Source organism: Prevotella jejuni, from assembly GCF_900187995.1.
GTDB classification, from domain to species: Bacteria; Bacteroidota; Bacteroidia; order Bacteroidales; family Bacteroidaceae; genus Prevotella; species Prevotella jejuni.
In genome coordinates this window covers 1-57671 of the sequence record NZ_FZNZ01000025.1, presented here as the reverse complement: position 1 = coordinate 57671, position 57671 = coordinate 1, and the positions used below count along the sequence as shown (strand labels likewise).

At 42.0% G+C, this 57671-nt stretch carries 42 protein-coding genes and 1 CRISPR repeat array (1 of these 43 running past the window's edge); of the genes, 16 read left to right on the top strand and 26 right to left on the bottom strand.

Translation table 11 applies throughout. The features are described from left to right. The 13 genes from CHB62_RS10210 to CHB62_RS10140 form a co-directional block, all read right to left on the bottom strand. Positions 1–437, bottom strand: partial view of an acid phosphatase gene (locus tag CHB62_RS10210; RefSeq protein WP_089366765.1) — the 5' portion only. The gene continues 355 nt to the left of window position 1, outside the view; only the first 437 of its 792 coding nucleotides appear in the window; it begins with the start codon at positions 435–437; its stop codon lies off the left edge, out of view. Between the two features lie 163 nt (positions 438–600). Then, the gene (locus tag CHB62_RS10205) at positions 601–3771 is read right to left on the bottom strand and encodes a coiled-coil domain-containing protein (RefSeq protein ID WP_176414865.1); all 3171 of its coding nucleotides are present in this window, start codon (positions 3769–3771) and stop codon (positions 601–603) included. 1177 nt (positions 3772–4948) lie between these two features. Continuing rightward, positions 4949–5536: a DUF417 family protein gene (locus tag CHB62_RS10200; protein ID WP_009013302.1), complete on the bottom strand. Its 588-nt coding sequence runs from the start codon at positions 5534–5536 to the stop codon at positions 4949–4951. A 578-nt stretch (positions 5537–6114) separates the two neighbouring features. After that, a CRISPR array of direct repeats spans positions 6115–9462; the repeat unit is 47 nt; unit sequence GTTGTGATTTGCTTGAAAAGTCTTACCTTTGTGGTATCAATAACAAC. Between the two features lie 232 nt (positions 9463–9694). After that, entirely contained in the window at positions 9695–10051 is a 357-nt protein-coding gene (locus CHB62_RS15235; RefSeq protein ID WP_368073618.1) for a transposase, read from the bottom strand. Between the two features lie 481 nt (positions 10052–10532). Next, positions 10533–10874 carry a CRISPR-associated endonuclease Cas2 gene (gene cas2, locus CHB62_RS10180; protein WP_089366755.1) on the bottom strand — a complete coding sequence of 114 codons (342 nt, stop codon included), beginning with the start codon at positions 10872–10874 and terminating at the stop codon, positions 10533–10535. Between the two features lie 6 nt (positions 10875–10880). Further along, positions 10881–11813 carry a type II CRISPR-associated endonuclease Cas1 gene (gene cas1, locus CHB62_RS10175; RefSeq protein ID WP_089366754.1) on the bottom strand — a complete coding sequence of 311 codons (933 nt, stop codon included), beginning with the start codon at positions 11811–11813 and terminating at the stop codon, positions 10881–10883. A gap of 12 nt (positions 11814–11825) precedes the next feature. Then, positions 11826–16310: a type II CRISPR RNA-guided endonuclease Cas9 gene (gene cas9 / locus CHB62_RS10170; RefSeq protein WP_089366753.1), complete on the bottom strand. Its 4485-nt coding sequence runs from the start codon at positions 16308–16310 to the stop codon at positions 11826–11828. A gap of 346 nt (positions 16311–16656) precedes the next feature. After that, a complete protein-coding gene (locus CHB62_RS10165) occupies positions 16657–18075 on the bottom strand; it encodes a PepSY-associated TM helix domain-containing protein (RefSeq protein ID WP_089366752.1) in 1419 nt (472 codons plus the stop codon). A 466-nt stretch (positions 18076–18541) separates the two neighbouring features. Next, positions 18542–19159: a hypothetical protein gene (locus CHB62_RS10160; RefSeq protein ID WP_089366751.1), complete on the bottom strand. Its 618-nt coding sequence runs from the start codon at positions 19157–19159 to the stop codon at positions 18542–18544. 186 nt (positions 19160–19345) lie between these two features. Then, a complete protein-coding gene (locus tag CHB62_RS10155) occupies positions 19346–21577 on the bottom strand; it encodes a GH92 family glycosyl hydrolase (protein ID WP_089366750.1) in 2232 nt (743 codons plus the stop codon). A 39-nt stretch (positions 21578–21616) separates the two neighbouring features. After that, the gene (locus tag CHB62_RS10150) at positions 21617–22489 is read right to left on the bottom strand and encodes a DUF4435 domain-containing protein (RefSeq protein ID WP_089366749.1); all 873 of its coding nucleotides are present in this window, start codon (positions 22487–22489) and stop codon (positions 21617–21619) included. Next, a complete protein-coding gene (locus tag CHB62_RS10145; protein ID WP_089366748.1) occupies positions 22483–23265 on the bottom strand; it encodes an AAA family ATPase in 783 nt (260 codons plus the stop codon). Before CHB62_RS10145 ends, CHB62_RS10150 begins: the two co-directional genes overlap by 7 nt. A gap of 236 nt (positions 23266–23501) precedes the next feature. Continuing rightward, positions 23502–23933: a hypothetical protein gene (locus CHB62_RS10140; protein WP_089366747.1), complete on the bottom strand. Its 432-nt coding sequence runs from the start codon at positions 23931–23933 to the stop codon at positions 23502–23504. A 573-nt stretch (positions 23934–24506) separates the two neighbouring features. On the opposite strand from CHB62_RS10140, the gene CHB62_RS10135 reads away from it, so the two are divergent. Both CHB62_RS10135 and CHB62_RS10130 read left to right on the top strand, forming a co-directional pair. Next, entirely contained in the window at positions 24507–24872 is a 366-nt protein-coding gene (locus tag CHB62_RS10135; RefSeq protein ID WP_089366746.1) for a BlaI/MecI/CopY family transcriptional regulator, read from the top strand. A 57-nt stretch (positions 24873–24929) separates the two neighbouring features. After that, positions 24930–26186 (top strand): M56 family metallopeptidase, encoded by a 1257-nt coding sequence (locus CHB62_RS10130; protein ID WP_089366745.1) that lies wholly within the window; start codon positions 24930–24932, stop codon positions 26184–26186. Positions 26187–26935: 749 nt separating this feature from the next. On the opposite strand, the gene CHB62_RS10125 is transcribed toward CHB62_RS10130, so the two are convergent. The 4 genes from CHB62_RS10125 to yihA form a co-directional block, all read right to left on the bottom strand. Continuing rightward, on the bottom strand, positions 26936–27475 hold the full coding sequence (locus tag CHB62_RS10125) for a beta-class carbonic anhydrase (RefSeq protein WP_089366744.1): 540 nt from the start codon (positions 27473–27475) through the stop codon (positions 26936–26938). Positions 27476–27483: 8 nt separating this feature from the next. Continuing rightward, positions 27484–28050, bottom strand: coding sequence for a DKNYY domain-containing protein (locus CHB62_RS10120; RefSeq protein WP_089366763.1), 567 nt, complete (start codon positions 28048–28050; stop codon positions 27484–27486). Positions 28051–28297: 247 nt separating this feature from the next. Further along, positions 28298–30088, bottom strand: a complete 1791-nt coding sequence (locus CHB62_RS10115; RefSeq protein ID WP_089366743.1) for an ABC-F family ATP-binding cassette domain-containing protein — start codon at positions 30086–30088, stop codon at positions 28298–28300. Positions 30089–30093: 5 nt separating this feature from the next. Continuing rightward, a complete protein-coding gene (gene yihA / locus CHB62_RS10110; protein WP_009012188.1) occupies positions 30094–30693 on the bottom strand; it encodes a ribosome biogenesis GTP-binding protein YihA/YsxC in 600 nt (199 codons plus the stop codon). Positions 30694–30870: 177 nt separating this feature from the next. On the opposite strand from yihA, the gene CHB62_RS10105 reads away from it, so the two are divergent. The 3 genes from CHB62_RS10105 (at position 30871) to CHB62_RS10095 (ending at position 34154) form a co-directional block, all read left to right on the top strand. Continuing rightward, a complete protein-coding gene (locus CHB62_RS10105; protein ID WP_009012187.1) occupies positions 30871–31854 on the top strand; it encodes a Gfo/Idh/MocA family protein in 984 nt (327 codons plus the stop codon). 41 nt (positions 31855–31895) lie between these two features. Continuing rightward, a complete protein-coding gene (locus tag CHB62_RS10100; protein WP_089366742.1) occupies positions 31896–33095 on the top strand; it encodes a DUF4421 domain-containing protein in 1200 nt (399 codons plus the stop codon). A 72-nt stretch (positions 33096–33167) separates the two neighbouring features. After that, entirely contained in the window at positions 33168–34154 is a 987-nt protein-coding gene (locus tag CHB62_RS10095; RefSeq protein ID WP_089366741.1) for an N-acetylmuramoyl-L-alanine amidase-like domain-containing protein, read from the top strand. A gap of 331 nt (positions 34155–34485) precedes the next feature. Here CHB62_RS10095 and CHB62_RS10090 read toward each other — a convergent pair whose 3' ends face one another. The 5 genes from CHB62_RS10090 to CHB62_RS10070 form a co-directional block, all read right to left on the bottom strand. Beyond that, positions 34486–35589 (bottom strand): bifunctional methionine sulfoxide reductase B/A protein, encoded by a 1104-nt coding sequence (locus tag CHB62_RS10090; RefSeq protein WP_089366740.1) that lies wholly within the window; start codon positions 35587–35589, stop codon positions 34486–34488. Positions 35590–35697: 108 nt separating this feature from the next. Next, the gene (gene trxB / locus CHB62_RS10085) at positions 35698–36630 is read right to left on the bottom strand and encodes a thioredoxin-disulfide reductase (RefSeq protein WP_089366739.1); all 933 of its coding nucleotides are present in this window, start codon (positions 36628–36630) and stop codon (positions 35698–35700) included. Positions 36631–36743: 113 nt separating this feature from the next. Beyond that, positions 36744–37364: a deoxynucleoside kinase gene (locus tag CHB62_RS10080; protein WP_009012182.1), complete on the bottom strand. Its 621-nt coding sequence runs from the start codon at positions 37362–37364 to the stop codon at positions 36744–36746. Between the two features lie 166 nt (positions 37365–37530). After that, on the bottom strand, positions 37531–38145 hold the full coding sequence (locus CHB62_RS10075; protein WP_089366762.1) for a deoxynucleoside kinase: 615 nt from the start codon (positions 38143–38145) through the stop codon (positions 37531–37533). An 81-nt stretch (positions 38146–38226) separates the two neighbouring features. Beyond that, entirely contained in the window at positions 38227–39696 is a 1470-nt protein-coding gene (locus CHB62_RS10070) for an alkaline phosphatase family protein (protein WP_089366738.1), read from the bottom strand. Positions 39697–39808: 112 nt separating this feature from the next. Between CHB62_RS10070 and CHB62_RS10065 the strand changes: the two genes are divergently transcribed. Further along, positions 39809–40453: a helix-turn-helix transcriptional regulator gene (locus CHB62_RS10065; protein WP_089366737.1), complete on the top strand. Its 645-nt coding sequence runs from the start codon at positions 39809–39811 to the stop codon at positions 40451–40453. Between the two features lie 330 nt (positions 40454–40783). On the opposite strand, the gene CHB62_RS10060 is transcribed toward CHB62_RS10065, so the two are convergent. After that, complete coding sequence (locus CHB62_RS10060; protein WP_009012178.1) at positions 40784–42772, bottom strand: OPT family oligopeptide transporter; 1989 nt, start codon at positions 42770–42772, stop codon at positions 40784–40786. Between the two features lie 84 nt (positions 42773–42856). On the opposite strand from CHB62_RS10060, the gene tsaA reads away from it, so the two are divergent. Further along, the gene (gene tsaA, locus CHB62_RS10055; protein ID WP_089366736.1) at positions 42857–43519 is read left to right on the top strand and encodes a tRNA (N6-threonylcarbamoyladenosine(37)-N6)-methyltransferase TrmO; all 663 of its coding nucleotides are present in this window, start codon (positions 42857–42859) and stop codon (positions 43517–43519) included. Positions 43520–43658: 139 nt separating this feature from the next. Here the strand turns inward: tsaA and CHB62_RS10050 are convergent, their stop codons facing one another. Next, the gene (locus CHB62_RS10050; RefSeq protein ID WP_009012176.1) at positions 43659–43982 is read right to left on the bottom strand and encodes a hypothetical protein; all 324 of its coding nucleotides are present in this window, start codon (positions 43980–43982) and stop codon (positions 43659–43661) included. Then, the gene (locus tag CHB62_RS10045; RefSeq protein ID WP_089366735.1) at positions 43982–44500 is read right to left on the bottom strand and encodes a zinc ribbon domain-containing protein; all 519 of its coding nucleotides are present in this window, start codon (positions 44498–44500) and stop codon (positions 43982–43984) included. The genes CHB62_RS10050 and CHB62_RS10045 overlap by 1 nt, the downstream gene beginning before the upstream one ends. Before the next feature lie 169 nt (positions 44501–44669). Here CHB62_RS10045 and CHB62_RS10040 point away from each other — a divergent pair, with 169 nt between their 5' ends. The 9 genes from CHB62_RS10040 (at position 44670) to CHB62_RS10000 (ending at position 55961) form a co-directional block, all read left to right on the top strand. Beyond that, a complete protein-coding gene (locus CHB62_RS10040; protein ID WP_089366734.1) occupies positions 44670–45266 on the top strand; it encodes a DUF3256 family protein in 597 nt (198 codons plus the stop codon). A gap of 73 nt (positions 45267–45339) precedes the next feature. After that, entirely contained in the window at positions 45340–46602 is a 1263-nt protein-coding gene (locus tag CHB62_RS10035; RefSeq protein WP_089366733.1) for an MFS transporter, read from the top strand. A 26-nt stretch (positions 46603–46628) separates the two neighbouring features. Continuing rightward, positions 46629–47177 (top strand): bifunctional nuclease domain-containing protein, encoded by a 549-nt coding sequence (locus tag CHB62_RS10030; RefSeq protein WP_089366732.1) that lies wholly within the window; start codon positions 46629–46631, stop codon positions 47175–47177. A 78-nt stretch (positions 47178–47255) separates the two neighbouring features. Next, positions 47256–47990: an RsmE family RNA methyltransferase gene (locus CHB62_RS10025; RefSeq protein ID WP_089366731.1), complete on the top strand. Its 735-nt coding sequence runs from the start codon at positions 47256–47258 to the stop codon at positions 47988–47990. 381 nt (positions 47991–48371) lie between these two features. Beyond that, complete coding sequence (locus CHB62_RS10020; RefSeq protein ID WP_089366730.1) at positions 48372–51632, top strand: TonB-dependent receptor; 3261 nt, start codon at positions 48372–48374, stop codon at positions 51630–51632. 160 nt (positions 51633–51792) lie between these two features. After that, the gene (locus tag CHB62_RS10015) at positions 51793–52125 is read left to right on the top strand and encodes a cupin domain-containing protein (protein WP_089366729.1); all 333 of its coding nucleotides are present in this window, start codon (positions 51793–51795) and stop codon (positions 52123–52125) included. 287 nt (positions 52126–52412) lie between these two features. Further along, positions 52413–53510, top strand: coding sequence for a cyclically-permuted mutarotase family protein (locus CHB62_RS10010; protein WP_458693483.1), 1098 nt, complete (start codon positions 52413–52415; stop codon positions 53508–53510). Between the two features lie 209 nt (positions 53511–53719). Next, positions 53720–54946, top strand: coding sequence for an MFS transporter (locus CHB62_RS10005; protein ID WP_089366761.1), 1227 nt, complete (start codon positions 53720–53722; stop codon positions 54944–54946). 97 nt (positions 54947–55043) lie between these two features. Next, positions 55044–55961 (top strand): dihydrodipicolinate synthase family protein, encoded by a 918-nt coding sequence (locus CHB62_RS10000; RefSeq protein WP_089366727.1) that lies wholly within the window; start codon positions 55044–55046, stop codon positions 55959–55961. Positions 55962–56081: 120 nt separating this feature from the next. Here CHB62_RS10000 and CHB62_RS09995 read toward each other — a convergent pair whose 3' ends face one another. Then, positions 56082–57122: an asparaginase gene (locus tag CHB62_RS09995; RefSeq protein ID WP_089366726.1), complete on the bottom strand. Its 1041-nt coding sequence runs from the start codon at positions 57120–57122 to the stop codon at positions 56082–56084. Positions 57123–57671: the final 549 nt, after the last annotated feature.

Sequence of the window (57671 nt, the reverse complement as noted above, 5' to 3'; positions counted from 1 at the left end):
AAAGCGAATGGACGAACACGCATGTAGTGGTCTTTAGCACTGCGTGTAGCCAAGTCGCCAGCGTCCTCACGCATATTCAAGACGAGCTTGTAGATCTCTGGAGTTGTCTCTTTGCTAATCTTAATACCGAAGGCTTCAGAGAAGGCATTAGGTACTCCGTCGCCACCTACACGTGCGTCAGCTGCTGCTTGGTCGCCACGTGGAGTGTCGCGCTGCATCTTTCCCCACTGATATTGAGCCTGATCGTAAAGGAACTGGATGCTACCTGGCTGCGGAGGAGCAGGGAGCAGTTCGAGAGAACTTGCCTGTTGTCCGTCCTGAAGGTAGTAGAGGTCGGGCTGTGTACGAACGTCTTTAATCTTCTTTGTAGTTGTCTGTGCGAAAGTGGTCACTGAGAACATTGCCAGCAGACCAACGACTAAGGTTTTCTTTGTCATCATAATAGATTTGAATTTATAATTTTGAATTAATTAAAAGACAATTTGTTTCTGTTGTTGCAAAGGTATATGAAAAGGCTAAATAAAAATAGTTGCATCCTATTATTTGCCTAAAATAAATGGATGCAACTATTCTTAATATGCTGGTTATCAGTTGTTATGATTATTCTGATAGCTTTGTAATATAATTGACGATACTACTTGTATTACGCTTACAATAGTCGTCGAGTAGCGTCTTGTTATCTCCTATCTTACTATGATAGAGTCGACTGACAACAGGGTTTAGGTTTCCATAGATACCTAACATCCCTGGCAGGAGTGTACGCTTCACTCTTGGCATGGCAAGCAGCAGGATGAGTACACGCACTTGCTGGCTGTTTACGCTCGTAAAGTGGAATATCTCTTGGCACACTTCTTTGTCTGTTGTGGCAAAGCTAATGAAGAATTGCTCTGATATTTGCGCTATCTGGTCTGTGACATCACGTGTAGCAGAGTCGATGTCAGCAAAGAGTTTTGAATGAAACTTCTTCATTCTCCGCTCTTCATTCTCCTTTTTTATATTGTCGTGTATGGTGGTATATTCTTCTATCAGCTGTTGGAGCGTATTTAAGTACTTGATTTGTGTGATGCGATTGTCGATAGTTTGCAACAGACGCAATAGTACGATACGGTCACGATTGTCGATATCTTTCTCTATTGTTTGCAGTTCGTTTAATAGGCTTTCTGCCATCTCTTCGTAGCCTTTCAGCCGTTGCAATTGCACGATACTGGCTGAGATATAATCGCAAATAACCTTTAACCCCTTCGGAGTAAAGATGTTTTCGTATTGTTCCTTGACCACGATAAAGTCTGAATAGACCTCGGCTATCGTCAGTTGTTTGGTTGCTTCTTGTATATGTTGCAGCCTTTCTCTCATGCCATCGTTCAGTCCGCTGAGGACGAGCGTGCCTTCGGTCGACCGATAGAACTTATCGAGTCGCTCCTTAATCTCTTGTATATGATTGAGCCACACCTCGTTCTTCTTGCATTGTTCGATGATGATTTCGATGTTATCTGTGCTACGTGCTTCTTCCGAGTCGTGTATCATCTGGCTACATTCATACACCTCGTATTGTTGGATGCGGTCGATCTGTTCGTTAAGAAACTTCACCATCTGGAAGGCTGTGTCACGGTTTAGTCGGGCAATGCGGGCCGACAGGTTGGCGAACAGCTCATTGTTAGCTCGCAGACTTTGAGAACTGATATTAATCGTTTCTATCTCATTGCTAATAGCTTCAAGTGTGTTTTGTTCGTTCTCTGTCAGTCTGTCTTTTAGGCCTGCCAACGCTTCTAAGCGATGGCGAAGGTCGTCCTTGCTTAGCTGGAGTTGCCTGTAAGTCAGTGTCTTGTGCCTACGATAGCTGAAGAGAATGATACCTATTATGCTCATCATCGTGAAGAGGATGATACCAATAAGTTGTAGGCTGGGGGCTTTATTATCAAAGGTAACCCACTTGGCAGCCTCCTCTTTGCCTGGAGTCAACAGTATCACGCCAAGGTCAGAACCAATGTAGAGCGTGTTGTTAAGGCTGAAAGCGGCCTGAGCATTGAAGTGTATGTCATCAAAGAAACTACCACAATCGTAGAGTCGGTTGTTTTTTATCTTGTATTTATGTATCCCCATCTCTGGTATCGTATAGACAATACTGTCATTGATACAAAAGATTTGATTGCTTCCATCGGTCCGAATGGAGTCAGCTCCTTGTATTTGAAGATAGTGATTGGTGAGGAGGAGTAGGCGAGGGCGTGGCGAATTGTAGGTGCAGAGACTATTGACAAACACCATGTGCTCGGTTCCTGCGATGCGTTCCACCTGCTTTCCCTTGCTGACAAACACACCATGATTAAGGGTCGAGATGTATATCTTGCCACTTTCTTGGCTTTGATGGAAGGCTGTAATATACCTGTTATTCATCGACTTCACCGTGTCTGTCTTCCCATTACGGCAGTCTACTGACAGCAGATAGTCTTGCACACCGAGTAGTAGTTTGTTTTCATGGGATAGAAGGGCCATCGAGGTGATACGTGTCCTTGGTTGTGTCAGTAGTTGTGGACGCTTGAAGAGCTGGTTGATAAGGTATTGTTCGCCAATGTTGAGCCTGAACACCTGATTATTAGCCGTATAGTAATAGATGTCTTCGCCATCGGCAAACATCTCTTTTGGCAACTCGTCGTCTTCAAAGTCATATACCTTCTTGGCTATGAGTTCGTCGGCTTTCTGGCGAAACAGCTCGTGTTGGTTGTTTACATAGATGAGGTCATTACCCATCCTACATGCTGCAACAACTGGAGGGTTGGCGTTGAAGATGCCAAGATGGTGAGGGATGCGCCATAGAGCGTTCTTTGTAAGGAGGATGGAGAAGCCGTTTCCATCGTCGGCAATGGCTATCCGATGTGGATTGTCGGGTACATTATTGCGGAGAGGAATACTGACAAAACGCTCTAAATTGTCGGATAAGAGTATTCTCGATGATGTAATGAAATAGTAGGTCGAGCCTGCTTTATAAAAGGATAGCACCGACTGGGGCAGTGGAAAGTGCTTGCTGTCAGCTCCGTTGATGTTTTCTATCGTTAGTTGATTGTCAGAAAGAATACAGAGGTGACCGTCATAGAAGGCTACCTTGCGTATATTCTCACCTTTATGACGTAGTTCTGTCTTCTGCGTGTGTAGGTTTATGCTTATTACTCCGGCCTGTGTGGCAGCAAAGAGCCACTTGTCATCAATGGGGCAGAGATTGTTGACCAAGAAGGGTTCGCAACACTGGGTTGCTGACGCCGCTTTGATAGGATAGAGTAGGGTCAGTCCTTGCTGCGGCTGACTGATAGGCATGGAGAAAAGACCTTGTGACGTAGCGACATAGAGGTGCTTGGCTGTTATCGTTATATCGTAGGGAGAATAACGGCTACCCTTGCCAGGAATGTCGTAGGCAAGCTGATGGAGGAGTGTGTCGGTTGCTATATTCCATAACTGCAGACCGGCATTACGTGATGCAATCCAAATCTGATTAGGATGCGAAGGGTCGCGTGCTACGTCATAGATGCGGTCGAGCCCTGTGTAATAACGTTTCCTTTCGTCTCCATTGATATGCCATATAACACCCGTCTCTCCGCCAATCCAATAGCCAGTCTTGTCTATAGACAATGCAGACAAACGGTCGGCATAGTGGAACTCCCGCTCTGATAACGACCGTGAAGGGGCTGTCTCCTTGCAGCCTGTGATAACGAATAGTAGTATCAAACAGAGCCAACTGACAAGAAGATGCACCTTTGCCTGTATATTGTATTCCGTAGTCATTGGATTCAACTTTGTCTGCAAAGATAGCGAATTACTCTGAGAATAGATGCTGTTATCATATATTGTTTGAAGAAAAGTGGCGTCTGAGAGAGTGTTATTGGATGTTTTCTTGGATGGTAGGTGATGATGGGGTGGGTGTTAGATGTTGATGTGTTGGGTGTTAGGTGTTTAATGTTAGGTGTTGATGAAGTGCTTTTGTGGGTGTTAAATGTTTAATGTTAGGTGTTGATGAAGTGCTTTTGTGGGTGTTAAATGTTTAATGTTAGGTGTTGATGAAGAGCTTTCGTAGGTGTTAGGTGTTTAATGTTAGGTGTTGATAAAAAGGTTATGTGGATACAAGTTGTTTAGTATTGAGTCTTAAAGCAGCTTGTAAGTAACAGCATATTTCATACCCACAAAAACAAATATCGTGTACTTTCTCATGGCAGGGTTGGGCTCCCCTCCTTCGGAGGGGTTGGGGGAGGTCCCCACATCCACCTTCTCCCCTTGTCAACATTTTTCGCCCCTCTTATTCATAGTACATGCTCTTTAAGGTGGCAGAAGAGGCCCTTCTACGTTCGAGAACATGCCCTTCTTGCATGCAGAGAAGGCCCTTCTTGAGGCAAGAAGGGCATCTTCTCGAATGCTGTCTGTAATGTGTTGATTACTTGTAGGTTATGATATCGGTGATAGGGGAGGTTATACCCTTGCGTAGAGGGTGTTTAACTCGGTGTTATGTAACGTTTTTTCATGGTTTTATTGGTGTTCTCCGAGATGTGTAATGGGATGCTTGAAACATTATTCGAATGGTTGGATGGACCCTTGAAAGGCTTATCTGTGAGTGTTTTTTACCGCTTTCAAATGTTGTGTAGAGGATTTGTACACATGATGTTGAGGCTCCGTATGATAGAGAAAGGGGGTTACGAAAGGATTATTTTAGGACCATCTTGCGAAAGACTGACCCTCTTGTCGTGGTGTAAATATTCAGTTTATGGGCAGGGGAAACGTTCTTTCTGTTATATGCGTAGGTCGGGGAAGGGAGAAAGACGGATACATTAATAGTGTATATCATGGTAAGACGATATAATGTGTAATGTTTTTTCTGCGATAAAAGTTACTGAACAGTAGCCGACGTGTTTAACGAGAGAGACGAAAAAAGGGGATGTGTCGCCACATCCCCCTCGTCGTTTTAATCGTTTTATCTCTTGTTCTTTTTAAGAATCCGTTGTGCACAATCGGCCAAGACAACGACCGCTCCGGCCAGAATACATACATCCTTGATGACCAGACGACCCGCACCTGTAAGTAACGGGAACCCGTGCTCGCCACTTCCTAAGTCGGGTACCCATACTTCGGGAGTCGTGACAAGGAAGGACAACGTGCCAAACGTCATGAGAATGACAAGTCCTGAACCAACGAAACCAATCTTTGGAAACCAGATACCTAATAAGGTCAAAATGCCAAATGACATAATGGCAATACCTAAACCATGAGAGAAGGTGTAGGTGTTGTTGGCTTCATGCCAGTCGTGTTTGACCTTGTCAAACTCGCCTTCTTTGAGCTTGTAGTCCTTATACTCTGGTGCCTTCTTTGTGTAGAAGAAGCTCATAAACGGACTGTTTGCCACGAATGGCACAATACCCTCTGCCTCATAGTTCCAAAACTTCAACCCACCAATCCATACAAAGATGATGAAGATTGCTATACGTATTAAATGAATACCTGTACCTTTCAGCGATGCTGCGGTATTTAGAACGAAGTCTAATAATAAATTAACTTTACTCATAATCTGTTACTGATTTATATCATGAATTTAATAAACACTCTTTTATATTTCTCTCTGCCAGTTCTTAGCTTTTTGTCCACTATTTTTTTATTTCCCATCTGCTATGTTTAAGCCTTCCACTTACCCTAATTAAGCCTCTTTTTTACGATAAGTAGGCCCTTCACTTACTCTAATTAGACTCCCCATCTATTATGAGTAGGCCTTTTGATCACTCTAATTAGGCTTTCTAATTACTGTGAGCAGGTTTTACTCTACGATGATTTTAAATTTCTTCCATCCTGGATATGGTCTTACCCTATGATAGGCTCACTATTACCCTAATAATGAACTCGTTTTCTCACTCAGAATGTTATCCATTAATCCCCTTGTCCTTTTGTCTTTAGAACTTCGTTAACAGTAGTCTTCCACTCCTCATTTTGAAATCGTCGGCAAAGATATATAATTCCCCGTAAACGGCAAAGAATATCCCTTGTAATTATTACAAAAACTATTATAAATAGTCCTTTTTATCGAAAAATACCATTTTTGTGGTATTAATAGCAATCCCCATTGTGACGAGAAAGTATAATAAATGATAAGTTGTGATTTGCTTGAAAAGTTTTACCTTTGTGGTATCAATAACAACGGGACAACAGTTAGCTGACGACGACGAAGAGTTGTGATTTGCTTGAAAAGTCTTACCTTTGTGGTATCAATAACAACTGCGGTGATACTCAAACAGAACAGGAATTTGTTGTGATTTGCTTGAAAAGTCTTACCTTTGTGGTATCAATAACAACACGAGAACCAAGTGCTTGACCTGTGCCGTTGTTGTGATTTGCTTGAAAAGTCTTACCTTTGTGGTATCAATAACAACACTCATGAAGTCATCTTGAGCGTCAGCAGGTTGTGATTTGCTTGAAAAGTCTTACCTTTGTGGTATCAATAACAACACTATTAGCAGCTACTTTAGCACCAGAGTGTTGTGATTTGCTTGAAAAGTCTTACCTTTGTGGTATCAATAACAACCTGGTTGTTTATCTAATCTTCTTTCAGAATGTTGTGATTTGCTTGAAAAGTCTTACCTTTGTGGTATCAATAACAACTTGAAGGATGCACTTGCGAAGAAGACCCTTGTTGTGATTTGCTTGAAAAGTCTTACCTTTGTGGTATCAATAACAACACGTACAGAAGCATCAGTAGCGAATGCTTGTTGTGATTTGCTTGAAAAGTCTTACCTTTGTGGTATCAATAACAACTGCAAAACAGCGTGAAACTACTTTGCGATAGTTGTGATTTGCTTGAAAAGTCTTACCTTTGTGGTATCAATAACAACCTCTACTCTTAAAACTCTCACTTCTATCGAGTTGTGATTTGCTTGAAAAGTCTTACCTTTGTGGTATCAATAACAACCTTAACAGATGGTAGTGTTTCTTCTCGTGAGTTGTGATTTGCTTGAAAAGTCTTACCTTTGTGGTATCAATAACAACAATCTATTGTTTTCATGTCAAGCAAAAGTAGTTGTGATTTGCTTGAAAAGTCTTACCTTTGTGGTATCAATAACAACTCGTTACTCTTTATTTGTTACTTTGACTTAGTTGTGATTTGCTTGAAAAGTCTTACCTTTGTGGTATCAATAACAACCGTCAATTATCAATCCGCCAATCTTGGCAAGTTGTGATTTGCTTGAAAAGTCTTACCTTTGTGGTATCAATAACAACAATTAACAGAGGGAGCGCCACCAGTATTAGTTGTGATTTGCTTGAAAAGTCTTACCTTTGTGGTATCAATAACAACTACAACACTCTCACCCTTAGTCATAGACTGTTGTGATTTGCTTGAAAAGTCTTACCTTTGTGGTATCAATAACAACTAGCATGGAAGTCATCTTCATACAAGCCATGTTGTGATTTGCTTGAAAAGTCTTACCTTTGTGGTATCAATAACAACTAATCTTGCTCATACAGGCCATGCACAAGTGTTGTGATTTGCTTGAAAAGTCTTACCTTTGTGGTATCAATAACAACTTTCGGACGAGTTGACGGAAATCATCCATAGTTGTGATTTGCTTGAAAAGTCTTACCTTTGTGGTATCAATAACAACAGAATCCCCTAAATGTATCTTGACTAATTGGTTGTGATTTGCTTGAAAAGTCTTACCTTTGTGGTATCAATAACAACACTTTCTCTTTTTGTACCCAAAGATGTTTTGTTGTGATTTGCTTGAAAAGTCTTACCTTTGTGGTATCAATAACAACAAATCTTAGAGTAGGATGAGTTACAAAGCGGTTGTGATTTGCTTGAAAAGTCTTACCTTTGTGGTATCAATAACAACTGCAATATCAAACATACAGGCTGAGTATGCGTTGTGATTTGCTTGAAAAGTCTTACCTTTGTGGTATCAATAACAACTTAAATTCCCTGTATTATGTCTCTGATTGTGTTGTGATTTGCTTGAAAAGTCTTACCTTTGTGGTATCAATAACAACTAGCCTAGCAATGGGTGACTTAATAGCATGGTTGTGATTTGCTTGAAAAGTCTTACCTTTGTGGTATCAATAACAACGCTGCTATCTGCATAGATAGCTGTCATGCGTTGTGATTTGCTTGAAAAGTCTTACCTTTGTGGTATCAATAACAACACGAGAGCCGAGAGCTTGACCAGTACCTCTGTTGTGATTTGCTTGAAAAGTCTTACCTTTGTGGTATCAATAACAACTATACCCCTTGTTATGCTTCGCAAGGAAATGTTGTGATTTGCTTGAAAAGTCTTACCTTTGTGGTATCAATAACAACTATAAGTATACCAGCAGTCACAGAGAGCTGGTTGTGATTTGCTTGAAAAGTCTTACCTTTGTGGTATCAATAACAACTTACAGTAAATACCATTTATGCACATGCGAGTTGTGATTTGCTTGAAAAGTCTTACCTTTGTGGTATCAATAACAACTAGATATAACAAATAAGGAATGTTTTTTAGGTTGTGATTTGCTTGAAAAGTCTTACCTTTGTGGTATCAATAACAACATGAAGCGATTGAATGTACTAAGATCGCTGTTGTGATTTGCTTGAAAAGTCTTACCTTTGTGGTATCAATAACAACAGATAAAGAATTTATATGCCTGAAAAACACGTTGTGATTTGCTTGAAAAGTCTTACCTTTGTGGTATCAATAACAACAAAAAAGTTCGGGTCGAAGATCCAAAAACCGTTGTGATTTGCTTGAAAAGTCTTACCTTTGTGGTATCAATAACAACCCGCTACGCTTTAAGGTGCTATCGCTATGGGTTGTGATTTGCTTGAAAAGTCTTACCTTTGTGGTATCAATAACAACATAACAGACTGGAATGTAGTAACAATATTAGTTGTGATTTGCTTGAAAAGTCTTACCTTTGTGGTATCAATAACAACGAACTACGTTTTTTCAATATTAAGGTTCTGTTGTGATTTGCTTGAAAAGTCTTACCTTTGTGGTATCAATAACAACAAATAATACGCTTTTTTCTTGCACAAACTGTTGTGATTTGCTTGAAAAGTCTTACCTTTGTGGTATCAATAACAACAGGAGTAGTCTGAACGGTATTGTCCTCATTGTTGTGATTTGCTTGAAAAGTCTTACCTTTGTGGTATCAATAACAACGGACTGATAACACCACCGAGGAAGATGTAAGTTGTGATTTGCTTGAAAAGTCTTACCTTTGTGGTATCAATAACAACCCTGCTATCGGTGGGACTCTTTTTGTGAAAGTTGTGATTTGCTTGAAAAGTCTTACCTTTGTGGTATCAATAACAACAATGTCGTTCGGCAGAGGACGGCCAGACATGTTGTGATTTGCTTGAAAAGTCTTACCTTTGTGGTATCAATAACAACGCGTAGATGGGAATAACCACTCCCCATACGTTGTGATTTGCTTGAAAAGTCTTACCTTTGTGGTATCAATAACAACTGATATGTGGTAAAGCATTGTGTGTTAGCGACATATAAAGTTGTTGTAAAAATAAATTTTGATCCACAACTCAAAATCCCATTCCTTTTGAATGGGATTTTTTGTATTGTATATTGATTAAAGCGACTGTATTGTAATATATTGCTGTCCGATAAAACCACTATATGCTGCAATATTCTCTCCCAACCCTGCTGAAATACTCATGATTAGTTCTAATTTCAAATACCCCCCCCTAGACCAATGACAGCTCTTCTGGCGGGGCTTTTACCTGGGTAATCAATCTTTCCCAATCTCTATGTTGCTGCTCAAAGAAACTTTGTATTGATACATAACTCATAAGTAGAATTCTTATCATTGTAGCCAAGCCTGAGAAGCTCCAGGGTCTCTTTATTTTATTCTTCACAAGTGTTATAAACAGATTGGCTATAAGTGTAATCCATATTTGTATTTTTATAGCATTCGCCCTCTCTCCATAGAAGTATCTTAGAGGAAAATTCTGTTTTAATTGCTTAAATAAGTTCTCTATTAGCCATCGTTTCTTATAGATAGCTATTATATCTTCTGCCGCCATCTGATAATCATTGGTCAGCAGAGATATATAATCTGATTTTCCCTTTCTTGGTCTTATTCTGATATGTGATTTTTCTTGTTTTATGGTAGATATCTTTTTTCCTTTGTATGCTTATGGAAGAGAATGTTTTCTACGTGTACAACTCCATAATCTGTAGTCATCTCGTAATCTGTATCAGCAATTCTTTCAAAGCTAAGATTATTTTTCCAAATGGAAAGAAATGATGTTTCAACGAAAAGCCTTGTAGAGTAAATATGAGGGTGCTATGATTTATAATTTTTTTTCTGTGTGTCTCTTAGCACACTATAAGTATGCAAATTTTTATATAATCAATTTTGCTGTCATTCTTGTCATTTCTCCTCCATGAATAAATTCCTTGATTACAATGAGTTAGAAGCGAATGTTAAAATGACAGCAAAAGTAATCAAAATTAATTTCATTGTTTTGATACTATGAATTATCTATTTCCTTTCTTCTTTTTTAATGATATTGGGCTGTTTTAAAATAGTTCTAATTGTTGTCCAGCAGCATTTGGAGTTTGTGTCTTTTGTCCATAGAAGAGTTGAATGTTGGCGAATTGTTTGTCAGTGATGCAAAGTATCCCTACTTTTCCTATCTTAGGTAATAATGCACGAACACGTCTCATGTGTACTTCTGCATTCTCCATACTTGCACAATGTCGTACATATATAGAAAACTGAAACATAGTGAATCCATCCTTTATAAGGGATTTCCGGAAATCTGTATAGGCTTTCTTCTCTTTCTTGGTTTCCGTTGGTAGATCAAAGAATACAAGAATCCACATAATTCGGTACTCACTGAAGCGCTCAAATCCTGACATATAAGTTTACATTTCTGGGTAACTAATGCGTTTACATTCCCCTGCAAAACATTTTGCAAGTGAGGCTGTAGTTTGTTGGGCTGCAATCATTAAAGGACTGCGCTTACCATTTATTACTACATCTAACATTGGAATACCGAGAAGTTGCATTTTTAAATCTCGTGTGATATCAGATATTTCTAAGTTGCATTGAATGATATCTAACACTAATTGATCAACATAAGGGCGATAGGGTTCCATAATATCATCAGCAAGACAATAGGCGTTATACCTATTATGATGATGGATTCCTAAGGTTGGCAGCAAACCACTTCCTACTAATGCTCGTGCTATTATGGCACGAAGAATAGCATAACCATAATTTAAGAGGTTATTAGGAGGGACTCCTTCTCTGTCTCTTACAAAGTTCGGATATGTTGTAAAGACGTTTCTCCAATAATAAGCAGCAGCTCTTGCTTCAAGGTTATCAGGGTCTCCACTACGTACATCATTAGACCATACACGCATACAATTGGTTTCCTTATCTGTATTTGTCCGTAGCACATACTCTTGATTAAGGATTTTTTGTTTTATTGTCTGTTGCCAAAGCTGTTTCCGTAAAGGTAAAGACGCTTCTAACTGAGAGCGAAAGCGTTCATTTTGTGTAGTATTACCACATAGTGGCAGGAGTAATCCTACAGGCATACTCTTTTGGTTACAAGTGATGACTGCACAGTTGTTTTCAAGCAAAGTTTCCATAGCTCCAGAGGTTATGGTAATACGCCTGTTGTCAAGGATCACCACCCCGATATCTTCTATCGGGATGGTGCGCTCTGCTTCTTTTTTTATAGCCTCAGGCAATGTTTTGTTATTTTCTACTTCTGGTAGATGCAGAACTAATTGTGCATTTCGTAAACTTAAGTAGATTGGATTGCTGAAGCATAGAGTTTTCTTTATCATAGGCAATGAATTCTACTTTATAATCTTAAGTATGTTTCCTAACCGGTCTAATTCAAGTTTCCAACAGACAGCTTTAATCATTTTGCCAGTGATTGATTTCTGATTCTTTGATTGTGGACTGCCTATTCCATATTCGTTCTGGATTACTTCATGATTACAGAAGTTTTCTGCAATCTTTTTATCTACATTGTAAATGAGGTTAGAAACTCTATGAGGGATAAAGTTTGCTGTTGTTCCGCTAGAATCTACAAACTTATATATTTGTCCTGTTTTAATTTCATTTTCTTCGTCTGTTTTAGGTACATATACTAAATCATTTGGAGAAAGATGAAACTTCAATGGTATACCTTTTTCATTCGTATCTGGAACAGGAGACAATCCTTGTTTCAACCGTTCTATAACTTCATTTAATGGGATGGTACTGTATGAACGATTACCTTCTTTATCTTCGTAGATGGCAAAGTAAAGGTTTGTCCCTTTTTGAGCTTCAACAAACTTTGACGTTTTATTGCCCGTTTCACCTACTTGGTATTTAGCTCCCTTAGGTTCTGAGACTCTAACTTTCAGAATAGGTTGGTGTTGCTTACCATTGTTATATTCAGTGATATGCTTGTTCATTTCTGCTATTCCTTCTGGAGTAAAGGCAATGTTAGGATCATTGTCTTTTGTTTCGAGGTAGTTGCGAAGAATCTTTTGGATACCAGTATCGGTAATGGTAGCAATGCGCTTAGCATCAAATGATGTGTCTACAGATTTGCGTGTAGCGACCATAGGCTCCTTTTCGTTACTGAACTGCCATACGTCAACCTTGTATACAGATTTCATATTTAGACGATAGTTGATGCTTTTGAAATGTGCAAGTATTTGTTTCTTATTGAACTGTTTCGCTACTAATATGTTGATGTAGTCACGTAGTTCCTTGTTGCAGATAGCAGGAATCTTCTCAAGTGCATCCTTTAGTTTAACAGTAACTTTACGACGTAGATTCACTTGACCAAAAACAGTCTCTTTATGCATAGGCTTTCTTATAGCCCACATATCTTGCCCTTTCTGCTCTGCTATTCCTTTCTTGCCATTTTTATCATACTTCTCGTAATAGTTTGTAGCCTTGTTGATGACACGGATATAATTCTTAAAGCTTACTACGACATCCTCAAGAGCTGTACGTACATCTTGCGTGAAGGTCTCCCAAGGTTTTCGAATAATACGATTCTTATCACAAAGCTTCTTTCTCAAGTCTTCTCTCTTCTCTTGACTCTTGGCAGATTCATTATTGAGGTAGTTGATAATGTTATTTGACGCACAGGCTATGACGAGTGCATCCATAGCATGGTGGCGATGGTCTATACGCTTCTTGTTAAAACCTCTTTGTAGTTCCAAAGGTACTGATGTTTGGAATACTTTTTTTCCTTCTTTATTCTCCCAACGTCCAAAGTTCTCTGTATTGGTTAGTTTGTTAAGGCGTTCAAAACGAGGATAAACGATGCTATTCCATACATCATTCAGTCCCCAATCATGTTTTAGGCGGTCTGTTATGCCTCCTGAACATGCGATAACAAACTTAGATTTGGCTTCTTGTTCACCTTCTTCTCGTACAATATTAGACAGCAGTGCCATCACCTTTTTACTGATATATCTACTGTCATTCATTTGACGATTAAGGAATTCCTGTGGTATATCCTCTAATAAGAGGTTTTCCTTCTTACGTCTGTTGTTGGCATAATGCTCTGTTACAAAGTTATAATATTCCTTAGCATCAAGTATCTTTACATCGCCTACCATCGTACAATGCACAATCTCTCCACTATGTTTCTTGATGAATTCATAGCCTAACATATTACTCTTGAGCTGATTTACCTCAGCTTCACAGATGACCTTATTTGAGAATGAATCATCAAAATATCGACTTTGTGGAATGATATGTTCTATTTGGTAAGCTGATGTGAATAGTTTTGAAAGAGAAATAGGTTTACCTGTATAAGGGGAACAGTATTTCTGATCCAGCCAAAGTCTATATTTAAGTAGTTCTTTTGCTGAAGGTTGTGCCATTTGCGAAATCTTAGAAATCTCAGGATATTGGTCATCCTCTTTAGTTAATTCCTGTAAGGCACCTTCCTCGTATATTCGTAGGATTTCCTGCTGCATAGGTGAGTAAGGGCGTACATTCTCAAACTCTTTTGCATTCTTCAGTTCCATTAAGAGACTCTTAATGCGCAGGTTGGTATTCTCATTCTGTAGAATACTTTTAGACATACGTGCACGCTGGTCGGCAGTACTCTTCATACTCCTTCCCAGCTCTATATGAATCTCATCTATGTGTCCAGCTTCCTTCCAAATATCGTGAACTGTTCTGAGAGTTTCAAGGATACACTGCTCAACGATAGGATTACGTAGGGAATGCTGTTTGAACCCTTTGATATACGACATTAGATTTTCTGGCTTTGTCCACCGTTGTATATCTGTAGTTTCAGAGTGTCGTCCATATACAACATAGCAAGCTAACCATTCAGGAAGTCCCTGAAAATCGGATAATTGACTGAAAGTGCGACCCATTCGTTCTTTAATCTTCTCATCAATATCCCCATTTATGATGCTTTGAATTCTATTTCTTGTTTGTTCGCAAATGTCATCCTCATTCCACAGAGTTCCTATACGCATTACAGCCAATAGTTTCTTTATAGCTTTCTCCGAATAAGCACCATATTCCTTCTTAAATGGCTTTATCTTTAAGAAAGCATTTACAAAGTCTTCATTATCATTCAACTTTCTTAAAGCGCCTTCTGCTTCTTCCTTGGACTCAACAGAATAGAGAAGATGCCAGAGTCGGTAGAATCGTTCTTTATCATCTAACCAACTATGATCTATACCTGCTTTATCTAATGCAGCAAGTAGTTCGTGACGTGTCTCGTTGCATGGATATTTCTTCTCTTTGTCTTCAATATAGTTCCAGCGGATAGGAAATTCTTTTTCCATACCCATCTTGACTTTCTTTTGTTTGAAGAAATCTTTCAATAGAATTTCTTGATTAATTTCTTTTCTGTCGTTGAGATATATAAACAGTTTGGTGTAGTCTTCCATAGAAGACAAATACTCAGAGGTTATTTCTTTATCATTTGTTCTGTCAAAGAGGCGAAGATTGATTATGAATTGCCATAGTCGGAACTCCTGATAATATGGATTTGACTTTGCAATACATTTGATACCTTGTCGCTTAATTTCTCCAGTTTCTTTAATAACATATTCGTAATACTCGTATGGGCAGTCTGCTATCAGAGACTTCTTGCTTTTTAAGGGTCTTTGATAGAAAATCAGGTCTGTAATTAAAAGATATATCATATCCTTCTTCATCAAACTATCTTGATGAGCCTTGTTGTTTGGATATAACTCTTTGATACAGTTTACAAGCGTATTTAGGTCCTTTAGTTCCTTATGATGTTTTGATTGTTCACGCAGAATAGCTTCCAGTTCCTTCTTGTAGAACTTTCGTTCAATGGTACGGATAAAATTACCTCTGATTTTATCAGCAGGTTCAGAAAGTATATGATCGTAGATAAATTCTCCAACTGTCTTGCCTGAATCCTCTAAGCGACTTTCAGTTCGTTTCTTACGTAGTCCCCAATCATCTTCACTTGGTGCTCGGAAGGAACGTTTTACTTCTCCATTTTTGTCCTTTTTGATAGTAATACCATCTTTTTCATATTCTGTTGTAACTATAAACTGTCTGATTTTCCCAGTCCAATCATTTAGTTCTATCTTGCTTTGCCGACGATATATCCAGCCGTTCTCTAATGTAACATTATACCAAGTGTTACCTCCTTTTCCTTCTTCGGCAGCCTCAACACTAACAACTTTCAGTTCATAATATTCCTCGCGTTTAGTTGGATCCTCTTCTTCTTCCTCTCCACGTAGCTGATAGTATCCACGTTTCTGATTGAAATTGAGCAGTATCCAAGCTAATTCTTCTTTTTTGATAGCTTGTGTAAGTGCTTTCTTACGTAAGTAATAGAGTGTCCAATCCAGTGGAATCTTTCTCCCGTCAGCAACCAATCCTGGTTGACATTTTGCAAAATCAGCCATCATTTCATGGAAAGAATCCATAAAGAGGAAACGCATAGAACCATCCTCTTGTCTCTCCCATGCTAACTTAGGTTCCCCATTATCAAGGAACTTGCCATACGTTGTAGCTTCCTCTCGATTCCATCCAATGGCCTTTTCATAGTGTGAAGGTAAGAATCCCATGACGTGTAGTACTCTGTGTAAGCGTTCGCGTCTTTGTAGTACACGCTCTCTAATCCTTCTTATACCTCGGAATCCTGTTCGCGCAGCTGTTGGAGAGTCGGTTACTCCTTTATCAAAGTTACTGAGTGTGTCCTGACTCATTGGGATGATTCGACTACCAAGTTTAATCTCACGTACGTAGTTTCCGTCGTCATTAATGCAGACTTTAGCCCAACCAATACTATTGGTTCCCAAGTCTAATCCAAGAATTGTTCTCATTTTTTTTCTTGTTTTGTTTGGTTCTTAATTATATTCTTTATATATTTGCAGTAGATTTTCAAGCAAGTCACAATAAGGATTATTCCGTTGTGAAAACAAACAGGGCGGGGCAACTCGCTCTTTTTTCGTTTTATAGTGACAAAGTTATTATTAATTTTTCTAAAAAACAAGCATATTTTACATTTTTTATTACCTATGATTAAGAGAATAAACTTTGTCAGATAGAGATAGTATTATTGAGGTTCAGTGGAGATTTGTAGTGCTATTTATAAATGATATAAGACATTCATTGCATTGCAATTATTCTTAATTACAATGCAATGAGATCTCATCTGATTATTCCCACCTACGCCTTCTTACCAGACACAAGGGTGAAGATGATGAAGAGGCCTATAACGAAGATGAAGAGGAAGGAACCTAATGCACCCGCATAGATACGGCCGGTGTGGACCTCTAAGGCAAGACTCCAGAGCGACATGGGCTTGTTTTTTAGTGCGTCTGGCTGTTTTGCGAATGAAGAACCTTGGAAATAGGTGGCTATACATTCCTTGTTTGTGAAGTCAGAACTATAGCCAGAGATTGTCTGTTCGTCTGGAGCTGTACCCGGTATACCTGGAGTAGAGACCATAGCATCGTTGTAGTAAAGCACTGCATTACTCTTTCTATCCCAATAAAATAGGCCATCGAAGGAGCCTACAATCCATGCTTTGTTACTTGCATATTGCCAGACATTCTGTCCCATAACACTCACTGGGGGCGCTGTGGTGATTGGTGTTGGCTTTGACGAGAGGTTTCTAAGAGAATAGAAACCTTCTGACGTTGAGATAAGCCAGTCATGAACTTGCTCATCATAACGTATCATTCTCAGTTTGTCATTCCAAGGATTATCATTGTCTAAGGTTGTCCCAGGCAATGGCTTCGTACTGTTTGTGGCAAGGAGAATCATGAGTGGAGGACGTAAAGCCCATCCTGTTATTGCGATAAACAGTGTCAGGGCGAAGGTGTAATGCCCTATCTTTGTATGCCAAACGACCATTGATGTTGTTTTATGGCGAATCCAATACCATATACCCGTTACGCAAAGGATGATTAAGACAAGTCCAATCCCATCGACGATGAGTTTTCCTATTGTCCCAAACAGTGCACCGCTATGCAAAAGCCATATTTGACGGAACAATGACACCTTCCCTTCATTACCCTCAGCAGCCTGTAGTGTGAGACAAGTAAATTTCTTATAAGGAGCTGTAGCATAGTAGAGATGAGAGCGCGAAAGTACGATGAGCGTATCACCATGTGTCGTTATGTCGGTCAGAAGTTCGTCATCTTCTTGCTTTGGGAGGTCGACTGTTTGCCAAGATGCGTTCTTTCCCAGTTTATATAGGTTGATGACGCTAACCGCAAAGAGGTCATTCTTTGGAGTCTTAGCCATTCCTCGCATCTGTCGATAGTCCGCACCCGTAGGCAGTCCTTGGTTGTATTCTGTAAAGTTCGTAGCCGTTGTGTCAGTCTGGATGATGCCTGCAGCACCATATATGAACACCTTTTCATGGTTTTTATTATCTTTGTAACGTAATGTTCCACGTAGTAATCCGTTGTTCCATTGGCTGAATTCGTATTGACCGGGTAGTATCCCACGGCTTACATTGATATCTGCAAAGAGTTGACGATGGTTGAGTACAATACCAGAAAGGCAGAACATTACCAAGAAAAATGTAACGACAATTCCAACCCATTTATGGTGTTTGCGCCATGTTTTACGTTTCATATTTTGTTGTTCGTGATATGTTGTTTTTTTACTCAGTTCTAAAATGATGTACAAACTTACATAAAAATATTGTAATTTAAGCCTTTCTCGATCACATTTCTTTGTTTATATGTCTACAGAGGGGCGTGTAAATGAGTGTTATAACTTACCAGAAGTATTTAGCTTACGTATCAATTGAATATAAACCCTATCAGTTTGCCTAATTTCTTTTCATGAAAAAAAATATTTATTGTCGTGAAAAGAAATATTTATGTTCATGAAAATAATTCCTTGGAGACGGTCTTCTCATTTGGTTGTAATAGTTTGCTGCTTTCTTCCTCTTTGTCTTTTCCGTCTTTGATAGGGCGGTTTAAGGTAAGAAACCTTGCCTCAATACATAATTAAAAATCCCAATCAACAAGGCTTCACACAAGGTTAAGCAACTGTTAACTGGGGGATATGTGTTATAGACTGGGACTATCTTGCCTTATTTTCTCGTCACACGAACATATCTCATCACCTTCTTAACGACTATTCTCCGAAGGTCGTTGTCATTAAACTTGGTCTGGGTCAGTTCGAACTCATTGTTGTTAATAAATCTGACTTGAAGGTTCTTGCGTGTCTTACCATCTATCTTCATAAAGAATCCATCACGGCGAAAACCATACACTCCTGCGTCGTCGTCACGTTTCCACCTGCCATTGTCCTCTCTCTCTATAACACTCATGGTCCCATTACGGTAGAAGTCGAAGCGATGCAACTCATCATCGAGGTCGTCATCATCATGTCCAACGAGCGAGCGAAGGTCAACACGCTCACCAGTCTTGAAGTCTACTGGGAGAAACTTATAGTCATCATATCTGTCGATTATGAACCCCACCTTATATTCCTTGTGTGTTCTTGGATTACGCACGATAGCATAACTATCCTTATTGGTCAGTTCCCACGTTCCAACAATCCGTGTGTTGTTGGTTGGTGTGGCTGCTACTTGATGATTGTCCTTATTTGCGTCGTTGTTTGTTGCGTATGAACTGGAAAATGTAAACAGTCCACCTAATACTAAACCAGCGCACAAAGCGTGTTTAGAAGAAAAGATTTTTCTCATTGTTATATACTCATTTTTGGATTAATATGATACAAATATACGCAAACAAATTATAATATTGTTGATGAACCAGTGCCTTTTTAAGTGATTTTATAGATTTAGCTGACAGAATGATATCCAATTAACAGATTTCTTCAAATAGGTATGAAATCTGTTAGTTGGATGCTAAAGGAATAAGATAACTTTCTATTTCACAGGTTTATCGCCCATAGTGAAATCTATTTCAGGACCTGATATCAGTTGCTCATGTTCAAGATAATAATGTGGATAAGGCTGTCCGTTCATTGTTATATGCTGTATGAAACGGTTGTCTTTGTCGTTTTTATCTGCACGGAGAGTGATGGTCTTACCGTTCTCAAGGTGTACCTTAGCCACGTGGAAGTAAGGCGAACCAATCATGTATTGTGTGCTACCGGGACAAACAGGGTAGAAGCCGAGGGCAGAGAAGACATACCAAGCCGACGTCTGACCGTTATCTTCATCGCCACAATAGCCATCAGACTGTGCAGAATAGAGTCGGTCCATCACCTCACGCACCCAATATTGTGCCTTCCATGGCTGTCCGCTGTAGTCATAGAGGTAAATCATGTGTTGGATAGGTTGGTTTCCATGTGCGTAATTACCCATATTCATGATTTGCATCTCACGTATTTCGTGAATGGTGAAGCCGTAATAGCTATCGTCAAAGAGAGGTGGAAGTTGGAAGACACTATCCAACATTGCATTAAACTTGTCGTATCCTCCCATCAGCCGTGCCAGTCCTGCAGGGTCATGAAACACACTCCATGTGTAATGCCAGCTATTTCCCTCCGTGAAGGCATCGCCCCATTTGAAAGGATTAAATGGCGTTTGAAAACTGCCATCCTCGTTACGTCCACGCATCAGTCCTGTCTCCTTGTCGAAAACCTTCTGATAGTTCATTGCACGAAGGTTGTAGGGTTTGAGTTCCTTAGCACTCTTTCCGAGTTTTAATCCTAACTGATAGATGCACCAATCATCGTAAGCATACTCTAAAGTACGGGCAACGCTCTCGTTAATTCCCACGTTATAAGGTACATAACCTAAGCGGTTGTAATAGTCAAAGCCTTTGCGTCCAGTCGAACTAACGCTTGGATGTACGGCATTCGCACCATGAGTGACAGCTTTCCAAAGGGTCTCTATGTCATAACCTCGCAGTCCTTTGATGTAAGCATCAGCTACGACCGAGGCCGAGTTGTTGCCCACCATACAATCCCGATGCCCCGGACTTGCCCACTCTGGAAGGAATCCACTCTCCTTATAGGCATTGACTAAGCCTGCTTGCATCTTCTCATTTATTGATGGATAGACAAGGTTGAGCAATGGAAAGAGCGAACGGAAGGTGTCCCAGAAACCTGTGTCAGTAAAGAGATAACCTGATAGTACTTTGCCATTATAAGGACTATAATGGATAGGATTACCCTGTTCGTCAAGCTCATAGAACGTGCGTGGGAACAATACGGAGCGATAGAGGCAACTATAAAACGTGCGAAGATGGTCGATATTGTTGTCTTCCACTTCGATACGTCCTAATATGTTGTTCCATTCCTTTCTACCTTCTGCCTTCACCTCGTCAAAAGTCTTACCCTCAACTTCCTTAAGATTACGCAGTGCTTGTTCGTTACTAATAAACGATGAGGCTACCTGTACATTCACTTGTTCGCCTCGTTTCGTGTGGAACCCCACTACGGCCATAGCGTGATTGCAGGTAGAGACGGTCTTTCCATCAGACAGTTTCCCATCTTCAACACAGCCAATGTAGGTGAAGTCATGGTCGAAACGAAGTACGAAATAGTTCTTGAAACCATCTGGTACACCTCCGCTATTCTTCGTTGTATAGCCCACGATCGTACGCTTATCAGGCATAATCGTCACAGAAGAACCCTTGTCAAAGGCGTCAACAACAAAGTAGGCTGCTTCTGTCTGTGGGTAGGTGATGCGCATAGAAGCAGCCCGACTGGTAGGACTAATCTCTGCTGTGACATCATGGTCAGCCAGATACACCTTATAATAATAGGGTGTTGCTGTCTCTGCCTTGTGGGAGAACCAGCTTGCACGTCCTTCCTCGTTAAACACCTTTTTACCCACAACGGGCATGACAGCGAACTGTCCGTAGTCATTAATCCATGGGCTGGGTTGGTGAGTCTGCTTGATACCACGTATCTTATCGGCTCCGTAGGTGTAAGTCCACCCATCTCCCATCTTTCCTGTCTGTGGTGTCCAGAAGTTCATACCCCATGGTAAGGCGATGGCAGGATAGGTGTTGCCTGTAGAAAGCTCTGACTTTGAGGCCGATCCAACTAAAGGATTAACGTAGTCGACAGGGTTTTGCAACGCAAAAGCATGCCTGGCTGTTATAAATAGTAGAATAGATAATAGAATATAAGTTTGTTTCTTCATAATAAGAATGATGGAGTTTTATTGTAAACCATAAATAGCTTATAGTCCTAATGACTTGACATCACTAATGATGTGCAATATTTCCCAATAGTTCTCAGTCTTAAAACCTCTTTTGAGAATATCATCTTTGAAATGCAACTCTTGTTCTCGACATAGCAGTTTACCAATATATCCGAGTAAATCAAAGAGGTTATGTCCTCTAATATGTAGATAGGCATTATCTTCAGTTAGGCCTAACTGTTCATATCTCTTACTTTCGTTATCGAGATTAAGTTCCTCTATATAAGGCTTATGTTTATCTATTAACTCTGTAAAGCGTCCTGAGATATTGGCTAATAGTTGTTTCCCGCTATCTTCTAACTCCTTCCTATGGCATTGTTTGGGTAGACAACCATTAAACTCTTTGTCGGTTATCTCTTTGTCATCATGCTGCTTTGAGTGGAGCAAAATGAGTAAGGGTTTGTATAAGATATGAGATAGCTCAGAGAGAAAAAAGGAGAAATCAAAGTCTGATATAAGGCCAACAGTCTTGCAGTTAGCCTCCAATGAACTTTTTTCACAGAGGTGGTTCTCCCAGGAATAAGTGTATGTTTGTAAGACATAGTGCTTTGCGTCGATATTAGGTTGCTGAAGTAAATACCTATAATCGCTATCAATACAAATAAAGAATGTATCTGAAAGAAATGGTAAGAACTTTAGACATTGTTCACATCCATGTGTGTCATGCCCCTCTTTGCTCTTGCTGTAAGGTATATAAAGGTATTTTCCAGCATCACACTTTTGTAGTATTGTATCCCAGAAGAAGATATCTTCTTCATCTTCCAAGTGGGCGCAGGCTTTAATGGAGCGGTCTATAATTGGAAGATTCTTCCAATACTCGGCTTGAGACTTATAGATATTTGGATTTAGCATTTCCTTGTTATATCATCAAAATAAATGACTTTATCACCCCATCCATCCCCAAAGATACTCGGAGAATGGGTTGTGATGATGAATTGTGCTTGTGGGTTTAACTCCGTTAGGATATCTAATAGACGATATTGCCACGTGATATGCAAGGATATCTCTGGTTCATCCATAAGGATAACAGCTTTTTCTTCTTTTAGCAAGAATACGTTAAGGAGTATTAGTAGCAATTGTTTTTCCCCAGACGATAGTTGATTTACTTCTACTAAGTCTTCGTCTTGCTGAAAGACAAGTCTACTGTCTTGTATGTCTATCTTCTTATTAGTGTCTGCAAACAGCTTGTCGATAATGTCAAAGAAGCGTTGGATGCGCCCTTTGATGATGTCAGCTTCGTTTGGAAAGTCTATCATCCTCATTCTATAATTAAAGAAAGAGAATGCCTCTTTGTTCTGATAAATCACGTATTCTAATGCTTGTGTAAGTGCAGAACCTTTCTTTCTCTTGTCTAACTGGGCGTAATTATCTAAAGACCTAAGATATAGTAAGGTGCTACCCTCTAATCTGTCTGGTGAAGCATAGATGTGAGGAGCAGATGGACCATGCATTTGTTTCTGCGTAGAGGACGTGTAGTAGTTATAGATCTCATCCAAAAGAGTAGTTTTGCCGCAGCCATTGATACCAACAAGGATATTCATCTTTGGGTCTAAGTCTCGCAACTCAATATTGTACTTCCCCCAAAGATTGTTCAAAACGAACGACAAAATATATGATTTCTCAAGCATATCAAATTGAAATTAAAAACCTGTTACTACCTTGATTAAGTTACTACTATCATTAAGGCATCCTACTACAGAGAGATGATATACGCAAAATTAAGATGCTATCTTAACCTTTCTGTTTGCATATCACATCCTTTTGCAAAGTTATAGCTTAATTTCTAAAATAACAAATAACTACGATTAATTTCTGACGTGTTGGTTCAAATCGCACGAAAAGGCATTTGCTAACACTGCTTAACTTATTTTACAGCCGACTTCCATATCCATAATTCGCCCATCTGGAAGCGTACTAATAGTTTTGAACCAGCATCGGTCAGCATAATACCCTTGGTACCAGGTTGTAAGAGGAATACCTCTCCTTGGTTTAGTTGGTCGATGACAGTTGAGTCTTTGCGGCTTGTCTCATTAGGACGAGGGAGTATGTCGAGGTTGTTCGCATTGACTGCTCCGAAGCAAGAGCTGGTGAGTGTCACCTCGTTCACACGGTTACTAACGAAGCCTGCATCCCTTTTGTTGGCATTTTGTACAGCTTGGTTGCCTTTGTCAACTATCTCGGTAGGAATCGTTCTTACGCCGTGATAAACCTCTTTTTGAGGCTCTTCTTTTGCTTTGTTACATCCTGCAAAGATCAAGACGGTTAGTGCTAAGAATGTGTATAGATATTTTGTCATTTCCGTTTGGTTCTTTGTTCGTAACTACAAAAGTACGCTTTTACGTGCATACAGGCAAACGATTATGAATAAAAACGCTTGTTTAGCGTGATAGTACAACGCTACGTCCGTACTTTAAGGGCATGGTTCTTGCGAAAGTCGTGGATGATAAACCAACGAAAATACGGTGGAATAGATGGTACATTATTACTAATTATTTTTTATTTTACGTTGCTGTCATTTTTAACACTTCGTGTAACTTGTTATAGGTTAGGGTGTTAAATAGCCGTGATGTATGACAGTAATGACAGCAAATTTGGTTTTATGAAATTACCTTATTGGCGTTCTACAGAAAAGACAGACGCAACCAACTATTCATGCATGTTTCTTTTCGAAGCCTGAAAATTATCAGTTTTGTAGGTGAAAAGCACCTTAATGAAGGTGAGATATTTGTCTTTGTCCCGTTACTAAATATTCGTATTAGATTGATAAACAATTAATAAAATGCAAATATTAGGTTTTCTTAACGCTAATAAGTTGTTTTTATTACGAATGTTTCGTAGCTTTGCGGCATAAAACAAGCGTTGAGTGAATATGGAGAAACTAACTAAACAAGAAGAAGACGTGATGTTGCAGGTATGGCGGTTGGGTTGTTGCACAATCAAAGAGGTGTTGACACAACTGCAAGAGCCTAAGCCTCCCTATACAACGGTGGCTTCCATCATGAACAATCTGAAGCGTAAAGGGTATGTGGGTGCCGAACAGCAGGGACTGACCTACCATTTTATAGCGAAGATAAAACAGTCGGATTATAAGTCTGACTTCATGCACAGTTTTGTTGATAAGTATTTTAAGAATTCCTTTCGAGAGATGGTTTCATTCTTTGCAAAGGAGGATAAGATTTCTCCTGACGACTTGAAGGATATTATCGATGAGATAGAAAGAGGGAAGGAAGAATAGTTTAAGACCGTAGTCCCCTTTATCCTCGTATAGCAATCACCTAAAATATTGACAATTATGGCAATCTATTTATTAAAAGTCAACATGGCTCTTGCGTTGTTTTATGCGTTTTATAAGTTGATGTTCTCGACTGACACCTTTCTTTCATGGCGCAGACATGTCCTTAACAGCAGCTTTCTTATAGCGTTATGTCTGCCTCTGATAGATTTTTCTTCATGGCTAAGTGGCAATGACAAGATGGTTTCCATCACTAACGAATACGCTACTGTTGTTCTGCCAGTTGTGTCAGTCACATCAGAGAGTGGTGGCTTCTTCAATTGGGAACAGTTTGCTTGGGCTGTCTATGGCATAGTTGTGTGCGTTTTGTTCTTGCGTCTTTTATGGCAGATTGCGTCTATTATAAGGTTGAAGAACAGGTGTAAAACTATTTATATTGATGGTGTTGAGGTTTACTTGTTACGCAATGATGAGGGGCCATTCTCCTTCTTTAATTGGATATTCATCCATCTTGAACGGCACTCAAAGGCTGAGACAGACGAGATTATGACGCACGAACTGACCCATTGTAGGCAGTTTCATTCCATAGACATACTCTGTGCAGAACTGTTTTGTATGCTCTTTTGGTTTAATCCTTTCGTCTGGTTGCTGAAACGTGAGGTGCGATTAAATCTCGAATACCTTGCTGATAGGAGCGTGTTAGACAATGGTGTGAATAATAAGGAGTATCAGTACCATCTGCTCGGACTAACATATAGGAAGAATGTAGCTACGATTTCAAATAATTTCAATGTTTTACCAATTAAAAAAAGAATTAAAATGATGAACAAGAAGAAGACAAACAGCAGTATGCGTGTTAAGTATGTACTTTACGTACCAATGATTGTCATGTTACTTATTGTAAGTAATATTGACTCTATTGCACGCAGTGTAACAAACGTTACTGTGGACAATAAGGTTGCTCCAGTAAGTGTTTTACAGAAGCAAAAGAGCCCAGATAACGATCAGAAAGTCTATATTGTGGTATCAGAGATGCCAAAGTTTAATGGTAATCTCTACCAGTGGTTGGCGCAGAATATCAAGTATCCGGCAGAAGCAAGCCAGAAGCATCAGCAAGGAACAGTTATGATAAAGTTCGTCGTTGCGGCTGATGGTAGGGTCAGACAGGCTGAGATTATACGCGGTGCTTCCCCATCTCTTGACAAAGAGGCCATGCGCATCGTCTCTGTTATGCCTAAGTGGATCCCTGGTAAGCAAGATGGTAGGCCAGTTGCTGTCTATTACACGCTGCCAATCAAGTTTAAGCTTAGTAAGTAAGAAGGTGCTTGTTGCAGGGTGTTAGGTGTTAAGTGTTGGGTGTTGATGGCTTGTGTTGGTGGATGATGGGTGATGAGTGTTAGGTGTTGATGGCTTGTGTTGCGAGCGTTAAAGGCTGTGACAAGTCTGTTTTTCTTTACTCATAACCGATAAAATCACGGCAAACTTTGTCCCGTTAGGCGCTCCCCTCCCTTTCGGGGAGGGGCTGGGGGAGGGGTCACTGGGGCTGGGGGAGGGGTCTTTTTTCATCTTCCATGTCAACATTTTTCGCTCCCCTTGAACCAAACACACGCCCTTCTACGTTCAAGAAGATGCCTTTCTTGCTTCAAGAAGATGCCCTTCTTGCACATTGAAAACGCCCTTCTTGAGGCAAGAAGGGCGTCTTCTTCAACGCTGTCTGTAATGCGTTGATATGTTGTGGGTTATAGGCTTGGAGGTATGAGATGTTATACTCCTGTTTTGAAGGTGTTTAGCTTGATGCTATGTAATGATTTTTCGCAAGTCTACTGATTGGTCCAACGAATGAAGTGGGATGTCTGACACATCCTGTGGAACGTCAGTTGAAGCCTATTACTTACCTTGTTCTTATACCTGCGTCAGGCTTAGCAGGACAGCAGAGAGGCATGTGTAAAGAGGCAGTATGTTGTCAGAGCATGAACGGAACAGGGTGGGTTGGGTCGCTATCCATAAGTGGGACGAACGCACCCAACGACCGTCAGTCTACAAACCCACGTCATCTGTGCAACGAACTATTCGACAGGTGTCAGCTCTCCTGTACGTGAGTCGATGATGAAACCACGCACGACAATATCTTTCGGGATGAGAGGATGCTGCTGAACAGTAGCTACCGTACGTCGCACACTCGCCTCCGTATCATGGAAGCCGTCTAAGTATTCGTTGAGATTAACATGCTTGTTTGCCTCTTGAATAGCCTCGTCTGTTATGCCACGGTCGTGCATCAGATGGAGGAAATGGGCCGCATTCATGTGGCAAGCACCACAGCCAGAGTGATGGATAATCATAATCTCTTGGCAACCCAACTCATAGATAGCAACAAGGAGCGAACGAATAACAGCGTCGTATGGCGTAAGAATGGTTCCACCAGCAACCTTGATAATCTTTGCATCACCATTCCTCAGACCGAGCGCATTGGGGAGTAGCTTGGTCAGGCGGGTATCCATGCAACTAACAATGGCCAACTTCATGTCTGGTTGACCAGAGGTAATAAAAGGTTCGTAGCCTTTTACGGCCACAAACCTTTTGTTATAAGCAAGTATCTGTTCTATCATAAGTATATTTATTTTACTACTCTTCCACGATAATAGGTGTCGAAAGCGTCCTCCGCATAGCCATCTTTGAGTACTTTGAAGCTGCTACTGCTGGCGCCATTCACCTTTTTACCCATATAATAGACATCGAAGGCGTCCTTTCCATAACCCCATCCTAAGTCCTTGAAGCTGCTTGGGCTGTCGCTAATCTTCTCCCCATTGTAGAGAACAGCATTAGACGTTACAATGTAGCCTTCAGTGTAGTAGGGGTCGTAATCATCGTTAGGATTAACGGGATAGTCGCCTGGGTAGACTCTACCCGGTACTTTTAGGCGGAACGTCAGTGGGTCGACAAAAGGTAAAATCTGCCCTTCAAAATAGACGTTATACCTATCTTTCGCATACCCATAACCAAGATCAACGAAGGTGCGTGGGTCTATTCCCATCACAGGTTGACGACCATAAAACACCCCTTTCTTATTGAATGAGTAAGGACGTATCTGACGTGAAGACTGTGCAGAAGCACTGAGTGCGAAGGTAGCCATGAGGACTATGCAACTTAAACACAGTTGGCGATAGAAGTAATTGGTTTTCATAATCATTCTTTTTATTAGTTATTATCTTAGTTGTTATGCCACAAAGATAATAGGAAGATATTGTTCTCCTCGTGGAATAACCCTAAAAGCGTTTAGGGGAACACCTTTCTATGAGTGGGAAGTCCCGATGGTGACGCTTTGCAAACTTACTTTTGAAGATGCGCTCACACGTATGTCTTGAGTGGAACGGATGATGTTAACGCTTTGATAGTGAGGGGTGTAGCCTGATAGGGCTGGGCTATATGTGTTAAGCCAGTTCGGCTAATTCCAACCAACGAAGCTCTAATTCGTCTAATTCCTCCTTCAAGATAGGGAGCCGTTTACTCTTTTCTGTCAGTTCATCCACCGACAGATTGCCAGAGCAAAGTTCCTCTTCAAGCTGTTGCTTCTCCTCTTCTAATTGTGCAATCTTATCCGTAAGCTCTTCGTATTCACGTTTCTCTTTGAAGGACAACTTACGCTTCTGGTTGTTACGATAATCTTTCTTCGCATCGTTACCACTGGTGTTGCTACTCTTGGCTGGTTTCTGCTGTTCCTCTTCCTTAGACTTCATCTTCTGGTAATCACGGTATTGCGTGTAGTTTCCAGGGAAGTCTTGTATCTCACCATCACCTTTGAACACTAAGAGATGGTCGACAACCTTGTCCATAAAATAGCGGTCGTGAGAAACCACGATAACACAGCCAGGGAAGTCTTGTAAGTACTCTTCAAGGATTTGTAAGGTCTGAATATCCAAGTCGTTGGTAGGCTCGTCGAGTACTAAGAAGTTAGGGTTCTTCATTAAGACAGTACAGAGATAGAGCTTGCGCTTCTCTCCTCCCGACAGCTTATACACATAGTTGTGTTGTTGTTCAGGCGAGAAGAGGAAATAGTTGAGGAACTGAGAGGCTGTCATGTGCTTCCCTCCACCAAGGTCGATATAGTCTGCTATATCCGTGATGATGTCGATAACCTTCTGATCCTCACGGAACTTTAATCCCTCTTGGGAGAAGTATCCGAAGCGAACAGTCTCCCCTATGTCAAACTTTCCACTGTCGGGAGTGACGTCGCCGAGCAACATCTTGACGAAAGTAGACTTTCCCGTGCCATTGTTTCCGACGATGCCCATCTTCTCAAAGCGTGAGAAGTTGTAGTAAAACTCATTCAGAATGACTTTCTCATCAAACCTTTTTGAAACGTATTGGCACTCGAATATCTTACTACCTATATATACGCTTGACGACTTCAGACGCACTTGTCTTTCCTCAATGCGCTGCTTTGCCTTTGCTTCTAACTCATAGAAAGCCTCTTCACGATAGCGTGCTTTATGGCCACGAGCCTGTGGCATACGGCGCATCCACTCTAACTCTGTTCGGTAGAGATTGTTTGCACGCGCAATCTCAGCACGGGTGTTGTCAATTCTCTCCTGACGTTTCTCTAAGTAATAAGAGTAATTACCACGATAGGTGTAGATGGTGTTGTTGTCTAACTCTAATATCGTGTTACACACATTATCAAGGAAATAACGGTCGTGGGTCACCATGAAGATAGTCTTATTACCACGAGATAGATAGCCTTCTAACCATTCAATCATCTCTAAGTCGAGGTGGTTAGTAGGCTCGTCAAGTATGAGGAAATCTGGCTCGAGTATAAGGACATTTGCCAAGGCCACACGCTTCTGTTGCCCACCACTTAGTTGTCCCATGGGTTGATCTAAGTCGTAGAGCTTCAACATCGTGAGTATCTGCTTTGCCTTTAAGAGTCTTTCTGGGTTGCCTTCATGGTTGAAACAGGCGTCTAACACACTCTCCTCTGGGTCGAAATGCGGACTTTGTTCTAACATCCCCACACGTAAGTCATTGCGATAGATGATAGATCCGCTGTCATAACCTTCTTTCCCAGTAAGAATAGAGAGTAGGGTAGACTTCCCAGTGCCGTTTTGAGCTACGAGACCAATGTGCTGTCCTTCTGCTATAGAGAATGAAATATCCTTAAAAAGAACCTGTGCTCCGAAACTCTTCGTTAGGTTTTGGACATCAAGATAGGGTATCTGTGCCATGAGTTCTATTCTAATGTCTTGTTAATTCGGTCTATATAATCTAACACTTCTTCCTTTCCTGTCTTGTTCTCAGCTGACGTAATGAAATAGGGGGGTAGTTCCTCCCATCTGTCTTGTAGCTTCTTCATCCATAGCAAAGCATTTGATTTAGCCTTCGCAGGCGATAGCTTGTCTGCTTTTGTGAAGATAATAGAGAAAGGAACATTACTCTCTCCGAGCCAATCGACGAACTCACGGTCGATCTTCTGTTGTTCATGGCGTATGTCAATCAGCACAAATACGTTCACTAACTGTTTGCGTTGGAGGATATACTGGGCTATCATCTGCTCTAACTTGTTCCTTACTGTCTTTGAACTCTTGGCATAACCATAGCCAGGGAGGTCTACTAAATACCACTCGTTATTAATGATAAAGTGGTTGATAAGCAAGGTCTTGCCTGGTTTAGCTGATGTCTTAGCTAATCCCTTATGGTTGCAAAGCATATTGATGAGGCTTGATTTGCCCACGTTAGAACGCCCAATAAAAGCATATTCTGCCTTTGAATCCTCAGGACACTTAGCCAATGACGGTGAAGATATAGTGAATTCTGAATTCTTGATAATCATATTAATGATGTGTATGTGTTATAAACAGCTTTTCTGCAAAGATACTAAAAAGTTAATAGCTAAGAATGGTCAGTTGATAGTTTTTTCGTATTTTTGCAGAAATAAAAGAGCGGTGTACGGTAAAAGGGATACTCATCTTTTGTATTCTTGATGTTGGATATAGAAAACAAAGGACAAATGAAACAAATAAACTGGGGATTTATTGGATGTGGTGAAGTGACTGAGAAGAAATCAGGACCAGCCTTTAATGAAGTGATGGGGTCGCATGTCGTGGCCGTATTTAGCCGTAGTGAGATGAAGGCCCGTTCGTATGCTGAACGGCAGGGTATCCGTAAATGGTACACAGATGCACAAGCGTTGGTAGACGACCCTGACGTTAATGCCATCTATATCGCTACACCTCCTTCTGCCCACGCTACCTTTGCTATTATGGCAATGCGGGCTGGAAAACCTTGTTATATAGAGAAGCCTTTGGCCGCATCTTACGAAGATTGCGTACGTATTAACCGTGTGTCTGAACAGACGGGAATACCGTGCTTTGTTGCTTATTACCGTCGTTACCTACCTTATTTTAAGAAGGTTAAAGAGATTGTGGATAGTGGTGAATTGGGTAAGATACTTACTGTACAGGTGCGTTTTGCTGTCCCTCCGCGTGACTTAGACTATAAACAGAATGAGCAACTGCCGTGGCGACTACAGTCGCATATCTCTGGTGGCGGCTATTTCTACGACCTTGCGCCTCACCAACTCGACCTACTTCAGAATATGTTTGGCGTTATTGTTAAAGCACATGGCTACACAGCGAATCGTGCAGGGCTTTATTCCCTTGAAGATACAGTCAATGCTGTGTATCGATTTGAGACAGGCTTGACCGGTAGTGGTGCTTGGTGCTTTGCTGCTCATGAGAGTGCACGAGAAGATCGTATAGAGGTTTATGGGTCGAAAGGACGCCTTTCATTCTCTGTCTATACGTATGCTCCTATCCGCCTTTGCACCAGTCAGGGCGATAGACACATAGAGGTTCCTAATCCTCCTTACGTCCAACTCCCTATTATTAAGTCTGTTATAGAGGATATGCAAGGCTATGGTGCCTGCGATTGTACGAGCATCAGCGCAACACCTACTAATTGGGTGATGGACCGCATACTTGGTAAAATATAAAAGAAAGCCCTCTGGGCGTTTGTTTCTATTTAATTAATCACATGAAGCTAACTATCAACGACTACCTGTTTCTATGTCTTCTCCTATTGTTATTGGGGGGAACAAAGGCGTATGCGCTGTCCTCTACGGTTATTACCGATAGTGTTATTGTGGGAAAGGACAGTGGAGAGAGACTCCCTATTAAGCAGCCCACAGACTCTGTGCGATGGATGCGTAGAACAGAGCCATCAGTCTTGTCGAAAGAAAAAGCTGCTAAGGGCGGTAGCTTTCTACAGCGTTTCAACGAGATTGATACGTCATATATTGAGCCTCAGAAGTATAACTTCGCTTTTATGATACAGAATACTAACACGTACGAGGTGTACCGCTTGAGTAGTTCAAGCGAACAAAGCATAACCTTCGCACCTGAGGCTACGGTGCGTATAGGGCCTTACTTCGGGTGGAGATGGATATTTCTGGGTTACACACTGGACATAAAACACTTGGACTTCTGGCATAGGAATAACAATCCTCGGCAAGAGTATGATTTAAGTTTATATAGTTCAATGCTCGGACTGGATATCTATTATCGTAAAACGGGTAATGATTATAAAATCAGACAGTTGTATCTTGGGAAGAATATAGACACTGAACCAATACGTGGAACGAACTTTGGTGGACTGACGTCGACCATTAAAGGCTTCAATCTTTATTATATCTTTAATCATCGTCGGTTCTCTTATCCGGCCGCATTCAGCCAGAGTACGATACAACGTCGCTCTGCTGGTAGTCCTTTGTTGGGCATTGGTTATACACAGCATACCTTAACTGTCGATTGGAACGAACTAAATGATGTCATCAAAGAGCGCCTGGGCAATCGTGTCTCAAGTAGTCCGATTGATAGTACACTGATGTTCAGTGAGGTGAAGTACACGGATGTCTCTGTTAGTGGTGGCTATGCTTATAACTGGGTTTTTGCCCGTAACTGGGTCTTGGCAGGCTCTGTCTCCTTAGCACTGGCATACAAACGAAGTTCGGGAGACGTAACTCATCGCAGCTTCTCTATCAGTGACTTTAAGTTTAATAATATCAATATCGATGGCATCGGACGCTTTGGTGTGGTATGGAACAATAGCAGATGGTATGCAGGGATGAGTACTATCCTTCATGCTTATAACTATCGACGGAGCAACTTCTCTACTAATAACTTCTTTGGTAGTATTAATGTTTATGCTGGATTTAACTTTGGAAGGAAGAAGTGAACGTAGTTCTCTATAATATTAGATTGTTTGATGCCTAATAATAGTTTGTGGTTATCATTAGAAAAGATTGTTATGACACTAAAATACTTGCTTATTTTTACGGCACTCTTTGCCTTCTCAGCTTGTGGTGCGAAGCCTGATCAGAAAGGAAAGGGGCATGTTGCAGCAGACAAGAAGGTGACAGTACGGCAGGAGAGAACAACTGTCTCAATCGCATCCGCTACTGAACAGGCTAACACCCTACCGTCATATCTTGATGATTATACGAAGAGTGACAGTGCACTGGTTTGTCAGTTGTTGCGAGAGTTTGCACCACAACGACAGCAACTCACCAACGAAGAGCTTGTTATTAAGATTGCACGAAAGTTTATAGGGGTGCCATACGTAGCGCATACCTTAGATAAGAATGAGGATGAAAAGCTGGTTATTAATCTTCATGGATTAGACTGTACGACATACGTTGAGGCTGTTACAGCCCTTACGCTTTGTGCGAAAAGGGGCGAAACAGGCTTTGCGAACTATGTACATCAGTTAGAACAAGTGCGCTATCGAGGTGGTAAGATGAGTTATGTAAACCGTCTACACTATTTCCATTGGTGGTTAGAAGATAATGAGCGCATGGGTTTTGTGAAAGAGATAAACAACCCAGTTCCACCTTTCACAGCTGTTCAGACCTTGAAAATCAACTATATGAGCCAGAATGCAAGACTGTATGATATGTTGAAGAACAGCCCTGAACGTGTTGCAGAACTTAAGAAGTTAGAAGATGCAACCAATGGTACAAGTGTCCGTTATATCCCTAAGAGTCTACTCAATAACAGTAAGCTCCTGCGTGAGATAGTTCGTGATGGTGACATTCTTGCGATTGTCACGAGTAAACGAGAGCTCGACACAACACATCTTGGATTTGCTATATGGTACAAGGATGGGCTCCACCTCATGAATGCCTCTAATCTTAAGAAGAATGGAAATAGGGTGGTTGACCCCATAGAGACGCTCTATAACTATATGATGGCTCGTCCTGCTAACCTCGGAATACGTGTTGCTCGTATTCAATAAAAGCCTTTATTGGCTGATAAGCTACATCTATATATGAGCTTGTCATCCGTATCTTAAAATGCAAACGATACTTATAAGGATTCCGCCTTGTCCTCTTATATACTCGTGAGGAGGATTAACGCAAGTTGTTCAGAGGTTTAATACAAGTTGTCCAGAGGCTTAACACAAGTTGTGCGGCGGCTTAATACCATTACTAAAGGTCGTTGAGAGACAAGGTAAGAGCCGTTTCTAAGTGTATTCTATAAGGTAGACTCCTTCGCTTAAGCTTATCAAATCGTTATCAATAAAAGATGCTCTGACAGAGAGCGGATGGTTCTGTCAGAGCATATACTTATTTCTTCATCTTGGCTTTGCGGGCATACTCAAAGAGAGCAGCTGGTAGATGGCAATAGCCAGTGGGGTTTTTATCAAGATAGTCTTGGTGGTATTCTTCTGCAGTATAGAAATTTTTAAGGGGTTTAACCTCAACGGCTATCTTACCATTAATCTGCTTCTGCTCCTCTTCAAACACCTTCTTGATAGTGGGGAGGTCGGCTGGGTCGGTGTAATAAACACCTGTTCGATACTGACTACCACGGTCATTACCCTGCTTGTTTACACTTGTTGGGTCGATAGACTTAAAGTATAAGCCCAGTAAGAACTCCAAGCTGATAACTTTAGGGTCGTAGGTAATGTGCACAGCTTCGGCAAACTGTGTCTTATCTGTGCATACCTCCTCATACGTTGGGTTCTTGATAATACCATTGGCATAGCCCACTTCGGTAGCCGTAACGCCTTCTATCTGTTTGAGATAGTGCTCTGTTCCCCAGAAGCAACCACCTGCTACATATATTTCTTTCATTGGTCTTACTAAGTTTATATAGGCTCCGTAGCCCTTAGCCTTCATCTCTTTCAGTGGGATGAAGCGCAACGAAGCACTGTTGATACAATATCTCTTTCCTCCTGTCGATGCTGGTCCGTCATCGAAGACGTGTCCGAGATGTGCCTTACCAGTCTTACTCCTCACCTCTGTACGTATCATTCCATGTGATGTGTCAGTATGATTTGTAACGACTTTCATGTCGATTGGCTTTGAGAAAGCAGGCCATCCGCAGCCAGAATCGAACTTATCTGTAGAAGAGAAAAGTGGTTCTCCCGTTGTGACATCTACATAGATGCCCTCTCTGAACTCATGGTCATACTCATTGGTGAAAGGTCGTTCGGTGGCAGCCTGCTGTGTTACAGCATACTGTTCAGGCGTAAGCATCTTTCTAAGGGTGGCATCATCGGGACGAGTGAACTTCGTCTTAGGAGCGATGATAGAGTCAGTTTGTGTCATAGCTGTCTTTGTCTTATTGGTGCAAGCCACTGTCCCTGCCATCAGTAAGCCACAGGTAGCGGCTTCAACCATGGTTGGAAGGATTAGTGTGCACAGTATGGATAATATGTTACGCATAGTTTGTAGTGTTATGAAGAGTTTTGTTAGGAAAGCAGGAAATTACAAAGGGGGTATCAAAATCCTATCTGATGGATTCTGAAACACCCTTCTATATTTTAGTATTGATTACTGCTTCTGTAAGAAACGGTCTACCTCAATGGCAGCCATAGCACCTGTTCCTGCTGCTACAACGCCTTGACGATAGGTTGGGTCGGCTACGTCACCTGCTGCAAAGACACCCTCAATGCTCGTTGCGGTTGACTTTGGTTGGGTGATGATAAAGCCATGTTCGTCCATATCCAACTGTCCTTTGAAGAGGTCAGTATTAGGAGTATGACCGATAGCCAAGAAGAATCCGTCAATAGCAACATCAAAGTTCTCCTCGTTCTCCTCGCCCTTGAAACGAACGAGATGAGCCCCTTCGACACCGTTCTCACCAAAGAGACCGACCGTATTGGTATTGTATAGTATCTCAATGTTGTCCTTCTCTGTCACACGCTTACGCATGATTTCTGCAGCACGAAGGTATGGTTTGCGCACAATCATATACACCTTTTTTGCCAAGCCAGAGAGGTACATCGCCTCTTCGCAGGCTGTGTCACCACCACCAACGACTGCTACAACACGCTTGCGATAGAAGAATCCGTCGCAAGTAGCACATGCACTGACACCCTGACCACGGTATTTCTCCTCATCAGGCAGACCCAAGTACTTTGCACTGGCACCTGTTGCGATGATTACAGTCTCTGCTTCAATTTGGTTGCCACGCTCGTCTTCGAGGTGGAAAGGACGACTACTAAGGTCGGCTTTAACGATAGAACCATCACGAAGGTCGGCACCATAGACCTCAGCCTGCTGTCTCATCTCCGTCATAAGTTGGTTTGCATCGATTCCTTCATGGAAGCCTGGGAAGTTTTCTACTATCGTTGTTGTGGTCAACTGACCACCCGGTTGAAGACCAGAATAGAGCACTGGCTGCAGATTAGCACGTCCGGCGTAGATTGCTGCGGTGTATCCTGCAGGGCCACTACCTATTATCAGGGTTTTTACTTTCTCCATTTTAATATATTGTATGATGCCCTCTGCGTGTTAATTAACGGCAAAGAAGGGCTTGATTAATACTTTTGTAACTTTTACAGAACAAATATTATGCCAAAGCGAGACGGTTTGTTTTATTCCATAGGGAACAAGCCAAAGAGTCGGTCATCAATCATGTCGGTGACACGTTTGAAGTCTTGTGGGTTGTCTTGAAAGTCTGTTGTGTCACCATCTACAATCATCAGATGTCCTTTGTAGGTCTTAATCCACTCTTCATAACGCTCGTTAAGTCCACGAAGATAGTCTATACGCATTGTTTGTTCGTAGTCTCGTCCACGTTGTTGTATGTGATCAATGAGACGAGGGATAGAGCATCGGATGTATATCATTAAGTCTGGCAACTTTACCAAGGACAGCATCAGGTCGAAGAGGTCGGTGTAATTATTGAAGTCACGCTCTGACATGAGTCCCATATCATAGAGATTAGGAGCGAAGATACGTGCATCCTCAAAGATAGTACGGTCTTGGATAATCGTATCCTTTGATTGCGAAATCTCTACAACATCACGAAAACGCTTGTTGAGGAAATAGATTTGTAAATTAAACGACCACCGTGTCATGTCGTTATAATAGTCTTCTAAGTACGGATTATTGTCAACTGGCTCAAAGTGAGCTTTCCATCCGTAACGTTTCGCGAGCATTTTGGTGAGTGTAGTCTTACCTGCTCCGATGTTTCCTGCGATTGCTATGTGCATAATATGTTATATCTTATGGCCTATCACATGGCTACCACTTATAAGAAAGGTGGTAGCTATCAATGTTATAGGCTTTTTATTTCGTTTTTGATTGTCAGTTTGTTTATTCCTCTTTATCCTTTGCAAACCATCGTGCAACAGGAGGTTAGATACTTCTTGACAGTGTTTAGAAAAGTCCGAAAAGCTCTCTATCAATCTTGTCTGTAATGAAACCAAAGTCTTTCGGGCGGTGTTGATAGTCGAGATGGTCGACATCAATCGTCAGAACACGACCTTTATATTTATCTTTGATAAACTCCTCATACCGTTTGTTGAGGTTCTCGAGATAGTCCAAAGGCATCCTCTGCTCGTACTCCCGTCCTCGTTTCTCAATGTTAGATACGAGGTGGCTGACCGATGAACGAAGATAAATCATGAGGTCGGGGAACCGAACAGCATCCGTCATGTCCTCGAATAGCTCCATATAAGTCTCGTAGTCACGGTTGTCAAGATTACCCATGGCATAGTTGTTCTCCGTAAAGACGTAGACACCCTCATAGATAGAGCGGTCCTGTACCACTGACTCTTCACTCCTACTAATCTCAAGTAAGTCCTTAAAACGCTCCTTTAAGAAAAACACTTCCATAGGGAACGACCAGCGTTTAATGTCTTTATAATAGTCTTCTAAGTAGGGGTTGTAATCTACCGACTCAAACCTTGGCTTCCAGCCATAGCGTTTGGCGAGCATTGTTGTGAGTGTAGTCTTACCGCTACCAATGTTTCCTGCGATTGCAATGTGCATAACATAGAGTCCATGTGGCATCTTTAACATCCCTTCTAAGGAACCATTAAAGATGCCAGATGGCGTAAAGTAGTTTTTTATTTAGAATTGATTTCGTGCCTTACCAACGCATCCATTTGGCATTTGGGTATGTAGCATAGCACATACAGTAGGTGCTATATCAACGATATGTGTATCGACGTTGGTTGCACCATGCTTCACGTTCCATCCAAAGAGGAGGAAAGGAATGTGCGTGTCGTATGGGAATGGCTGTCCATGTTGGGTCCCACGGAAGTCTGGTCTGTCCTTACCTCCAAAGAACTGAGGACGGGTTACGACACCAATCTCACCTGAACGACCACGGAAATAGCCGTTCTGCATACGTTCCTTAATGGCGTCAGGCATTGTAGTCTCACTAATCTTCTCTTCATCAAAGACGTAAAGGAACTGTGGATCTTGCTTCAACCATTCTACTGACTCATCGATGATATCCTGCTTCTTACGGCCTGCGGCAGTAATGAGTGAGTCGTTCAGATAGAACTGATAGTTATCCTCACCCATAACAGGACTCACGCCAAACTTCCCTTGAAGATGGTCGTTGAGGTCTTTTACGGTCTGCTTATAATCCCATCCACCAGCTGGAATACGATGTTCACGCATATAGTTATAGTTGTGGGCAGCACCATGGTCGGCTGTAAGGAAGAGGAGATAGTTGCCTTCACCTACCTCTTTATCAAGCACCTTAAGGAACCATGCTAAGTCTTTATCCAATTGCATGTAGACTTCATGGTTCTCTTTTCCACGTGTAGAGAAGCGATGTCCGATGATGTCGGTTGACGATACGCTTATTGTAAGCATGTCTGTCTCCTTTCCTTTACCAAGTTTTTCATTCTTCAATGCGGCCTCCGCCATCTTGAAAGTCATCGTAACGCCCTGAGTCGAACCCTTGATATCAAAGTTAGGAGCCGTGTGGTTCTTTGCATTGAAGTCCTCTACCCACTGTGGAAGTTTGTCCATATAGAAGGTAGATGACACGAAGTGGCCTGCTGAGGTATCCCACCAGTAAGCCGCATCGGCTGCATGACCAGCAGGAAGGATAGAGGCACGGTCCTTCAGCGCCACACCAATCACCTTTGAACGGAAGTCTGTTGCCACTTGAAGTTCGTCTCCAATCGTAGAGGTAAGCATACGACGAGGACTCATCTGGCCCTCTTTACTATCAGAGCCGACGCTCTTCACCGTATTATCTTCACAGCAGTAAACACTCTTGTCGTTCTGATAGAAGTAGTTACCAGCAATACCTGTAAAGGCTGGGATAGAGCCTGTATAGACCGAGCTGTGGCCGATAGCCGTCACTGTTGGCGCATAGTTGATGTGTGTGTTCTCAAAGGAGAAACCTTGGTTGAGCAGTCTTTTCAGTCCGTCATTACCATACTCATCGTTGTAATAGTATAGGTAATCCCAACGCATCTGGTCGACAACAAGCCCAACAACCAGCTTTGGTCGTTGTACTTGCGCATACGTAGCTGCTGCAATCAGCAAGCCAGCTACGAGAAAAAGCAGTTTCTTCATTTTAGGTCATGTACTTAAATTATGTTGCAAACTTACGATTTTTTTTTCAAAATCTCGACTTTTTTGCCTACTTTTGCACGTGATGGAAGGATATTAAAGACAAACAAGAATTATGCAGAATATTATCGTCGCCGACAATCAAGACATCACTCGTGCTGGGATGATCTATGTGCTTTCTAAGATGAAGGGTATATCGTGTGATATAGCAGGTAGTAAGGCAGAACTGATTCGGCAGTTGAGTGGCTGTCCCGAAGCGATTGTAATATTAGATTATACGCTGTTTGACATCTCCAGCGAGTCCGATCTCCTTATCATCGGACAGCGTTTCCCGTTGTCACATCTCATCTTGTGGAGCGAAGAGTTAAGTGCCGACTTCATTCGCAGCCTTGTCAATGCAAGCAGTCGGATTAGTGTTCTTATGAAGGATGCGAAGATGATTGAGATAGAACAGTGTCTTGACTATGTCCTCCGTGGGCAGCGTTTCCTCTGTCAGCATGCTACGAATATTCTTTTAGAACCAAAGCTCACACAAGAAAAAGAGTCTGTCAACTTGACGAAGACTGAGGTCGAGATACTAAAAGAGATTGCGGTAGGACTGACGACACGTGAGATAGCAGAGAAGCGTTTCTCATCCTTTCATACTGTCAACACACATAGAAAGAACATCTTTCGTAAGTTAGGGGTGAATAATGTACATGAAGCCATCCGCTATGCGATGCGTTCTGGACTCGTAGATGCCGCTGAGTATTATATTTAAGGACAAGTGAAAGATACGACTTAACTGTTTTTTGTGTTGCTTCAAAGGCTTTTGTTTGCGTTAGAAAATAGTCTTTATTCTACCACCAAATTGTGTTTCTCGAATTATTTTCATGAAAAAAAATATTTTTCTTCACGACAAGAAATATTTTTTTTCATGAAAGTAAATCTTTTTGTTCATGAAGAAAAATCACCGACGAAAGGTTGTTTACTCTGCTGATAGCTTACATGTGTGGCTAATCGAAGCATAAAAAAGAGCCCTATCAACACCTTTCAATGTGCTGATACGGCTCTTTCAGAGGGCGTTATAACCCAATATTAAGTGCTATCTTTACTCTGGTAACTCCTTCTTAGATAGTTTAGTAGCAAGGATAAAGTAAAGAATTAAAGCAGCGTAAGCCACGAGGGAGAGTAGTTCGGAGAGGTGATTCTCCCACCAAGAAGAGTAGTCTACCTCGATGCCACCGAATTTCAGTAGGGCAGAAACAACTCCCATCAATGCACCACCAGCGATGAAGCCAGATGCTAAGAGCGTTCCCTTGTCGCCACGTGCCTTGTTGATAGCTTCGTTCTTAGAGCGAGTTGTCACGTACCAGTTGACTGCGCCGCCCACTAAGAGCGGGATGTTCAACTCTAAAGGTATGAACATACCCAGCGCAAAAGCTAAGGCTGGCACTTTGCAGCGGTCGAGTACGAGGGCAATAATTGCTCCGATGCCATAGAGAACCCAAGGTGCACCTTGTCCACTCATCAATGGCTTAATCACAGCAGCCATTGCGTTTGCTTGAGGAGCGGCCAACTTACCAGAGTTGAAGCCGTAGGTCTTATCCAAGACAATCATCACACCGGCCACAGTGGCAGCCGAGATAATTGTGCCAAGGAACTTCCATGTCTCTTGTTTCTTAGGTGTTGTACCAAGCCAATAGCCTATCTTTAAGTCGGTAATGAACGAACCTGCCATAGAGAGGGCCGTACATACAACGCCACCCATCAGTAAGGCTGCCAACATACCAGCGTTCCCTTTCAGTCCAACAGCCACCATGACGACAGAAGCAAGGATAAGTGTCATCAGCGTCATACCTGATACAGGGTTGCTTCCAACGATTGCAATGGCATTAGCTGCCACTGTTGTAAAGAGGAAAGCAATGATAGTAACGAGTAGAATACCCACTACTGCATGTAATAAGTTGAAGTTCATCACACCAAAATAGAAGAAGAGAAAGGTGATAAGGAGCGTTGCTATACTTCCGAAAGCAATAATCTTAAATGAGATGTCACGCTGTGTACGGAGTACCTCGTCCTGTCCACTACCTTTCCCTTTCATCTCTCGTGCGGCCAAACCGACGGCACCTTTGATGATACCCCATGACTTTACGATACCGATAATACCCGACATAGCGATGCCGCCAATACCGATTGAGCGAGCGTAAGACTTGAAGATAACCTCTGGAGCCATCTGTCCTACGGCTGTAGTGATAGATGGGTCCCATTGGTTAAGGACTGTATCTGGGAAGATGAGTGCCATGCCTGGTACGATGAGCCACCATACCGTCAACGAACCAACACAGATGATGAAGGCATATTTAAGACCGATGATATAACCAAGACCGAGGACTGCAGCGCCAGTGTTGACCTTGAAAACGAGTTTAGCCTTGTCTGCTATCGTCTCGCCAAAACCTATCATACGACTCGTTACATTCTCATTCCACCAACCGAAGGTGGCCACAATGAAATCGTAGAGACCGCCTACAAGACCGGCAAGGAGGAGGGGCTTGGCCTGACTTCCGCCCTTCTCGCCACTTACAAGAACCTGTGTTGTGGCTGTGGCCTCGGGGAATGGATACTTACCATGCTGGTCTTTCACAAAGTACTTACGGAAGGGAATCAAGAAGAGAATACCCAATACGCCGCCTAAGGCTGCTGCAATGAAAATCTTAAAGAAATCGGCTTGTAGGTCGAGCATGTAGATGGCAGGCATAACAAAGATACCTCCCGCAACGACAGCACCTGAGCAAGCACCGATACTCTGTATGATAACGTTCTCTCCTAAGGCATTCTTACGCTTCGTAGCAGACGATACACCAATGGCGATGATGGCTATTGGGATAGCAGCCTCAAACACTTGTCCTACCTTCAAACCAAGATATGCAGCGGCAGCAGAGAATAAGACCGCCATAAGGATACCCCATGTGATAGACCAAGGACTTACTTCACGATACGACTCCTGTGGCGACATGACTGGTTTATACTCTTCGCCATCTTTCAACTCCCTAAAGGCATTCTCAGGAAGGTCGATGTTTTGATTCGCTTTATTTTCCATTGTTGATAGTATTATTTGCTTGCAAAGATAAATAAAAATCGCTTATCTTGTACCAATTCAGCATAAAATATTATCTTTGTCGGTATGAAAGAAATTAAACCTATCGCTTATTTCCGTTCTCCCTTGACGTCGAAGTTTGGTATTCCAAGGCAGAGTGGACTGGCTGACAACCTTGTCGGTAAGATTGTCTTTGAACCGCAGTACCAACGTGAGGAAGCACTGCGTGGATTGGAGGAGTTTGATTTTTTATGGTTGATTTGGGGCTTTTCTGCGAATAAGTCTACCGATGATGGTAAGCTAACTGTTCGTCCGCCTCGCTTAGGAGGGAATGAACGTTTAGGGGTGTTTGCCACGCGCTCGCCCTTTCGCCCTAATGGACTTGGGTTGTCATCGGTCCGTATCAAGCGTATAACAGACGGAGCCATTGAAGTGAGCGGAGCTGATTTGATGGACGGTACACCTATATATGATGTGAAACCATATATCTCCTACGTTGATAGTCATCCACAGGCAAGGGGTGGGTTTACTGATAAGAAAGCATGGAAAGAACTATCAGTCGTTATTGCAGAGGAGTATTCTAAGAAATTTGATAAAGAGGATCTTGAGGCTTTAAAGGAGGTGCTCTCGCAGGATCCCCGCCCACAGTATCAGCATGATGCAGCACGTGTCTATGGCATGCCCTTCGGTGGGAAGGATGTGAAGTTTAGGGTTGATGGGGCTGTGTTAGAGGTTATGGGGGTTGATTAAGGGCTGTTGGGCTTATAGGGCCTATTGGCCTTATGGGGCAAATAGGGCCAATAAGCCTAATTGGGCTAATAGTCCTTATAGGGTTTATAGGGCCTATAAGCCCTATAAGGCCAATAGGCCCAATAAGCCAAATAACCAATTACTTCTTCTTCAAATACTTTATCCACGCAAAGGGGCGTCGCTGATTAAGATAGTTAAGGTTGTTCATGTTTTGGTAAGCCTCACGCTCAAAGGATAGGTTCATATAGGCACGGCCCGCCATGGATAAGCGTATAAGCCACTCGATGACATACCATATATAAAAAGGTAGGATAAGCATCTCTAACATCTGACGTGTGTGGATACGCTCGTGGTTGATGAGTTCTTTCGTTAGTCTAACGCCAGGATGGACAAAAAGAAGCCCAAGAATGTTGATGGCATCATAATTCTTGGGAGGGAAATATTTCGTTCGGATAATCTTCATTAATCGGTCTCAATTGACTCTACACGCGGCTTAGAAGTTGCAGGGGCGATAGGTTGTGGGTCTGAAGAAGCACCTGAAGATGACTCGGAGGTGCTGCTCTGTCCATCAGAACTGCCTGAAGAAGCATTGTTGCTACTGCTTCTTCGTCTTGAATGGTTACTTCTTCGAATACTATTAAACACCTTCTCAGCTTGCTCCTCTTCCTGTTTATTGGTAGAGTCGTTGGCTGTCGTGTCTTTAACAACGGTGTCGAACTTAGCCTTATTATTGTCGGCTAAGTTAGAGTCAGGCTCAATAGCCGTCTGTGTATATTCTGGGTCGTTCTTGTGTTGACTATAATAATAAAAGCCGAAAGCTACAAGGAAGATAGTACCTAAGATGATAAACGTAACCATACCACGCCCTAAGGTAGGCTCATCGTTCTTGTTCTCTTTATTATCTTCATGTAGTGGTGCGTTACAATAAGGACAGTTCTTATCCTTCTCGTTAACCTCATTGTTACAATTTCGACATCTCATATTTCTTTCTTTAGCTTTGGTTTCTATCGGCAAAGGTAAAAGAAAAGGTAGATATGACCAAAACGATTTGGCTTTTTATTCGTTTCTTCTTTCTTTTTTGTACCTTTGCAGGGTCTTTCATGAGAAGATATAATCATATTAAAAACAGAATTAAAGGAGTTTTTTCGATATGAAAAGGACATTAATCGTTATATGTTTCCTAACTTGTTGGATAGGGGTCTCTGCTCAAAGCCTGCGTGAGGTGTGGATAGAAATGCCTGATAGTGTTATGCCTTATATCAGTAAGAGTCAGCGGACAGAGCTGGCTGATTATATTGATATGAAGGCTGTTTCAGCTGTCTTGAACACCTTTGGCGACTCTGTAAGGATTGAACGTATGACGAAGGACTACCTTTTGGTGAAGGCAAATAAGGCCATGCGATTGGAGATCAAGTTGTTGGATAATAACACACTGGCCTTGGCTCAGACGTGGATGGGACCTGCTGCAGAGAGTAAGTTGAGTTTTTATAATCTTCAATGGCAGCCTAAAAAGGTTGTTGTGGCCTATAAAGAGAATATTGTAAAGCCTGACGCAATGAGTGATGAAGACTTTGCTGACCTAAAGCCCTTGCTGTTCCCTCGTATGAAAGAGTATCATCTGTCAGCTGATAATAACTCATTATCAGTGAGTTGGACCTATCCTCTGCTATCAAAGAAAGATGTAAAACGGGTCGAAGACATGCTAAAGCCACAGACACTGAACTGGACTGGCGGGGCGTTTCAATAGTAAAAAACAATAGCACATTTGGCAGTTTCTGATAAAATCACTACTTTTGTGGTCATAAATAATAGCTTATAGCATGAATTTGAAGGTACGTTTAGCATTGATGAACTTCTTGGAGTTCGCAGTGTGGGGAGCTTATTTGACCTCTATGGGTCGCTATCTTGGTAATATAGGTATTGGTCCTGAGATTGGCTATTTCTACTCAATGCAGGGTGTGGTGTCAATCTTTATGCCTGCTGTGATGGGTATTGTAGCCGACCGTTGGGTACCTGCTCAGCGTCTGTTGGGCTTCTGTCACCTGCTTGCAGGTCTGTTTATGTTTGCCACAGCAGGCTACGGCTTGAGTATTGGCGAGCATGCTGAGTTCTCTACTATCTTCACTCTTTATTCGCTTTCGGTTGCCTTCTATATGCCAACATTAGCTCTCTCAAACTCTGTTGCATACAGTGCTTTGAGCAATGCGGGCATGGACACGGTGAAAGCCTTCCCACCGATTCGAGTGTTTGGTACGATTGGCTTTATCCTTACCATGTGGTTGGTCGACCTCTTAGGCTTTCAGAGTAACCAGAACCAGTTTATTACCTCTGGTGTAGTAAGCATCATTCTCTTCCTTTATACATTCACCTTACCTAAGTGTGCGGTAAGTAAAGGCACAGAACAAAAGAGTTTTGTTGATGCCTTTGGATTACGTGCTTTCGCCTTATTCAAGGAGAAGAAGATGGCAATCTTCTTTATCTTCTCTATGTTGTTGGGTGTGAGTCTTCAGATAACGAATAGCTTTGCGAATCCATTCCTCTTTAGTTTCGGAGCTCAACCAGAGTTTGTAAACTCTTTCGGAGTACAGCATGCTAATATTCTGATTAGTCTTTCGCAGGTTAGTGAGACTTGTTGTATCCTCCTAATCCCCTTCTTCATGCGTCATTATGGCATCAAGAACGTGATGTTGATAGCGATGTTTGCATGGGTATTGCGCTTCGGCTTGTTCGGTGTAGGTAATCCTGGCTTCCCTGGTATCTTGATGTTTGTACTCTCAATGATAGTATATGGTGTAGCCTTCGACTTCTTTAATATATCGGGTTCATTGTTCGTTGATAATAGTACGGAGCCTGCACTCCGCTCTTCAGCACAAGGTTTGTTTATGTTGATGACCAATGGTGTGGGTGCAACAGTGGGTACGTTAGCAGCTCAAGCCATTGTTAATGCATATACACACTCGCAGGTCGTGGGGGCAGATACATTGACTGTTGGTGACTGGCAGGCATGTTGGTTCATCTTCGCAGGCTATGCCTTTGTCGTAGGAGTCTTGTTTGCTGTTATCTTCCGACCAAAGAAAGCATAATAGCTCACCGTTAAGATGTGGAGTAAATGAGTAAGGTTCAACTGGTATATGTAGGTATGTCGCAGATTGTCGGAGGTCCGGAGTTAGGTCTTCTCCTCTTGTCTAATCTCTCACAGACAAGGCAGATAGCTATTGTATGCGACCATCACATGGAGTATGAACTTGGTTTACGATCAGGAGAAAAGTCTATCACAGAACGATTCCTGCCTGAAGTACTTTGTAATATCAACCCATTGATGACCAGCGAGCATTACGAGATACTCTTTAACTCTATTGTTGATGGACAGTATAAAGCTTTGTTAGTGAACAAGGATGACTTGACACTTACGCCTATTCGAGCCTCTGATGCTGTTTTACTGGCACAGATAGTTAAGTTAAACATCTTTATGGAGGAGCATCTCTTCAATCGACAGAGTGTTGATAGTGGTAAGAGTCAGAATAAGATAGCCCTACCCGTGAATGCACTTAGTGTCGAGATGCTACATCATGCATTAGAAAAAGCAATAGAAGACGAGAACTATGAGCTGGCTTCTATGCTTAGAGATGAGATGAAGAAACGCTCGAAACTTTCTTGATAAGCAGTGTGTATCATGTGTGTATTAGCCTGATAGCGTGCGTACTTACCAAGGAAGAATATGTAATAAACCTAAAGAATGAAAGAAGCAAGATATTTTTACGTCCCTAACGCAGCTGTGGAAACAGCCTTACCTGCCGAAGAAGCTGTGCATGCCACACGTGTGTTAAGACTGAAGGAGGGGGACGAACTCTTCCTTATGGATGGTGAGGGATACTTCTATCAAGCAGAGGTAACATTAGCAACAGCCAAGAAATGCCTATATGCCATTCGACAGACACTAAAGCAAGAGACCTGTTGGCGTGGGAAAATCCACCTTGCCATTGCCCCAACAAAGGATATGGGACGCATGGAGTGGATGGCTGAAAAGGCAACAGAGATAGGTTTTGATGAGATAAGCTTCTTAGATTGTAAGTTCTCTGAACGTAAGACTTTGCGTACGGATAGGATAGAGAAAATCATTATCTCTGCCGTGAAACAGAGTCGAAAAGGGTGGAAACCAACAGTAAACGAGATGTCTCCTTTTCATTATTTCATAGAGAACTGCTCTAATCAAGGACGTAAGTATATTTGTCATTGTTATCCGGAAATAGCACGGGCAGATTTCTTTACCGCTATCTCGAACGATGAATCGTCGTTGTCAGGAGATGATATTACGGTGTTGGTAGGCCCAGAAGGCGATTTCTCTATAGATGAGGTTCGCTACGCTTTGGCGCATGGCTTTGAGAGTGTAACACTGGGTAACAGTCGTTTACGCACAGAGACTGCAGGCCTTAGTGCCGTTATGATGTCGCAGCTTGCACGTAGAGTGTAAGCTGTTTTTGTGTGTAATAGGGGTAGAGTAGATGATGAATACTTCTACGGATGAGTATGAGTAATTACACTTATCATAATAAGCAACATTGATGCTAAGCGTCTTTACAATATGTGGGCAGTCTCTCCAAGCGATGGGCCAAGTCTCTGGAGCAAAGCAGAGAAAGGATAACACCGTTTTTTAAGGGCGTTAATAGATATATAATAAGACAAGTAGTAGGTAAAAGAACACCAATTATCAGGTTATATGAGAAAATGTTTATCGTACGCAATCAAATTGTTTTTTTTCGTTGCTCACCTGTGTAAGTATCAGAAAAAATGCTTAATTTTGCAGATACATTTAAATAACATTATTGTTTATAATTAATTATTTAGCTAAACTATGCAGAAAAGATTACTTTTCTTGATTACGTTGTTGCTTGCAATGACAACTACTGTCATGGCACAGATTACAACTTCAGGAATCAGTGGTAAGGTAATGTCTCAAGGTGAAGATGTTATTGGTGCTACCATCACAGCGACTCACCAACCCTCTGGGACCATTTACCGTGCTGTAACGAACATTGATGGCCGCTATACTATACAAGGTATGCGTGTCGGAGGTCCGTACAAAGTGACTGTAGCTTACATCGGTCAGAAAACAAAGACTTTTGATAATGTGATGCTCCGATTGGGCGAGACGGAGGATCTCTCTTGTTCTCTCGAAGATGATAGCAAGGAACTTCAAGAGGTTGTAGTAAAGGGTAGTGCAGGTGTCAACGCCACCAAGACTGGTGCAGCACAGAGTATCAACTCAAAGCAGATTGCTGATATGCCAAGTATCACCCATGGTATTGCCGATGTTGCACGACTTAATCCACAGCTGACAACGACAAACAGCGGTGCTATGTCATTTGCTGGAACAAGCAACCGTTACAACTCTTTCATGATTGATGGTGCTGCCAACAACGACGTTTTCGGTCTTTCTGGTGATGGAACGAACGGTGGTAGAGCTGGTGCGCAGCCTGTTTCAATGGAGACGATTGAGCAGATTCAGGTAAACGTAGCACCTTTCGACGTTCGTCAAGGCGGTTTCACAGGTGGTGCTATCAATGCTATTACCAAGAGTGGAACCAATGTCTTCCATGGTAGTGTCTATGGTTTCGGTAACAACCAGAACTTAGTAGGCTCAAAGTATCCGCTCGCTGACGGTGGTTATGCACCAAAGTTCAACAAGCAGAACGAGTATAATGTAGGTGTAACCTTAGGTGGTCCGATTATCAAAGATAAGTTATTCTTCTTTGCTAACTATGAGAAGACCAATAAGACCTATCCAAACCTTTACACATTAGGCTCTGAGCAGTCAGCTGTTGATGCTGTGAAGGCAAAGGATATCTTGGAGAAGATTGCTGATATTGCTAATCGTCAAGGAGTTAACTTCCCAATAGCTCTTTCAACCAGTGACATCTATACGAAGAGTAACAAGGTAGGTTTGAAACTCGACTGGAACATCAATGAGACCAATAAAGCCTCTTTGCGTTGGAGTCTTGTTGATGCTGTGCAGTTGAATAATGCTGGTTCACGCACATCAATCAATGGTAGTAGCTATGCTTTCCCATTCGAAAGCACAACCAATTCATTCATAGCTGAGTTGCAGAGTCGCCTCTCTCCATCTGTAGCCAATGAGGCTCGTGCCAGCTATGTACGTGTAAGAGACAACCGTGCTATCAGTGGTGAGTATCCAAACGTTACTATTAATAATGTAGGTGGTGGCGCAGTGAACTTAGGTATCGAGCGTTCTTCTATGGCCAACCGCTTGGATCAAGACATCTATACACTTGAGGATAACCTGACATGGTATAAGGGTAATCACACCTTTACATTCGGTACTCACAACGAATTGTATAAGTTTACAAACCTTTTCCTTCAAGATCTCTTTGGTAGTTACACCTTTAAGAACTATGACTCTTTCGTCAACTACTATAATGACTATATAAATGGATCTATCGACCCAAGGAAGTCTTATATCAATCTATACCGTTACGGTCATGCTAATGTAGACGTAACAGGCGACCCACGCTGGGAGTCTTCGTTTGGTGCAGCACAGTTAAGTTTCTATGCACAGGACAAGTGGGATGCAACAACTAACTTTCAGTTGACCTACGGTTTGCGTATGGATATACCTATCATCATAGACACTCCTACCGCTAATGAGCCTTTTGCTCAGTATGCTGACACCAAGGGTTGGAACGTAAAGACCAACCAGCGTTTAGCAAGTACGCCTCTTTGGAGTCCACGTGTAGGTTTCCGTTGGGACATCAACAAGGACCGTAGATATATTCTCCGTGGTGGTGTTGGTGTGTTCACTGGTCGTATCCCATTCGTTTGGATTAGTAATAACTATGCTAACACAGGTATTCAGGTATCATCATTCAATGTTAACTCTCCAACAGGATTGGAACTTTTGCTCGATCCTAATGGTCAGGAAGCAAATGCAAACAAGCTGAAAGCATTAGGAAGTCAGACTATCAACGTCTACGACCATAACTTTAAGTATGCGCAGAACCTCCGTTTCAACCTCGGTTTCGACTTCGATGTGTTGGGTATCAATTGGACAGCTGAGGCTATCTACTCAAAGACGATGAATGATATTCTGTATGAGAACCTTGCTTACGAACAGACAGGTAGAACTTTAGGAGAGGTCTATGGCAGTGCTGGCGTACCAGTAGAAGACAATCGTCCACTCTTTTCTAAGGTGACTGCAGGTAGTCCATATACAAATGTCTATAAGCTTAGCAACACCTCAAAGGGTTACACAGTAAACTTGAGTTTGAAGGGTGAGAAGCATTTCGACTTCGGTCTTGACTTGATGGCAAGCTACACTTGGACAAAGTCAATGAGTGTGAACAATGGTGGATCATCTGTTGCTGAGAGCAACTGGAGATTTAATTATACTTATCGTAACCCTAACGACCCAGAGTTGGGCAACTCTGCTTATAACATTCCTCACCGCATTCAGGCTTCTGCTTACTATCATGTAAACTATGGAGCACAGAAGCAATGGCAGACAACAGTGGGTATTATCTATCAAGCTAAGAGTGGTTCTCCATATAGTATCTACTATTATGGTGACGTTAACGAGGATGGTGCGAACGGTAACGACCTCTTCTTCATTCCTACAGATGCACAGATTGATAAGATGCAGTTCGAGGAGACGAACTTCTCAGCTAATGCTCTTACTAACGCAGTATTTGGTTCTGGCTTCACAGCTCCTAAGTTGACGGCTGATATGCAGCGTGCGATGATGAAGCATTGGATTGGTAATGACTCTTACATGAAGAAGCATCGTGGTGAATTCTACAAGCGTTATGCTGATAACTTGGCGTTCGAACATCACTTTGATGTACACTTTGCACAGAAATATAGCTTCAAGGTGGCTGGTCAGATTAACTCTCTTGAGTTGAGCTTCGATATCATCAATGTTGGTAACCTCTTGAATAAGGACTGGGGTCACACCTATGGTGACGGCTTCGGTGTCTACTATAGCCCTGTTAACTACCAGAGAAACGGTCGTTATCAGTTCACAGGTGGTTATGCAACACGTAACTATAACGACTACTACAGCCGTTGGCGTGGTCAGATCGGATTACGTTATACATTCTAATCTGTAAGGTAAAACTATATAAAAAAGCAGAGAACTCCTATCGGGGTCTCTGCTTTTTTTCTTACCTTTGCGCTTGATAGACAGCATCAGACAATCTGTGAGTGAACGCTCATAGCGTCTATTTGTACTATCTTCATATACGAATAAAAAACCATACATTATGATTATTGATTTTGACAAGATTGCGGAAGAGCATATTGAAGGCTTCAAAGGAGGTGAGGGTAAGTTAGACGTGCGTGCTTTTGTGGATGATAAGGCTCGTATCATGTACTCTACTTTGCGTCCGGGAGCATGTAGTGGGAAGCACCAGCATGTTGGCTCGTTTGAAGCAATGTATGTTATCAGTGGTGAACTGACTGTTCATTATGATGACAAGACTGAGATTGCAAGGGTGGGACAGCTTCATTATTGTCCAGAAGGTCACTTCCATTGGTTCGAGAACCGTACCGATCATGACGTAATCTACCTTGCTATTGTCCCAACATTACGTTAAGCTCGAATTATTTTCATGAAAAAAAATATTTTTCTTCATGACAATAAATATTTTCTTTCATGAAAATAAATTCTTCCTCTCGTGATAATAATTCGTAATTGATAGGTATGTGGAGTCTGAAAGTGGGCGATTACCCTCTCAGAAAGATAGGTGTATGCCGTCAGTATGGGGCTTGTAGGAGGAAAGAATACAGTATTGATTTTATGTGTTAAGCATAAGTAAAAGCAATGATGTAGTTGTTTTATAGTAAGGAAGGGGTAACCCAAGCAATGATTCAACCTAAAACGATGAGAATTAAAAACCTAATAATGACAACGATAACTTTATTGACGGGATTGGGTGCAAATGCTTCTGATGCCGATAGCCTAATAGTGATGCGTGGCTTTCCTACCGATGAGGTGGGTATCGAACAGGGTGTGTCTGCCTGTTATGCAGGTAGGATTGACGACCAACTTGTTATGGCTGGTGGATGTAATTTCCCTGTGAATACGTTGGCTCCCGATAGTAAGAAGGTTTATTATCGTGGTATTTATGCTACCACAACTGACGATGGCGACCAGCTGAATTGGAGGTTGGTTGGCATGCTGCCTGAGCCTTTGGCTTATGGTGTCACGGTGACTTACGATAACAGTATGATTGTCGTAGGCGGAATGAACAACGATGGCAGTCGTGGAGCGGTCTATCGTGTCAAGATTGTCGATGGTAAAGCCGAGGTGTCAACCCTCCCATCTCTACCCTGCACAGCTGACAACATGGCGGGATCCTTGGTCGGTAGACACCTTTATATAGCAGGCGGAGCGATGGACGGTAAGGCTTCCAATCGTGTGTTACGCCTTGATTTAGATAATCTTTCAGCTGGATGGCAAGACGTAAAACCGTTCCCTGGTATGGTACGCGTACAACCTGTAGCTGGTAGTATGGGTGATAATCGCTTCTGTCTCTTCGGTGGCTTTGCTCCTGCAGGGAATGGTGAAGAAGCGAAATTGGCGATGGATGGATGCATATATGACGAGACAACAGATGAATGGCAGGTAGTTGAAGGACCGAAGGACGATATGAATCAACCGCTATTCGTAGGTGGCGGCGCAGCTATCAACCTGTGTAGCGACCAGCTCTTGGTCATGGGAGGTGTTAATAAAGACGTGTTCTTGTCGGCTGTCAATCATCCTCAACCCGATTATCTGAGTCACCCTATCGAGTGGTATCACTTTAATCCCTACACCTTATACTATGATAAAGCGGGCTGGAAGGTGCTCTATAAGAGTTCGGAAACGGCACGTGCTGGTGCTGCCTTAACCCAGACCCATCATGGCTTGTACGTGATTGGTGGCGAGTTAAAGCCAAGGGTGCGCAGTAATAAGGTTGTGAAGTATCCAAAACGCTGATGTCTTCTGTTCTTTCTTTTTAGAGAAGAGCATAGAGACAAGACTTAGAAAGAAATCTATTAGTAGTCAAAATCGTTAGATATTACCCTTACAATAAGGGAGTTAGAAAGGATTTTCAATAATTTATTAATCGCCCATCACATCCCCAAAACAATCGACTATTGCCCATGATAAGGGATAGAGAGGTGGGAGCGGGCAGTAATCTTCTTATGAAAAAATACTATCCTTGGGTATTGGTTGCCCTCCTTTGGTTTGTTGCCCTGCTGAATTACATGGATCGACAGATGTTGTCGACGATGCAGGAAGCTATGAAAGTTGATATTGCAGAACTCAATCACGCTGAAGCATTCGGTGCTTTGATGGCCGTCTTCTTGTGGATTTACGGACTGGTGAGCCCCTTTGCGGGTATTATTGCCGACCGTGTCAATCGTAAGTGGCTTGTTGTTGGTAGTATCTTCGTGTGGTCTGCCGTGACTTATCTTATGGGTTATGCAGAGAGTTTCGACCAGCTTTATTGGCTTCGAGCCTTCATGGGCATCAGCGAAGCACTTTATATTCCAGCGGCACTGTCCCTTATTGCCGATTGGCATGAGGGGAAGTCACGCTCATTGGCTATTGGTATTCACATGACAGGCCTCTATGTAGGTCAGGCTGTCGGTGGTTTTGGTGCAACCTTAGCAGCGATGTTCTCATGGCATGCCGCTTTCCATTGGTTTGGTATCATCGGTATTGTTTATTCAGTAGTATTACTTCTCTTCTTAAAGGAGAATCCTAAGCACGGACAGAAAGCAATTTCACATGACGAACCGAAAGCTAACAAGAATCCATTCCGTGGTCTGTCGGTTGTCTTCTCTACGTGGGCTTTCTGGGTGATCCTCTTCTACTTTGCCGTACCAAGTCTTCCTGGTTGGGCTACAAAGAACTGGTTGCCAACGCTGTTTGCCAATAGCTTGGATATTCCTATGTCAAGTGCAGGACCAATGTCAACGATAACAATCGCCGTGTCATCGTTCATCGGTGTTATCATGGGTGGTATTATTTCCGACCGTTGGGTACAGCGTAACTTACGCGGACGTGTCTATACCAGTGCGATAGGACTCGGTCTTACTGTTCCGTCACTTATGTTCTTGGGTTTCGGCCATAGTCTTGTGTCAGTTGTCGGAGCAGGTTTATGCTTTGGTATTGGCTATGGTATGTTTGATGCCAACAACATGCCAATCCTCTGTCAGTTCATTTCTTCGAAGTATCGCAGTACTGCCTATGGTATTATGAACATGACGGGCGTGTTTGCGGGAGCTGCTGTTACACAGGTGTTGGGCAAATGGACGGATGGAGGTGACCTCGGTCTTGGCTTTGCTATCTTAGGTGGTATTGTTGTGTTAGCACTGGTCTTACAGCTCTCTTGCCTACGACCAACAACCGACAATATGGAGTAAGAAATGTTTATAATTGCTTATTATTATCACATATAATCGCCTCTCCCACGCATACAACCCCCTTTTAGAGGATTAAAGGTGGAGGGCAACAATGTTTATGGAAAAGATTATTGGATTAATTGACGCACCGTTCACGCCATTCTATGCTAATGGCGATGTCAATCTTGAGCCTATAGAGGCTTATGCAACAATGCTGCAAAAGAACGGATTGAAGGGAGTTTTCATTAATGGTTCATCTGGTGAAGGCTACATGCTCACCACAGAAGAGCGCATGCAGTTGGCTGAACGCTGGGTAGAGGTGGCCCCAGAAGGCTTCAAGGTCATCGTACATGTGGGTAGTTGCTGCCTGCGTGAGAGTGTGCGATTGGCCGAACATGCAGCGAAGATAGGTGCATGGGGTATTGGTGCTATGGCACCTCCTTTCCCAAAGATTGGGCGTATTGAGGAGTTAGTGAAATATTGTGAGACAATAGCAGCAGCAGCTCCTTCACTTCCATTCTACTATTATCACATCCCTGCCTTCAATGGTGCTTTCTTGCCAATGCTCGACCTCTTGAAGGCTGTCGATGGTCGTATCCCTAACTTCGCAGGCATCAAATACACCTTCGAGAGTCTTTATGAGTATAATCAATGCCGTCTTTACAAGGATGGAAAGTATGATATGCTACACGGACAGGACGAGACTATCCTCCCAAGTCTTGCTCAAGGCGGTGCTAAAGGTGGTATCGGTGGTACAACCAATTATAATGGTCGTGAGCTGACAGGCATCATCGAGGCATGGAACAAGGGTGATATTGAAACAGCACGTGAGAAACAAAACTTCTCACAGGAGGTTATCAACGTCATTTGTCACTTCCGTGGCAATATCGTTGGAGGTAAGCGTATTATGAAGTTGATAGGCTTCGACCTTGGTCCTAACCGTGTTCCATTCCAGAATATGACGGATGAAGAAGAGGTGCGGATGAAGAAGGAGCTTGAAGAAATCGGCTTCTTCGAGCGTTGCAATAAGTTCTAACAAACATAATACAGCCCAATATTTCCCTTTCTTCTTCCCTTTTTAATGTCAATTAACTTGTTGGGAGTGTGGGAAATATTGGGCTGTTTTCTTTTCTATCGGTCGTTTGCTGTTTGCCTATCAATTATAGATAGTAATCTCACCAGCAATCGACTGGTTCATGTATTTGCGTATCGTCTCTGTATCGTTGTATTTCGCTTGTAGATACATCAGTTTCGTTACGGCAGCTTCTACTGTACTGTCATACCCGCTGATAACACCTGCATCCTTGAGTTGATAGCCTGTGTCGTAACGGTTCATCTCAACTTGTCCACTGATACATTGACTGATATTGACCACAATGACATTGCGTTCTGTGACCTTTCGGAGTAAGTTCATGAGCCAAGGTTGCTGTGGAGCATTGCCACTTCCATACGAGCGCATGACAATACTACGTAACTCTGGTGCATCAAACATGTGATGAATAAGATGCTCCTCGATACCAGGAAAGAGAGAAAAGATTATCACATTGTTATCTAACTCGAAGTGTGGTAGCATCGGTTTCGTAAAGTCTGGCTTTAAGATATTATGTTCGTTAAAGTTGAAATTGACTCCAGCTTCGCAGAGGTGAGGATAGTTAAAGGTGTCAAACGCATTAAACTCGTCTGCATTCTGCTTTGTTGAACGATTGCCTCGAAGGAGATGTCCACTAAAGTAGATACAAACCTCGGGTACCATTGGGGTTCCGTCTAAGTGATGAGCAGATGCCAATTCAAGACTTGTCATGAGGTTCTCCTTACCATCCGTACGTAGCTGTCCGATAGGGAGTTGTGAACCTGTAAGGATGATAGGCTTGGTAAGGTTCTCAAACATGAACGACAAGACTGAAGCCGTGTATGACATCGTGTCTGTACCATGTAAGACAACAAAACCATCATACTCGTCATAACGGTCAGAAATCACTTCTACCAATCGCTTCCAACGCACGGGTGACATGTCGGAAGAGTCGATAGGAGGGTCGAACTGATAGGTATCGACCTCCGTGGGGATGAGTTTGAACTCAGGAACGTTGTCAACAAGATGGTTGAAGTCTAAGGGCTCCAATGCACCTGTCCGTGGGTTGTGTCCCATACCAATGGTGCCACCTGTATAAATAAGTAATACTTTGTTGGTTCTGTTCATCGTGCATTAGTTTGTTACATCTGCAAAGATAACAAAAACATTTAACTCCCATCGTAAATCATACAGATTATTTTGTATATATTTGAGTAATGTCTTTCAGCGTGTAGATTTTGGTTTAGGATACTCCTTCGTAGCTTGTGCTATCTTGCTGTTCGATAAGACTTTAATTGAATACTCTCCTGTGTGGGCTTCCTAATAAGTAGATGTGATTTTATAGACTTTAGTAGAGTAGGCGTTCTAACACATAAACAGCATATCTACCTTTGCTCGTTTATCATATTACTACGAGTGATTTGCTTCATTCCTAAACAGCATCTTGAGTTGTGTAAAAAGTCGATAGCTGCGGTGTTCACAGGTTACTCCAAACGTATCTGGGTATCTGATACATTGTTGATAGAGATGTTAGAGACTTGTTATTGTCGTTGAATAGAATAAAGCTAACGGCTAATTTAGGTTCTTCCGTTAAATGTGTAGATTGTTAATAGAATGAGATTAATCCACATACATGGTAAGCTTACCTCCAATAAGATTGTTTTATAAGGGGGGGTA

Excerpts from the sequence above, each read along its gene's own strand:
- CHB62_RS10080 (WP_009012182.1), bottom strand. The coding sequence starts at position 37,364 with ATGCACATAGCAATCGCAGGAAACATCGGAGCAGGTAAGACTACACTC.
- CHB62_RS10140 (WP_089366747.1), bottom strand. The coding sequence starts at position 23,933 with ATGACAAAATATCTATACACATTCTTAGCACTAACCGTCTTGATCTTT.
- CHB62_RS10025 (WP_089366731.1), top strand. The coding sequence starts at position 47,256 with ATGAAAGAAGCAAGATATTTTTACGTCCCTAACGCAGCTGTGGAAACA.
- cas9 (WP_089366753.1), bottom strand. The coding sequence starts at position 16,310 with ATGAGAACAATTCTTGGATTAGACTTGGGAACCAATAGTATTGGTTGG.
- CHB62_RS10010 (WP_458693483.1), top strand. The coding sequence starts at position 52,413 with ATGAGAATTAAAAACCTAATAATGACAACGATAACTTTATTGACGGGA.
- CHB62_RS10130 (WP_089366745.1), top strand. The coding sequence starts at position 24,930 with ATGGCAATCTATTTATTAAAAGTCAACATGGCTCTTGCGTTGTTTTAT.
- tsaA (WP_089366736.1), top strand. The coding sequence starts at position 42,857 with ATGAAAGAAATTAAACCTATCGCTTATTTCCGTTCTCCCTTGACGTCG.
- CHB62_RS10100 (WP_089366742.1), top strand. The coding sequence starts at position 31,896 with ATGAAGCTAACTATCAACGACTACCTGTTTCTATGTCTTCTCCTATTG.
- CHB62_RS10045 (WP_089366735.1), bottom strand. The coding sequence starts at position 44,500 with ATGAGATGTCGAAATTGTAACAATGAGGTTAACGAGAAGGATAAGAAC.
- CHB62_RS10060 (WP_009012178.1), bottom strand. The coding sequence starts at position 42,772 with ATGGAAAATAAAGCGAATCAAAACATCGACCTTCCTGAGAATGCCTTT.
- CHB62_RS10070 (WP_089366738.1), bottom strand. The coding sequence starts at position 39,696 with ATGAAGAAACTGCTTTTTCTCGTAGCTGGCTTGCTGATTGCAGCAGCT.
- CHB62_RS10030 (WP_089366732.1), top strand. The coding sequence starts at position 46,629 with ATGAGTAAGGTTCAACTGGTATATGTAGGTATGTCGCAGATTGTCGGA.
- CHB62_RS10145 (WP_089366748.1), bottom strand. The coding sequence starts at position 23,265 with ATGCTTGAGAAATCATATATTTTGTCGTTCGTTTTGAACAATCTTTGG.
- cas1 (WP_089366754.1), bottom strand. The coding sequence starts at position 11,813 with ATGATAAAGAAAACTCTATGCTTCAGCAATCCAATCTACTTAAGTTTA.
- CHB62_RS10165 (WP_089366752.1), bottom strand. The coding sequence starts at position 18,075 with ATGAAACGTAAAACATGGCGCAAACACCATAAATGGGTTGGAATTGTC.
- CHB62_RS10150 (WP_089366749.1), bottom strand. The coding sequence starts at position 22,489 with ATGCTAAATCCAAATATCTATAAGTCTCAAGCCGAGTATTGGAAGAAT.
- CHB62_RS10105 (WP_009012187.1), top strand. The coding sequence starts at position 30,871 with ATGAAACAAATAAACTGGGGATTTATTGGATGTGGTGAAGTGACTGAG.
- CHB62_RS10205 (WP_176414865.1), bottom strand. The coding sequence starts at position 3,771 with ATGACTACGGAATACAATATACAGGCAAAGGTGCATCTTCTTGTCAGT.
- CHB62_RS10095 (WP_089366741.1), top strand. The coding sequence starts at position 33,168 with ATGACACTAAAATACTTGCTTATTTTTACGGCACTCTTTGCCTTCTCA.
- CHB62_RS09995 (WP_089366726.1), bottom strand. The coding sequence starts at position 57,122 with ATGAACAGAACCAACAAAGTATTACTTATTTATACAGGTGGCACCATT.
- CHB62_RS10050 (WP_009012176.1), bottom strand. The coding sequence starts at position 43,982 with ATGAAGATTATCCGAACGAAATATTTCCCTCCCAAGAATTATGATGCC.
- yihA (WP_009012188.1), bottom strand. The coding sequence starts at position 30,693 with ATGATTATCAAGAATTCAGAATTCACTATATCTTCACCGTCATTGGCT.
- CHB62_RS10040 (WP_089366734.1), top strand. The coding sequence starts at position 44,670 with ATGAAAAGGACATTAATCGTTATATGTTTCCTAACTTGTTGGATAGGG.
- CHB62_RS10115 (WP_089366743.1), bottom strand. The coding sequence starts at position 30,088 with ATGGCACAGATACCCTATCTTGATGTCCAAAACCTAACGAAGAGTTTC.
- CHB62_RS10000 (WP_089366727.1), top strand. The coding sequence starts at position 55,044 with ATGGAAAAGATTATTGGATTAATTGACGCACCGTTCACGCCATTCTAT.
- cas2 (WP_089366755.1), bottom strand. The coding sequence starts at position 10,874 with ATGTCAGGATTTGAGCGCTTCAGTGAGTACCGAATTATGTGGATTCTT.
- CHB62_RS10120 (WP_089366763.1), bottom strand. The coding sequence starts at position 28,050 with ATGAAAACCAATTACTTCTATCGCCAACTGTGTTTAAGTTGCATAGTC.
- CHB62_RS10160 (WP_089366751.1), bottom strand. The coding sequence starts at position 19,159 with ATGAGAAAAATCTTTTCTTCTAAACACGCTTTGTGCGCTGGTTTAGTA.
- CHB62_RS10020 (WP_089366730.1), top strand. The coding sequence starts at position 48,372 with ATGCAGAAAAGATTACTTTTCTTGATTACGTTGTTGCTTGCAATGACA.
- CHB62_RS10015 (WP_089366729.1), top strand. The coding sequence starts at position 51,793 with ATGATTATTGATTTTGACAAGATTGCGGAAGAGCATATTGAAGGCTTC.
- CHB62_RS10155 (WP_089366750.1), bottom strand. The coding sequence starts at position 21,577 with ATGAAGAAACAAACTTATATTCTATTATCTATTCTACTATTTATAACA.
- CHB62_RS10125 (WP_089366744.1), bottom strand. The coding sequence starts at position 27,475 with ATGATAGAACAGATACTTGCTTATAACAAAAGGTTTGTGGCCGTAAAA.
- CHB62_RS10135 (WP_089366746.1), top strand. The coding sequence starts at position 24,507 with ATGGAGAAACTAACTAAACAAGAAGAAGACGTGATGTTGCAGGTATGG.
- CHB62_RS10035 (WP_089366733.1), top strand. The coding sequence starts at position 45,340 with ATGAATTTGAAGGTACGTTTAGCATTGATGAACTTCTTGGAGTTCGCA.
- CHB62_RS10200 (WP_009013302.1), bottom strand. The coding sequence starts at position 5,536 with ATGAGTAAAGTTAATTTATTATTAGACTTCGTTCTAAATACCGCAGCA.
- CHB62_RS10005 (WP_089366761.1), top strand. The coding sequence starts at position 53,720 with ATGAAAAAATACTATCCTTGGGTATTGGTTGCCCTCCTTTGGTTTGTT.
- trxB (WP_089366739.1), bottom strand. The coding sequence starts at position 36,630 with ATGGAGAAAGTAAAAACCCTGATAATAGGTAGTGGCCCTGCAGGATAC.
- CHB62_RS10090 (WP_089366740.1), bottom strand. The coding sequence starts at position 35,589 with ATGCGTAACATATTATCCATACTGTGCACACTAATCCTTCCAACCATG.
- CHB62_RS10065 (WP_089366737.1), top strand. The coding sequence starts at position 39,809 with ATGCAGAATATTATCGTCGCCGACAATCAAGACATCACTCGTGCTGGG.
- CHB62_RS10075 (WP_089366762.1), bottom strand. The coding sequence starts at position 38,145 with ATGCACATTGCAATCGCAGGAAACATTGGTAGCGGTAAGACTACACTC.